This window comes from Rothia endophytica (assembly GCF_928381505.1).
In the GTDB taxonomy this organism is placed as follows: Bacteria; Actinomycetota; Actinomycetes; order Actinomycetales; family Micrococcaceae; genus Rothia; species Rothia endophytica_A.
Genome location: NZ_CAKMSJ010000002.1, coordinates 57672 through 115342, shown reverse-complemented (window position 1 = coordinate 115342; position 57671 = coordinate 57672). Strand labels below are relative to the sequence as shown.

Annotated in this window: 48 protein-coding genes and 1 riboswitch (2 of these 49 cut by a window edge); of the genes, 14 read left to right on the top strand and 34 right to left on the bottom strand. The window is 56.2% G+C overall.

Annotated features, from left to right (window positions below; translation table 11 throughout):
• Both nrdR and hisD read right to left on the bottom strand, forming a co-directional pair.
• Positions 1–48 carry the 5' end (the start) of a transcriptional regulator NrdR gene (nrdR, locus tag L6990_RS02625; protein WP_237202522.1) on the bottom strand. 429 nt of this gene lie to the left of the window's left edge, so 48 of the gene's 477 nt are visible here — the first part of the coding sequence; it begins with the start codon at positions 46–48; its stop codon lies off the left edge, out of view.
• Positions 48–1367, bottom strand: coding sequence for a histidinol dehydrogenase (gene hisD / locus L6990_RS02620; protein WP_237202754.1), 1320 nt, complete (start codon positions 1365–1367; stop codon positions 48–50). The genes nrdR and hisD overlap by 1 nt, the downstream gene beginning before the upstream one ends.
• A 178-nt stretch (positions 1368–1545) precedes the next feature.
• Positions 1546–1642: riboswitch (TPP riboswitch) on the top strand.
• Here hisD and thiM point away from each other — a divergent pair.
• From thiM to L6990_RS02605, 3 genes are all read left to right on the top strand, one after another.
• Positions 1632–2444 (top strand): hydroxyethylthiazole kinase, encoded by an 813-nt coding sequence (thiM, locus tag L6990_RS02615; RefSeq protein WP_237202521.1) that lies wholly within the window; start codon positions 1632–1634, stop codon positions 2442–2444. Its footprint overlaps the riboswitch before it by 11 nt.
• Positions 2444–3079, top strand: a complete 636-nt coding sequence (thiE, locus tag L6990_RS02610) for a thiamine phosphate synthase (RefSeq protein WP_237202520.1) — start codon at positions 2444–2446, stop codon at positions 3077–3079. The genes thiM and thiE overlap by 1 nt, the downstream gene beginning before the upstream one ends.
• Entirely contained in the window at positions 3076–4572 is a 1497-nt protein-coding gene (locus tag L6990_RS02605; protein ID WP_237202519.1) for a bifunctional hydroxymethylpyrimidine kinase/phosphomethylpyrimidine kinase, read from the top strand. Before thiE ends, L6990_RS02605 begins: the two co-directional genes overlap by 4 nt.
• Before the next feature lie 225 nt (positions 4573–4797).
• Here L6990_RS02605 and L6990_RS02600 read toward each other — a convergent pair whose 3' ends face one another.
• A complete protein-coding gene (locus L6990_RS02600; RefSeq protein ID WP_237202518.1) occupies positions 4798–5808 on the bottom strand; it encodes an acyl-CoA thioesterase in 1011 nt (336 codons plus the stop codon).
• Positions 5809–5845: 37 nt separating this feature from the next.
• Positions 5846–6127 (bottom strand): hypothetical protein, encoded by a 282-nt coding sequence (locus tag L6990_RS02595; RefSeq protein WP_237202517.1) that lies wholly within the window; start codon positions 6125–6127, stop codon positions 5846–5848.
• An 83-nt stretch (positions 6128–6210) separates the two neighbouring features.
• On the opposite strand from L6990_RS02595, the gene L6990_RS02590 reads away from it, so the two are divergent.
• The 8 genes from L6990_RS02590 to L6990_RS02555 all read left to right on the top strand — a co-directional run bounded on the left by L6990_RS02590 (position 6211) and on the right by L6990_RS02555 (position 16246).
• Entirely contained in the window at positions 6211–7434 is a 1224-nt protein-coding gene (locus tag L6990_RS02590) for a glycosyltransferase family protein (RefSeq protein WP_237202516.1), read from the top strand.
• Positions 7422–8627 (top strand): glycosyltransferase, encoded by a 1206-nt coding sequence (locus L6990_RS02585; RefSeq protein ID WP_237202515.1) that lies wholly within the window; start codon positions 7422–7424, stop codon positions 8625–8627. Before L6990_RS02590 ends, L6990_RS02585 begins: the two co-directional genes overlap by 13 nt.
• The gene (locus tag L6990_RS02580; RefSeq protein WP_237202514.1) at positions 8627–9742 is read left to right on the top strand and encodes a glycosyltransferase family 4 protein; all 1116 of its coding nucleotides are present in this window, start codon (positions 8627–8629) and stop codon (positions 9740–9742) included. The genes L6990_RS02585 and L6990_RS02580 overlap by 1 nt, the downstream gene beginning before the upstream one ends.
• Complete coding sequence (locus L6990_RS02575; protein ID WP_237202513.1) at positions 9735–11546, top strand: ABC transporter ATP-binding protein; 1812 nt, start codon at positions 9735–9737, stop codon at positions 11544–11546. The genes L6990_RS02580 and L6990_RS02575 overlap by 8 nt, the downstream gene beginning before the upstream one ends.
• Entirely contained in the window at positions 11543–12646 is a 1104-nt protein-coding gene (locus L6990_RS02570) for an aminoglycoside phosphotransferase family protein (protein ID WP_237202512.1), read from the top strand. Before L6990_RS02575 ends, L6990_RS02570 begins: the two co-directional genes overlap by 4 nt.
• Positions 12643–13683 (top strand): phosphotransferase, encoded by a 1041-nt coding sequence (locus L6990_RS02565; RefSeq protein ID WP_237202511.1) that lies wholly within the window; start codon positions 12643–12645, stop codon positions 13681–13683. The genes L6990_RS02570 and L6990_RS02565 overlap by 4 nt, the downstream gene beginning before the upstream one ends.
• Before the next feature lie 26 nt (positions 13684–13709).
• Positions 13710–15047, top strand: coding sequence for a UDP-glucose dehydrogenase family protein (locus L6990_RS02560; RefSeq protein WP_237202510.1), 1338 nt, complete (start codon positions 13710–13712; stop codon positions 15045–15047).
• 392 nt (positions 15048–15439) lie between these two features.
• On the top strand, positions 15440–16246 hold the full coding sequence (locus L6990_RS02555; RefSeq protein ID WP_237202509.1) for a DUF4839 domain-containing protein: 807 nt from the start codon (positions 15440–15442) through the stop codon (positions 16244–16246).
• A 97-nt stretch (positions 16247–16343) separates the two neighbouring features.
• Here L6990_RS02555 and dnaE read toward each other — a convergent pair whose 3' ends face one another.
• From dnaE to dinB, 23 genes are all read right to left on the bottom strand, one after another.
• Positions 16344–19880, bottom strand: coding sequence for a DNA polymerase III subunit alpha (dnaE, locus tag L6990_RS02550; RefSeq protein ID WP_272879257.1), 3537 nt, complete (start codon positions 19878–19880; stop codon positions 16344–16346).
• A 46-nt stretch (positions 19881–19926) separates the two neighbouring features.
• Positions 19927–20829 carry an RluA family pseudouridine synthase gene (locus L6990_RS02545; RefSeq protein ID WP_237202752.1) on the bottom strand — a complete coding sequence of 301 codons (903 nt, stop codon included), beginning with the start codon at positions 20827–20829 and terminating at the stop codon, positions 19927–19929.
• A gap of 54 nt (positions 20830–20883) precedes the next feature.
• Entirely contained in the window at positions 20884–21453 is a 570-nt protein-coding gene (lspA, locus tag L6990_RS02540) for a signal peptidase II (protein WP_237202508.1), read from the bottom strand.
• A 176-nt stretch (positions 21454–21629) separates the two neighbouring features.
• A complete protein-coding gene (locus L6990_RS02535; protein ID WP_237202507.1) occupies positions 21630–22262 on the bottom strand; it encodes a DivIVA domain-containing protein in 633 nt (210 codons plus the stop codon).
• Positions 22263–22586: 324 nt separating this feature from the next.
• The gene (locus L6990_RS02530; RefSeq protein WP_237202506.1) at positions 22587–22886 is read right to left on the bottom strand and encodes a YggT family protein; all 300 of its coding nucleotides are present in this window, start codon (positions 22884–22886) and stop codon (positions 22587–22589) included.
• A gap of 15 nt (positions 22887–22901) precedes the next feature.
• Entirely contained in the window at positions 22902–23594 is a 693-nt protein-coding gene (locus L6990_RS02525; RefSeq protein WP_336604463.1) for a cell division protein SepF, read from the bottom strand.
• A 137-nt stretch (positions 23595–23731) separates the two neighbouring features.
• Positions 23732–24541, bottom strand: coding sequence for a YggS family pyridoxal phosphate-dependent enzyme (locus L6990_RS02520; protein WP_237202505.1), 810 nt, complete (start codon positions 24539–24541; stop codon positions 23732–23734).
• Between the two features lie 12 nt (positions 24542–24553).
• Positions 24554–25354 (bottom strand): polyphenol oxidase family protein, encoded by an 801-nt coding sequence (locus L6990_RS02515; protein WP_237202504.1) that lies wholly within the window; start codon positions 25352–25354, stop codon positions 24554–24556.
• A 113-nt stretch (positions 25355–25467) separates the two neighbouring features.
• Positions 25468–26670: a cell division protein FtsZ gene (gene ftsZ, locus L6990_RS02510; RefSeq protein WP_237202503.1), complete on the bottom strand. Its 1203-nt coding sequence runs from the start codon at positions 26668–26670 to the stop codon at positions 25468–25470.
• A gap of 191 nt (positions 26671–26861) precedes the next feature.
• A complete protein-coding gene (locus tag L6990_RS02505) occupies positions 26862–27815 on the bottom strand; it encodes a cell division protein FtsQ/DivIB (RefSeq protein WP_237202502.1) in 954 nt (317 codons plus the stop codon).
• Positions 27812–29305, bottom strand: a complete 1494-nt coding sequence (gene murC / locus L6990_RS02500; protein ID WP_237202501.1) for a UDP-N-acetylmuramate--L-alanine ligase — start codon at positions 29303–29305, stop codon at positions 27812–27814. The genes L6990_RS02505 and murC overlap by 4 nt, the downstream gene beginning before the upstream one ends.
• Entirely contained in the window at positions 29305–30399 is a 1095-nt protein-coding gene (murG, locus tag L6990_RS02495; RefSeq protein WP_237202500.1) for an undecaprenyldiphospho-muramoylpentapeptide beta-N-acetylglucosaminyltransferase, read from the bottom strand. Before murG ends, murC begins: the two co-directional genes overlap by 1 nt.
• Before the next feature lie 62 nt (positions 30400–30461).
• Positions 30462–32288: an FtsW/RodA/SpoVE family cell cycle protein gene (locus tag L6990_RS02490; RefSeq protein WP_237202499.1), complete on the bottom strand. Its 1827-nt coding sequence runs from the start codon at positions 32286–32288 to the stop codon at positions 30462–30464.
• Positions 32289–32383: 95 nt separating this feature from the next.
• A complete protein-coding gene (murD, locus tag L6990_RS02485; RefSeq protein ID WP_237202498.1) occupies positions 32384–33919 on the bottom strand; it encodes a UDP-N-acetylmuramoyl-L-alanine--D-glutamate ligase in 1536 nt (511 codons plus the stop codon).
• A complete protein-coding gene (mraY, locus tag L6990_RS02480) occupies positions 33919–35037 on the bottom strand; it encodes a phospho-N-acetylmuramoyl-pentapeptide-transferase (RefSeq protein WP_237202497.1) in 1119 nt (372 codons plus the stop codon). The genes murD and mraY overlap by 1 nt, the downstream gene beginning before the upstream one ends.
• A gap of 21 nt (positions 35038–35058) precedes the next feature.
• Positions 35059–36648, bottom strand: coding sequence for a UDP-N-acetylmuramoyl-tripeptide--D-alanyl-D-alanine ligase (locus L6990_RS02475; RefSeq protein ID WP_237202496.1), 1590 nt, complete (start codon positions 36646–36648; stop codon positions 35059–35061).
• Between the two features lie 16 nt (positions 36649–36664).
• Positions 36665–38350, bottom strand: a complete 1686-nt coding sequence (locus L6990_RS02470; protein WP_237202495.1) for a Mur ligase family protein — start codon at positions 38348–38350, stop codon at positions 36665–36667.
• A gap of 75 nt (positions 38351–38425) precedes the next feature.
• The gene (locus tag L6990_RS02465; RefSeq protein ID WP_237202494.1) at positions 38426–40276 is read right to left on the bottom strand and encodes a peptidoglycan D,D-transpeptidase FtsI family protein; all 1851 of its coding nucleotides are present in this window, start codon (positions 40274–40276) and stop codon (positions 38426–38428) included.
• 81 nt (positions 40277–40357) lie between these two features.
• Complete coding sequence (locus L6990_RS02460) at positions 40358–41050, bottom strand: hypothetical protein (protein ID WP_237202493.1); 693 nt, start codon at positions 41048–41050, stop codon at positions 40358–40360.
• Positions 41047–42042: a 16S rRNA (cytosine(1402)-N(4))-methyltransferase RsmH gene (gene rsmH / locus L6990_RS02455; protein WP_237202492.1), complete on the bottom strand. Its 996-nt coding sequence runs from the start codon at positions 42040–42042 to the stop codon at positions 41047–41049. Before rsmH ends, L6990_RS02460 begins: the two co-directional genes overlap by 4 nt.
• A 41-nt stretch (positions 42043–42083) precedes the next feature.
• Complete coding sequence (gene mraZ, locus L6990_RS02450; RefSeq protein ID WP_237202491.1) at positions 42084–42518, bottom strand: division/cell wall cluster transcriptional repressor MraZ; 435 nt, start codon at positions 42516–42518, stop codon at positions 42084–42086.
• A gap of 249 nt (positions 42519–42767) precedes the next feature.
• Complete coding sequence (locus L6990_RS02445) at positions 42768–43163, bottom strand: DUF3040 domain-containing protein (protein ID WP_237202490.1); 396 nt, start codon at positions 43161–43163, stop codon at positions 42768–42770.
• Between the two features lie 148 nt (positions 43164–43311).
• On the bottom strand, positions 43312–44565 hold the full coding sequence (dinB, locus tag L6990_RS02440) for a DNA polymerase IV (protein ID WP_237202489.1): 1254 nt from the start codon (positions 44563–44565) through the stop codon (positions 43312–43314).
• A gap of 171 nt (positions 44566–44736) precedes the next feature.
• On the opposite strand from dinB, the gene L6990_RS02435 reads away from it, so the two are divergent.
• The gene (locus tag L6990_RS02435; RefSeq protein WP_237202488.1) at positions 44737–45849 is read left to right on the top strand and encodes a polyprenyl synthetase family protein; all 1113 of its coding nucleotides are present in this window, start codon (positions 44737–44739) and stop codon (positions 45847–45849) included.
• A 59-nt stretch (positions 45850–45908) separates the two neighbouring features.
• On the opposite strand, the gene L6990_RS02430 is transcribed toward L6990_RS02435, so the two are convergent.
• Positions 45909–46280 (bottom strand): Rv2175c family DNA-binding protein, encoded by a 372-nt coding sequence (locus L6990_RS02430; RefSeq protein ID WP_336604462.1) that lies wholly within the window; start codon positions 46278–46280, stop codon positions 45909–45911.
• Between the two features lie 96 nt (positions 46281–46376).
• On the opposite strand from L6990_RS02430, the gene L6990_RS02425 reads away from it, so the two are divergent.
• Positions 46377–47918, top strand: coding sequence for a serine/threonine protein kinase (locus L6990_RS02425; protein WP_237202487.1), 1542 nt, complete (start codon positions 46377–46379; stop codon positions 47916–47918).
• Between the two features lie 9 nt (positions 47919–47927).
• Here the strand turns inward: L6990_RS02425 and L6990_RS02420 are convergent, their stop codons facing one another.
• Both L6990_RS02420 and L6990_RS02415 read right to left on the bottom strand, forming a co-directional pair.
• Positions 47928–49289 carry a class II 3-deoxy-7-phosphoheptulonate synthase gene (locus tag L6990_RS02420; RefSeq protein ID WP_237202486.1) on the bottom strand — a complete coding sequence of 454 codons (1362 nt, stop codon included), beginning with the start codon at positions 49287–49289 and terminating at the stop codon, positions 47928–47930.
• A 126-nt stretch (positions 49290–49415) separates the two neighbouring features.
• A complete protein-coding gene (locus L6990_RS02415; protein WP_237202485.1) occupies positions 49416–50171 on the bottom strand; it encodes a lysophospholipid acyltransferase family protein in 756 nt (251 codons plus the stop codon).
• Between the two features lie 228 nt (positions 50172–50399).
• On the opposite strand from L6990_RS02415, the gene L6990_RS02410 reads away from it, so the two are divergent.
• On the top strand, positions 50400–52496 hold the full coding sequence (locus L6990_RS02410; RefSeq protein ID WP_336604461.1) for an AMP-dependent synthetase/ligase: 2097 nt from the start codon (positions 50400–50402) through the stop codon (positions 52494–52496).
• A 120-nt stretch (positions 52497–52616) separates the two neighbouring features.
• Here the strand turns inward: L6990_RS02410 and L6990_RS02405 are convergent, their stop codons facing one another.
• The 4 genes from L6990_RS02405 to L6990_RS02390 form a co-directional block, all read right to left on the bottom strand.
• Positions 52617–54674 (bottom strand): PhoX family protein, encoded by a 2058-nt coding sequence (locus tag L6990_RS02405; RefSeq protein WP_440480480.1) that lies wholly within the window; start codon positions 54672–54674, stop codon positions 52617–52619.
• Positions 54675–54903: 229 nt separating this feature from the next.
• Positions 54904–56310, bottom strand: coding sequence for a mycothione reductase (locus L6990_RS02400; protein WP_237202483.1), 1407 nt, complete (start codon positions 56308–56310; stop codon positions 54904–54906).
• Positions 56311–56426: 116 nt separating this feature from the next.
• On the bottom strand, positions 56427–56639 hold the full coding sequence (locus tag L6990_RS02395) for a hypothetical protein (protein WP_237202482.1): 213 nt from the start codon (positions 56637–56639) through the stop codon (positions 56427–56429).
• Positions 56640–56790: 151 nt separating this feature from the next.
• Positions 56791–57671: the final stretch of a pyruvate carboxylase gene (locus L6990_RS02390; protein WP_237202481.1), read on the bottom strand. 2569 nt of this gene lie beyond the right edge of the window; the window shows 881 of its 3450 coding nt (coding positions 2570–3450); its start codon lies beyond the right edge, outside the window; it ends in the stop codon at positions 56791–56793.

Below are 57671 nucleotides of genomic sequence, written 5' to 3'. Positions count from 1 at the left end.
GGAGTCTACAACGCGGGAGTCGGTGTGACGGCAGAAGGGGCAGTACATTAGTTGCCTTTCGAGCGGGCGGTAATGGCCTCACCGTGGGCGGGCAAATCTTCATCTTCAGCGACAGCTACGATAGCGTCACCGATTTCTGCTAGAGCCTCTTCGGAGTACTCGATGAGCTGCACCGCTTTCATGAAGACGGTGGTGTTCAGCCCCGAAGCAAAGGCAGCAGAACCGCCGGTGGGCAGCACGTGGTTAGAACCAGCGGCGTAATCCCCCAGGGGCACCGGTGAAAAACCGCCAATGAAGATAGCGCCAGCGTTACGGACGCGGCCAGCGACATCCGCGGCGTCCTCAGTGTGAATCTCAAGGTGCTCAGCTGCGTAGGCATCTGCCACGGCAATGGACTGGTCCAGCGAGTCGGTGAGAATAATGCCGGATTGGGGGCCAGACAGGGCGGTAGCGACGCGCTCGGCGTGCTTGGTGGCAGCCGCACGACGGGTGATGGCTTCGGTCACCGCCTCGGCGAGAGCCGAGCTGTGGGTAATCAAAATTGACCCGGCGTTGGGGTCGTGCTCAGCCTGGGAAATGAGGTCAGCCGCTACATAATCTGCGTTGGCGGTGTCATCCGCAATAACTGCGATTTCGGTGGTGCCAGCCTCCCCGTCCACGCCCACCACGCCCTGTAAAGCTCGTTTTGCCATGGCAACAAAGATGTTACCGGGGCCGGTGATGGTGTCTACCGGTTCTAGGGTTTCGCCGTCGTCATCAATTCCGTAGGCCATAGCGGCGAGCGCCTGAGCGCCGCCGATAGCCCAGACCTCGGTGACTCCCAGCAGACCGGCCGCGGCCAGGATGGTGGGGTGAGGCAGGCCTCCGAATTCTTTCTGGGGAGGGGTGCAGAGCACCAGGGAGCCAACACCGGCTGCCTGGGCAGGCACGGTATTCATGATGACGGATGAGGGGTAGACGGCTAGGCCGCCGGGCACGTAGACTCCGGCACGGCGTACGGGCGTCCAGCGGTTAGTGAGCTTGGCTCCGGGAGCCACTTCGATCGTTTTATCGTCAGGACGTTGGGCGGCGGCGAAGGCCCGAGTGCGGGTAATGGCGATTTCAAGGCCCTCACGCACAGCCGGGTCTAGAGCGGCAACCGCACCGTCAATGGAGGACTGGGGCACGCGCAAGGCGCCCTGGGTTACGCCGTCAAAACGCTGTGAGAGCTCGCGCAGGTAGGGGGCGCCGTCGGCTCGCACTCTGGTAATAATGTCTTCGACGGTAGCTAGAGCGTTGCCCACATAGTCACTGGTTTGGCGAGGAACAATCTGGCGCAACTCCTTATAGGAATGGCTGGTGCCGCGCAGGTCGATGGTGCGCAGCATTGGGGCTGCCGGGCTCTGGGTGCTATCGATAGTGCTCACAACACCATTTTATAGTGGGCGTCAAATACCAGCATCTATGACAGGCATAACTCAGCGGGTTCGGTTGATTAACACTTTAATCCGCTGAGCAATGTAACTAGCAATGTAACTACGGGCACATTTCACCTGCTACCATGGTGAGTACCACTCGGGGTGCGCCGTCTCTGGCGCTGAGATCAAACCCGTTGAACCTGCTCTAGTTAGTATTAGCGAAGGGAATGTGTGATGACTCCAACCAGCATGCCAATTGAGATCATTAATCGTACTGTCCGGGCTCGCAACCCTCTGGTGCACTGTCTGACCAACTCGGTAGTTCAGGAAATTTCAGCCAATGTTCTTCTGGCAGTGGGCGCCTCCCCCGCGATGGTGAGCCACCCCGAGGAATCAGGCCAATTCGCAGCAGTGGCAGATGCCCTTCTCATTAACGTGGGCAATCCAGACCCCTACTATGTGGAGTCCATGCGTAGCGCCGTCAAAGTAGCGACTGAACACGGTACACCCTGGGTGCTTGACCCGGTAGCTGTTGGCGGATTGACGGTTCGTACTGAACTAAGTGTCGAGTTACTTACCTCCAAACCCACCGTTATTCGCGGCAACCCCTCAGAAATTCTCAACCTTCACGCTGCTTTCACCCAGCAAGAGCGCTCCGGAGGCCGAGGAGTTGACTCCACCGATTCTGGTGAAGCGGCCCTGGATGCGGCGATAGCCCTAGCTCGCGAAACCGGCGGGGTGGTTGCCCTCTCAGGGGCCACCGATATCATTGTCTCCACCCATCGAGTCACCCGTGTTAGCGGCGGCAGTGCCTTCATGCCTTTGGTGATCGGCACAGGCTGTTCCCTGGGTGCCGTCGTCGCTGCGTACTTGGCAGCCTGGGATGACGCCCACGAAGCCGCGGCCGCCGCTCACGCCACCTTCGCTACGGCCGCCGAATACGCTCACCCCCTTGCAAAAGGCCCGGGAACGTTTCGTGAGGCATGGCTCGATGGGCTTCACCTTGCTGAAGGGTGCACCGCCAGCTGTGAAACCGAGGTGCTCTAATGATAGGTAACTACGGCCTATACCTGGTCACGGATTCTGGCATGGCTGGCGGATGGCAGAAGGTAGCCGGAGTGGTTGCCGAAGCTATTGACGGTGGCGTGAATACCGTCCAGGTACGCGACAAAGAGCTCGACGATACAACCTTCTCTGCCCTCGTCGAGTCAGTTCTTTCCGTCACCGAACCCGCAAAAGTTCCCCTCATCGTCAATGATCGGGTGGAGGTAGCTGCCCGCTTTAGCCTTGATGTGCACATCGGTCAGGGCGACATGCCCCTGGAGACCGCCCGTGAATTACTCGGTGCTGGGCCCCGAATCGGGCTGTCGGTGGGAACCCACGCCGAGCTCCGGGCAGCACTGAGTGGTAGCATTCGCCCCGACCTTATCGGGATGGGGCCGGTCTACGCTACCAACACCAAGAAGGATGCGGGGGCAGCGCTTGGCGTGAATACTTTGCAGGCGCTAGCAACCGATGCCGCTGCATCAGGTATTTGTTCGGTCGCCATTGGCGGGCTCAATACCAGCAACATCGCTGAGGTCAGCAGGACGGGTGTTGCAGGTTGCTGCGTGGTGTCTGCGATTATGGCGGCTACTGATCCAGCCGAGGCTGCCCGTTCTTTGAAGGAGTTGATGGCATGATAGCTCGTGTCATTTCTATTGCCGGTACCGATCCCACGGGGGGCGCAGGTTTACAGGCTGATGTGAAGTCCATTGCTGCAGCCGGTGGCTACGGGATGGGGGTAGTAACCTCTCTGGTGGTGCAGAACACCCGTGGAGTCCAGCAGGTACATACCCCTGACCCGGATTTTTTGGAAGCCCAGCTAAGGGCTGTCAGTGATGATGTAATTATTGATGCGGTCAAGGTCGGGATGATCGCCGACCAGGCCTCTGCTGCGGTGGTGGTGAACTGGCTACGCAACCTGCCCGCCAATATCTCTGTGGTTGTTGACCCGGTGATGGTAGCAAGTTCGGGTCAGGCACTAGCTGACTCGGTATCCGCTGACCTGCTTACCTGCGCCACCGTGCTGACACCAAACATGGACGAACTAGCGGCCCTCGTGGGTAAACCGGCGGCGAGCAGCCGAGCTGAGCTGATTGCCCAGGCACAGGTTTTGGCAGAAAAGACCGGTGCCCTGGTGGTTGCCAAGGGCGGGCACCTGGCAGATGATGACCGGGGCAACACCCTGGTGAACGCCACCGGCGAACTTGCCCACGCTGCGTCCTGGTTTGTGGATACCACTGCCTCGCACGGCACCGGTTGTTCTCTGTCTTCTGCCTTGGCAACCCGGCTGGGTCTGGGTGAGAGCCCGCAGGTAGCTCTTGAATGGGCGACCTCCTGGGCACATGAAGCTCTGCAATATGGTGAAGCTCAGGCGGTGGGAACAGGTAACGGACCCATCGACCACTTCCATCGGTTGCGCCGACAAGCTAAATCGGGTCTGCAGAACCCGGCTGTTCCTGACAAACGTAACCGGCACCAGCCCGTTGTGAAGGCCTCCGGTGAGCACACCCGGGAGCTCTGGGAGTATGCTGGCGAATCTCTCGACCGTTTTGGGTCAGACGGCTTTATTTCCGCACTGATGCAGGGTACTTTGAGCGGGTCACAGTTCACGTTCTACATTGAACAAGATGACTACTACCTCAACATCTATGCTGCGGTTTTGGCGCGTCTTGCTGCTGCTGCTCAGTCGGCTGATGAGCGCAGTTTCTGGGCGGAGTCAGTGACCGGTTGCATCGCGGTTGAACAGGGAATGCACGCCCAGTGGAATCTGGACCCCTCAACGGTACATCCCTCCCCTGCGACTCTGGCTTATACAGACTTTTTGCGGGCTGAGGCTGGAAGCGACTACGTGGTTGCGGTCGCCGCGGTATTGCCCTGCTTCTGGCTGTATGCGCAGTTGGCGGCTTTTGTGCCTGATGCTATTTCAGCGGACCACCCTTATAAGGATTGGGTGGAGGCCTACAGGGATGAGGCTTTCCAGGCATCGACCGCTCGGGCGGTGCAGATTGCCGAGGAATTGCTGGCGGCAGCCTCTGATCATCAGCGGGCGGCAGCGCAGCAGGCTTTCTGGCGAGCTTGCCAGCTGGAGGCAGACTTCTTTGCCCAGGCTCTGTTGCTAGATACGCTCTAGGCCGTCCTCTCAGTGGGCTCGGAGCATGGCGCCGTGTGAGCTCCTCAACAGGCCCACACTGCACTCCGAGAACACACCAGGGTCTACACCATAAAAAACCGCGGTAATAAGAACAATAGTTGCCATTGCAATGATTCAATCATCGCAACCACGCCAGGCACAGCCTCAACCATAAATTTGATTGAGGCGTACACTCCCGCCAAGATCCGGTCACCCCCTAGTCAGTTAGTCAGTAAACCTTACCTTGTGCTGGGTGGGGGGAACCAGAGGCATGGGCTCGTATTCAGCACGTAGCTCGCGCAGGCGCATGGCGTGCTGGCGCAGGGCACGGTCCTCATCGGTCTGCGGGGTGAAGGGGCGGGCAGGCAGCGCGTTGCCGTCATAATCTACCGCAACGTAGGTCATGGAGGCGTGGATAGCTAGGGGCAGTTCCTCGTTGCGTTCGCGCGGGTCACCGGCTCTCAGGTGAACCATGACGCCCATGGTTCGGGCGTCTGTCCGTACCAGACGGGCGGTTACCTCCACCAGATCTCCAATGTGCACCGGCCGGTAGAAGCGCACCCCGCCGGCATAAACAGCTACAGTTCGCTCCCCGCTCCATGCCATGGTCACGCTGGTGGCTGCCTCGTCAATCCACTCCATGGCGGTGCCGCCATGAACGTTGCCGCCCCAGTTAATGTCGGTGGGCTTGGCGAGAAAACGATGGGTAATTTCTGGCGCCGTGGAGTTTGAAGAATAGGTCTGCGCTATCATCTCGTCTTCAATAGCGTTGCGCAAATCAATGCGCGAAATAGCTGCCTGTTGCACCCGCTTCTCTTCATCGGTGACCGGAACATAGGGGGTTACCGGCTGGGACTTACGGTTCTCGTCCATAGCTACGAAGATCACCAGACAATCGCAAGCACGTGTGAAGAGACCGTCACGGGGGTCAGCCGACAGCACTTCATTGACGATGTGCATGGTGGACCGGCCGGTGTAGACGATGCGCGAGCGCACCTCCACCATGTGCCCGGACGGGATGGGTCGGGTGAAGTGGATATGGCCAACGTAGGCGGTGACGCAGTAGGTGCCGGACCAGCCCACGGCACAGGCGTAGGCCGCCTTATCGATCCACTCCAGTACGCGGCCTCCGTGCACCCCCTGGGAACCTGCTGACAGTACATCGGTGGGCGCCGCTAAAAAGCGCAGGGTGATGGAGGGCGAGGGGGTGGTAAGGCTGCTCTGGGTGCTGTTCATGATTGGTTCTACTTCTTTGTAGGTGGGTGTTGATTGTTCATTCTAAGGCTGTTCTACCTGTTTCTTCGTGTATTGGGGAGGGGAGTGGGAAAAACACCTGCTGGTTTGAGGCGATAAAGGGGACGCGGGTTGCTGGAATCCATGAGAAAACCTGCGTTGGCCCCTGAATCAAGAGCAGAATCTCATGGTTCCCTACAAGTGCTGAATCCGTCCCCAAAACAGCAAGAAAAACCGATTTGACTAGTTTTTTTACCGCAGCAACTCCACCTTTGAAGGCATTCATGAAAACAATCTCATTCCACTTTAATTTTCCTTTCATAATGCACTCATAGAGTTTTCTTAGAACAACAAAAGGTGGGTACCATCCCACAGCCCAGCCATTAGGGCGTGAACCGAGGAATCATGCAACATATGCTCCCACAAGTAGCTAGCGCTCAGCCTGTGCGCGTGGTGCTCTACAGCCACGATTCCCAGGGATTGGGTCACGTCCGCCGCAACCTATCCATCGCCCACCATATAGCCCGCCACTTCCCCAAGTTAACCGGCCGACCGGTGGCGGGATTACTCGTCTCCGGTCTGCCCTATGCAAGCACCTTCCCACTGCCTGAAGGCTTTGACTGGGTCTTCATCCCCAGCATCCACAAGGCAGAGGGAGCTTATGCATCACGCTCACTGAATGCCAGCACCAAGCACCTGATTGGCCTTCGGTCGCAGCTCTTACACGCCTGCCTGCTAGGCTTCAACCCTGATTTGGTCATCATCGACCGCCATATCTTTGGTGTCATGCGAGAACTCCAGACCCCACTCATCACCCTGCGCCAACGCAACCCAGAGGTCCGTGTGGTACTGGGTCTACGTGAAGTTCTGGACGCCCCCGAGGTAGCACATGCCGAATGGTTCAAACACGGTGACCCCCAGAACCTCCGTCATCTCATTGACGCGATTTGGGTCTACGGAGACCGGAAGGTTCACAACCCCGTAGTAGCTGGCGAAGTCCCCGAATGTTTGGCTGATCTGGTGCGTTTTACCGGCTACCTTGCACAGGGCAGGGAGCTGACCGAAGTGCCGACCGACCCCGGGCTCACTACCCCTTTCATTCTCAGCACAGCCGGCGGCGGTTCTGACGGCTACCAGCTACTGCAGACGTTGGTTCGCACCAAGGTGCCAGATGGCTACCAACATCTGGTGGTTGCCGGGCCACAAATGAATAACCGCAAACTACTCAAGCTACAGGCCAAGGCTGCTGCTGGAACCCGCGTGGTTGGCTCCCTTCCTGGGCTCAGTGGGCTCATGGAACAAGCTGCCGCTGTGATTTCAATGGGTGGCTACAACTCGGTCAACGAAATTCTTGCCACCGATACCCCAGCTCTGATTGTCCCTCGGGAAACACCGCGCACCGAACAGCTCATCCGTGCCCGTGCCCTGCAGAAAGTGGGGGCCGTGGATCTGTTCCAGGTGGAAAACCTAACGTCTGCTCTGACCGGTACCTGGCTGGCACAGGCGGTCGGCAGCAGAGTTGATCGTTCAGGAATTAAACGGAATGGGCTAACCAAGACAGCCAAACTAGCAGCAGAAACTTTCACTAATACATACCCCGCTCCCCGGGAGGAAGCATGCACCGCATAGGTTACGTTCTTAAGGTTTACCCCCGCTTTTCTGAAACCTTTGTGGTGACAGAAATTCTGGCCCGAGAAGCTGCCGGAGCAGATCTTCGCATCTACGCGATGCGCCCCACCACCGATGCTCGTTTTCACCCAGAACTGGCCCGAGTCAAAGCGCCGGTCACCTGGGTGCCTCGCCCCACCAACGCCAACCGCTTCTGGCAGCAGGTCACCGCCTCTACCCAGGACCCCGAAATCCTAGCCAACTTTGCATCCATCCTCCCTGAGCTCACCGAGCTAGAGGCCAGCGATGTGGCTCAGGGCTTCGCGCTGGCGCAACGGGTCAAAGCTGACGGCATCACCCACCTGCACGCCCACTTCGCATCGCTGGCCGGGCGCATGGCCTGGGTTGCTTCCAAGCTAACTGGCATTCCCTATACCGTGACCACCCACGCTAAAGATATTTTCCACGAGTCGGTTGATCCCATTTGGCTACGCAGGATTTGTGGGGACGCCGCCCAAGTTCTAGCCATCAGTAGGTTCAACGAGGGCTATCTGCAGAAGGTTCTCACGGACACCGGCGCCAACCTAGTCTTGCTCTACAACGCACTGGAGCTTTCACGTTTTGAGTACGTCAAGCCCTCCCTACCCACAGGTACGTTGCGTATCGCGGCTGTGGGCCGTTTTGTACCCAAGAAGGGTTTTAGCGAACTCTTGGGCGCTGTCGCCATCTTGGCTGAGCGAGGCGTAGATTTCTCTCTGACCCTGGGCGGGGACGGCGAGCTTGATGAGCAGCTTCGCCAAAAAGTTGAACAGTTGGGGCTGACCCAGCAGGTCACCATGCCCGGGCCCCTCACCCAAGAAGAAGTACGCCAGCTGCTGCACAGCAGCGACGTTTTTGTAGCCCCCTGCGTGCCAGCGGGCGACGGCAACATGGACGGACTGCCCACGGTTGTTCTCGAAGCCATGGCCTGCGGCGCCCCGGTAGTTACCACGTCTGTTACCGGCCTACCCGAGGTGATCCGAAACGGTGAAACCGGTCTGCTGCTAGAACCGGGCGACGTGCCGGCTCTTGCTGATGCGCTGGCAAGCATCGCATACGGGGATGTTGACACCCCGGCACTGGCTGAGGCCGCCCGTCAACTCATTGAACAGAACTTCGATAGCAACTTTCAGGCACAGCGCCTGAACACCCTAGAAACCACGGAGGCACCCTAATGCGTATCGCCTACCTCAGCCTTGACCCCGGCATCCCCATCTTTGGTAGCAAGGGTGCCTCCGTGCACGTCCAAGAAGTGGTGCGGGAATTTCTGGCGCTGGGCCACGAGGTCAGCGTTTTCACGACCCGCAAGGGCAAAGAAGTGCCCGCTGACCTTGCCGATCTGCCGCTGCGCGAGTACAAAATCGGCACTAAAGACGCCGCCGAGCGCGAACTTGCCCAGCAGCAGATCACAGCGGCAATGGTCGCCGACATCGCTGAATGGGGTGCGGATTTTGTCTATGAGCGCTACTCCCTCTTCAGCACGGTTCTTGCAGACACCACCCTGCCCGGGATTCTTGAAGTCAACGCCCCTCTGATTGATGAACAGAAAACCCACCGCGTTCTAGTAAACGAAGACCAGGCTTTCACCGCCCTCACCCGTCAAGCTCAGGCAGCCAGTGCCGTCGTCTGCGTCTCTGACCCGGTCCGCGATTGGGTACTGACTCATGTTCCCACTGCTCAGGCGCACACCGTGCCCAACGGCGTCAGCATTAACCGTATCCAGCCCTCGCCTGAGGCAACCGGCACCCCCGTTGTCACCTTCGTGGGTACCCTAAAGCCCTGGCACGGGGTATCTGACCTCATTGAGGCAGCTGCCTGCGCCCAGCACGACTGGCTACTCCGCATCGTCGGTGATGGTCCAGAACGCGTGTCTCTAGAAACACAGGCCGCGAAGCTAGGGGTACAGGTGGACTTCCGCGGTGCCGTCGTGCCCGAAAACATGCCAGCTGAAATTGCCGGCAGCGCTCTGGGCGTCGCCCCCTACCCCGCTGCCAGCAATAGCTCAGAGCACTACTTCTCCCCGCTGAAAGTCTACGAGTACCTAGCTGCTGGGTTACCCGTGGTAGCCACCGACATCGGCCAGATTCCCGAGCTCATTGACGGAGCAGGTTTGCTGGTGCCGGGTTCAGACCCAGCGGCCCTAGCGGCAGCTATCGATCAGTTGGTAGCTGATCCCTCAATCCGTGCCCGGTTGGGCGCTACTGCCCGCACATTAGCCGTGCAAAAGCATAGCTGGGGCAGCGTCGTCGCCCGAATCTTTGACCTAGCGCAGGTGCCTGCCTGTGGCTAAGTCTAAACGCATACAAAAACGCGCGTTGCGGCGTACCTTGGAGCTCCTTGCCCCAAATATCAAGCCGCAGAGAACCCTGGCAGCCGGTGGCGTCGTCGCCCTGCTCTTTGAGGTGGCCTTCCGCGTGCTAGAGCCCTGGCCCATGAAGTTCGTGATTGACGCGGTTTCGGTTTCTCTGGGTGCAAACCAGGCAGGCCCTGCAGCTTCAGTCTCCCTGCTCATCTGGTGCGGAGTTGCCCTGATTCTTATTGTGAGCCTGCGTGCGCTCTCCAACTACATGGCAACCGTCGCCTTCGCGTTGGTTGGGTCCCGTGCGTCCACTCTGCTACGCGCCCGCGTCTTTTCCCACGTTCAGGGCCTGCACCTGGGCTTCCACGCCCGCAACCGCAGCGCCGATACCGTTCAACGCATTGTGGGCGACGTGGGCAAGCTCCAGGAGGTAGCCGTTACCGCTGGTCTGCCTCTGATGGCTAATATGCTGACCCTGGTCATCATGCTGGTGGTCATGCTCATTATTGACCCGGCGCTCTCACTCGTGGTGGTGCTCGCGTTGGTAGCCTTCCCGCTCCTATCGCGCGGCACAGCCAAGAAAATTACCACTGCCTCACGGAAGACCCGCAAGGCAGAGGGCCAGCTAGCCAATACAGCTCAAGAATCACTGTCCTCCATCCAGGTGGTACAGGCCTACGGGCTCGAAGAGCACATTGGCGCCCGTTTTACCTCGGCTAATAAAAAGTCGCTCAAGGACGGCGTGCAGGCTAGACGTCTGGCTGCCCGTTTGGAACGCGGGACCGACGTTATCGTGGGTCTAGCAACAGCCGCAGTACTCGTGGGCGGCGCTCTGCGCGTCATGCAGGGAGCGATGACGGTGGGCGACCTTGTACTCTTCACCACCTACCTGAAAACCACCATGAAACCCCTGCGTGATATGGCAAAATACACTGGACGTATAGCCCGAGCCACCGCAAGCGGCGAGCGCGTTGCCGACCTCATGGACGTCGAAAGTGAACTGGCGGTTCTCGCTACCCCCGATGACCTCGGTGCCGTCAAGGGCGAGGTGTCCTTCAACGATGTGCACACTGACTATGAGGGGCACCCGGTCTTACGAGGTCTCAGTCTCACAGCTCGCCCCGGTGAGTTGGTAGCGGTCATCGGGCCTTCAGGAGCCGGCAAATCTACGCTGGTATCTCTCTTGGTGCGAGCTCAGGACCCCAACTGGGGCACCGTGACTATCGATGGTGTCTCGGTGGCTAGCGCCGATCTTGATGAGCTTCGTTCCAGTGTTTCCCTGCTCCATCAGGAGGCGGTGCTCTTTACCGGCACGGTTCGAGAGAACATTCGCTACGGCAGGTTTGATGCCACGGATGAGGAGGTTGAGCAGGCCGCACTGGCAGCCCATGCCCACGCTTTCATCGAGACCTTGCCCCACGGTTATGACACGGTGGTGGGTGAACGCGGTGGCACGCTCTCAGGTGGTCAGCGTCAGCGAATCGCCATTGCCCGCGCGCTGCTGCGCAACACCCCCATAGTGATTCTCGATGAGGCAACAACCGGTCTTGACCCGGAATCGGCATCACTGGTGATGGATGCTATCGAGAAGCTCGTTGCGGGGCGAACCACCCTGGCGGTGACCCACGACACTGAGGTCGCTCTACGAGCTGACCGCGTGGTGTGGTTACAGGACGGTCGGGTTCTGCTCGATGACTCCCCCACCGCTTTGCTGGCTAACTCCAAGGAGTTCCGCCAGTGGGTCAATGCCGGCCAACAAAACCTTGATGATATTCGAATTGGAGATACACCATGAACGCTACGGTGATGTATACCGAGCAGATGCTGGACGCCAGCTGGCTCTCCGATGCTCTAGGGGCGCAGGTAACAGCGACTTCACTTCGTGCTAAGCCGGGAACCTCGCTGACAGCCTCCTTCGCCTCTGCCGGTGCAGAAGGTCAGGACGCCTCAGGCTGGGTGCGTCTGATGTGGCCGGCCGGAGCAGGTAAGGCAGAAAAGCATAGACGCAAAGCAGCCAAGTTGGGCTTAAGCGTGCAGCAGAGTGAGTTGCCCGATGGTTTTACTCTCCAGTGGGGTGGGGTTAAAACCGACCCTAAGCTAATGATGCATCTCGTTTCCTTTGAGGGTCTGGATGACGGTGAAATTCTGCGCTATAACCCCTTGCGCCGCCTGGTGATCCGCAACGGTTATCGAGTCTCCCGCATCGTCACCTCCGCAGACCCCCACAGCACTGACCTCTACCGTTTTGTGGGTTTACATGTGCCTGTACCTGAAGTGCTGGACGCCGATACGGGCACCGGTATGGACGTGCTGCGTTTCGTGGGCACCAGGGATCTCAGCTCGGGTCTCTCCACTACTCAAGCTACGTCTGTCGGTGCGCTCTTCGCTGGTCTGCATGCTTCGGTTTCTTCTCTACCCAACTACCTCAATCGTCATCTGGCGGCTAAGAATATTTCTCCTGCTGTCCAGTTAGAAGCGCATGCTTCCCTCTTTGATGTGCTGGCTCCAGAACTTGCTGGCCGCACCCGTGCACTGGCCACAGCGTTCAAGCCCCTATCAAGGCCGCCGGTATTGCTGCACGGGGATGCCTCACCGGACCAGGTTCTGACGGATGAGGCCACCGGGGCGCTCTGGCTTACTGACTTTGACCGGGCTTATCTGGGCCCAGCCCCCGTTGATATTGGTTCTTTTATGGCAACCTCACCCACCGAGGTCAGTGCCGCCTTCTTGGAGGGCTACAGCAGCACGGCGGGGCACAGGCTGCCGGTTCTAGATCTTCAACATGCCTTGGCTGGAGCTCTTGCCCTGCGTCTGGCCGACCCGCTCCGCAGTGCTCAACCCGGCTGGAAGGCCGAGGTTGAGGCGGCCCTGAGCAGAATTGAGCAGATGCTATGAGTGCTAATACCACGGCTTTAGAAGCCCTGCGACGCTACCACCGCACTAGCCCGGTGCGCAGAGCGTGGCCGGCCAAAGACGGTGCCCTCATTTTTGAAACATTCGACACCCAGGGGCTCCTGCGCGCGGGGAAGGTCACCGCTGAAGGGAATATTTCCCTGCTCATCTATGGGACTGATAAGAAGCTACCCTGGTTAGAAGCGGCTGTGGACGGCGGTGCGCAGCTTCTGGTGCACCGGGCCGGCAAACGCGCCGTCACCAGGGAACACCACGCAGTTACTAAGCACCTACGCCCCGGTAAGGCAGAAAAGGTAGCAGCTCTATCCAGCAGCTTGGGTGAGGTTTTTGAAGAGGCAGGTTTTAGCTCGGCCAGCGTCCTTGCGGTGCGCGAGCAATCTCTTGATTTTTCACTTCTGCCCGGCCAGACCTTGCTAGAGCTGGGCGATGACTCCCTGCCGGCATGGGAGGTCTTTGCAGACTCCTGGAAACGGTTTTTGACCCTGGGGAAAGATCTGGCTGATGTGACTCACTACCCACTCCACGGCTCAGTGGAGGAAAAAAGGGTGCTAGCCCAATGGATTAAGTCTGCTCGCAACTACGCCGCTCTCGACCGCATCAACGACCTCGAGAGGGCAGCAGAAGCCGTTGCAACCGCTCTGGCAGAAAAGCCGGATCAGCTCGTCCTGCTTCACCGTGATCTCCACGATAAGCAGCTGCTCTGGGACGGTTCGCAGCTGGGAATTCTTGACATTGATACCGCGGCAATCGGCGAAGCTGCCCTGGATGTAGGCAACCTTCTGGCTCACATCGAGCTGCGCCGAATCCAGGGGCATCTCACCGCTGAAAAAGCCGCCGAAATCACCGTGATTTTGTGGGATCTCGCCCAAGAGGCCGGAATCAGCCCTCAGAGACTCAGGGCCTACACCCAGAGTTCCCGCATTCGGATCACCTGCGTTTACGCTTTCCGCCCCCGCTCCGCCCCTTGGCTTGCTACCTGGCTTGATTGGGCACTAGCCCACACCCCCTCAGTTTTTTAAACATCACCATCTCAAAGGAACATTTCATGAAAATCTCAGTCATCGGTTGCGGCTACCTCGGTGCCGTCCACGCAGCGGCTATGGCTCAGCTTGGTCACGAGGTCATCGGTGTTGACGTCGATGCCTCCCGCATCGAGGCGCTGGCTGCGGGCCAAGCCCCCTTCTTTGAACCGGGCTTCCCCGAGATTCTGCGCACCGCCTTAGATTCGGGCAAACTCCGCTTTGCTCTGGCTCCCGCGTCAGAAGAACTCGCTGACGTTGACGTCCACTTCATCGCTGTGGGAACCCCGCAGTCTGAGGACGGCAAGGCAGCTAATCTCACCTACGTGAACTCCGCCGTGGACATGGTGCTGAAGGCTATGCCCAGCTCTGATACCGCCGCTGAAGCTGGCCGTCCCGTCATTGTGGGTAAGTCCACCGTTCCCGTGGGCACTGCCTCTGCCCTAGCCCCTCGCATCGAAGCCGCCGGCGCCACCCTGCTGTGGAACCCCGAGTTCCTGCGTGAAGGCTTTGCGGTTGCAGACACTCTGCACCCGGACCGACTGGTCTATGGTCTACCCCAGGATGCTGAACGGGCTAAGACCGGTGCTGCTGCACTGGAGAGGGTCTATGCTCCCCTGCTGGCAGAGGGTATCCCCCTCATCAAGACCAGCTACCCTACCGCCGAGCTGGTTAAAGTCGCCGCTAATTCCTTCCTCGCTACCAAGATCAGTTTTATCAACGCGATGGCTGAGCTCTGCGAGGCTACCGGTGGGGATGTCACCGAGCTTGCCACCGCTATCGGTTATGACGAACGTATTGGCAACAAGTTCTTGAAGGCCGGTATCGGTTTCGGTGGAGGTTGTCTGCCCAAGGACATCCGAGCCTTCCAGGCCCGGGCCGAGGAGCTGGGCGTTGAAAGCGCGGTTAGCTTCCTGCGCGATGTGGACGCTATTAATCAGCGCCGTCGCGACCGCGTGGTCACACAAGCAATCAAGATTTTTGACAGAGAGATTGAGAACGCAAAAATTACGGTTCTGGGTGCCGCGTTCAAGCCCAACAGCGACGACATCCGTGACTCCCCTGCTCTTGAGGTGGCGCTGCGTTTGGCGGACGCCGGCGCTCAGGTAACCATTACCGACCCCGAGGCGCTACCGAGTGTTGCTACCCGCTACCCCCAGCTCATCACCGAGGCAGATGTGTTGACCGCACTGACGGGCAGTGATCTGGTGCTTTTACTGACGGAATGGGCCGAGTTCGTCAACATTGACCCTGTGCAGGCGACCGAGCTGGTGGGCACCGCTCGTATTATTGACGGGCGTAATGCCCTTGACCCCTGCATCTGGCAGGGCGCCGGCTGGAGCTACGCCGGACTCGGCAGGTAACTTTCTCGACCCGTCTTAGGACCTGCCGCCACCTTACCTTGTGTGGGGTCTGCTTTCTACTGCGACAGAAACAAAGCTGTTGAAAGGAAACCCCGCTGTTCTTTACCGGGCGCAGTCGGTTCACTGGCTATTGGACATCAACTCAACTTCGGTTTTGTGCAGATTGCTGTGAACAGCGTGAATCTATCAGAATACAAAGAAACGCCTTGTCATCACCATTTCAGAAGTTACCTTCTAAAGGTAGTTTGATATTTTTATAAAAATTATAGTAAATGCCAACGTATTATTATGAGGAATGATGTAGTTGCAGAGTGTCAACCTGAACCGAGAAGTCGATACTAGGCAATGCCCCTAATTCGTTGAAGTCTGGTTTCCTTAATAAAGGCACAAATATGAAAAATAACGCTACAACTAAATACCGTAGTCAGAAGCTAACAACCCTAAAACTCAAAAAAGCGTCTACTATCAGAAAGATGGAGGAAGACGGTTGGGAGCTAACAGAGGTCGTTGACGGTAAACTTCAAACAACGTTGCACTTCCGTAAACCTGTAAAACCCATCAACATGAAGATTGCCATTCCAGCGGCAATAGCCACAGTAGCTTTACTCGCTACGGCCGGAATCCAATCAACACTAGAAGAAGAAACTGACCAAGAAGCGTCCGTTGCGGCATCACAGTCCCAAACCACCACACCTTCACATTCCAATACACGCGCTTCCACCGCTCCAGATTCGATGGCTCCAGCCAGTACCATTCATTCCGAGCATTCAGAAGCTAGTGCCTCCCCCACTCCATCGCCAACCCCTGTAGGAATTATTACCTCTGCAAATAATCCTGAATTTGAATTAATTATTAATGAAAATGATCCCTGTAGTGAAAGCATCAGGGACTTTGCATCAACATATGACGGGGAAACAGTTAGCTTTGATGGATCCATCGTGAACATCTTAAAACTTGAGGGATACAGGACGGTTGTGGACGTGCTTATCTCACCTGGCGACTTTAGTGAAACATCACAAAAAGGACCATATTTTAAGTTCGAAGAAGTTCAACCCGCTGTCTCTATGCATTTTCCAGCGGATGACCCTGCAGAGAGTATTTATGTGGGGCAAAATTTACATTTTGAAGCAGAAATTGAATCCTTTGATCAAAATTCCTGCCTGTTTTATCTTGACCCCATCAAGACAACATCACGCTGAATCATCGTTTGACCTATATAATCCAGCTGATTTTTAGTCTCCGGTTGTAAAGCCCTTTATGGCTTTACAACCGAAGCTTTACCCTGTTTTGATATTTCTAGCTGTCTAAACAGGCCGGGCCCAGTAGCACCTTGAGGTCGCCGAAGAGCGCGGGGTTGGGGGTGACGCGCAGGTCAGGTGCCAGGCGCAGCAGCAGTTTCTTGGTGCGGGTGGTCATGGCTATGCGCACTTCTGATTCACCGCGGTGATTCTTCAAAATGTCGCGTAGCTGGCCCAGGGTTTCCTCGGTCGCCTTGTACTCGGGAATGACAATGGTGACCGGGCCGCCGGTGCCGTCCGCCGAGATTTCGGGGATGTGCAGCTCCTGAGCGCTGAGGGTCACCGACCCATCATCGCGGCGCTGCAGACGGCCCTTGATGGTACAGATGAGATCCTCAGAGAGGACGCCGGCAATCGGCTCATAGGCACGGCCAAAGAACATGACCTCGATAGAGCCGGTGCGGTCTTCAAGTTCCAGGCGGGCATAGGGGTTACCCGATTGCTTGGCGATGCGGCGGGAGACCGAGGTGATCATGCCGGCAACGGTCACGATAGCGCCATCGGGCTTGACCGAATCCTCCGAGAGCAGCCCCTGAATCGTTGAGTCTGAGAGGGCGTCCAGCGCCTCTTCTAGCCCGCGAAGGGGGTGGTCTGAGACGTACAGGCCCAGCATTTCACGTTCGAAGTTGAGTTTGTCGCGCTTTTCCCATTCGGGGACGTCCGGGATGGCGACGGCGAAGTCCCCTACCGGGTTATCGTCTTCACCGCCCAGACCACCGAAGAGGTCAAACTGACCGGCAGCTTCCTGGCGCTTGACCGAAACGGTGGCGTCAATGGCTTCTTCATGAACCATGGACAGCGGGCGGCGTTCATGACCCAGCGAGTCGAAGGCGCCAGCCTTAATGAGGGAGTCCACGGTGCGCTTGTTACAGACCACCACGGGCACCTTGCTGAGGAAGTCGTGAAAGGACTCGTAGCGGCCCTTCTCTTCGCGGGTAGACACCATGGCCGAGACCACGTTGGCACCCACGTTGCGGATAGCGCCCATACCGAAACGGATGTCGTCCCCAACGGGGGTGAAGTTCAGGGCTGATTCGTTGACGTCCGGTGGGAGCACCGTGATTTTCATGTGACGGCACTCGTTAAGGTAGAGCGCTAGTTTGTCCTTATCATCGCCCACCGAAGTTAGCAGAGCTGCCATGTATTCCTGCGGGAAGTGGGCCTTGAGGTAGGCAGTCCAGTAAGAAACGAGACCGTAGGCTGCTGTGTGCGCCTTGTTAAAGGCGTAGTCAGAGAAGGGCAGCAGAATGTCCCAGAGAGCTTTCACAGCGCCTTCAGAGTAGCCGTTATCCAGCATGCCCTGGTGGAAGGTGGCGTACTGCTTATCCAGTTCTTCCTTTTTCTTCTTGCCCATGGCACGGCGCAAAATATCTGCTTCACCCAGCGAGTAGCCCGCTACCTTCTGGGCGATCGCCATAACCTGCTCCTGGTAGACAATCAGGCCGTAGGTGGTATCCAGAATTTCAGCCAGAGGCTCTTCGAGCTCGGGGTGGATGGGGGTAACTTCCTGCAGACCGTTCTTACGCAGGGCGTAGTTGGTGTGGGAGTTAGCGCCCATAGGGCCGGGGCGGTAGAGCGCGAGCACCGCGGAAATGTGCTCGAAGTGGTCCGGCTGCATGAGCTTGAGCAGCTGACGCATGGGCCCGCCATCCAACTGGAAGACACCCAGGGTGTCCCCTCGTGCCAGCAGTTTGTAGGACTCCACATCATCGATTTCCAGGGTTTCCAGATCAATCTCTTGATCGCGGTTCATTTTGATGTTCTCAAGGGCATCAGAAATGATGGTTAGGTTACGCAGACCCAAGAAGTCCATCTTAATCAGGCCTAGGCCCTCGCAGGTGGGGTAATCAAACTGAGTAATAACCTGCCCGTCCTGCTCACGGCGCATGATGGGGATAACGTCAATGAGGTTGTGGCTGGACATAATGACGCCCGCCGCGTGCACGCCCCACTGGCGCTTGAGGCCCTCAAGGCCCTTAGCGGTTTCAAAGACCTTGGCTGAATCGGGGTCGGTTTCGATGAGCTCACGCAGATCGCCGGCGTCCTGGTAGCGCTTATCCTCGGGGTTGTAGACGTTGGCGAGAGCGATGTTCTTTCCCATGACGTCATCCGGCATGGCCTTAGTCAGGCGCTCACCGGTAGAGAAGGGGTAGCCCAGGACGCGGGAGGAATCTTTCAGCGCCTGCTTAGCCTTGATGGTGCCGTAGGTGACAATCATTGCCACCTTGTCTTCGCCGTACTTCTCGGTCACGTAGTGAATGACCTCAGAGCGGCGGCGATCATCGAAGTCCACATCGAAGTCGGGCATGGAGACGCGGTCGGGGTTGAGGAAACGTTCGAAGATCAGGTCGTGTTCCAGTGGGTTGAGGTCGGTGATACGCATGGCGTACGCAACCATCGAACCTGCACCAGAGCCACGGCCCGGGCCCACGCGAATGCCCTGTTCCTTCGCCCAGTTGATGAAGTCGGCAACCACCAGGAAGTAGCCGGGGAAGCCCATCTGCGAGATGATACCCACTTCGTATTCAGCCTGTTTGCGGACGTCGTCGGGGATGCCTTTGGGGAAACGGTAGTGCAGGCCTCGTTCAACTTCTTTGACGAACCAGGATTCCTCGTTCTCCCCCTCGGGCACGGGGAAGTTGGGCATGTAGTTTGCCTTGGTGTTGAATTCAACGTGGCAGCGCTCAGCGATTTCCATGGTGTTATCGCATGCTTCGGGGAAGTCGCGGAAGAGCTCGCGCATCTCAGCCGGGGACTTGAGGTAGAAGTCATCGGCGTCGAATTTGAAGCGCTTGGGGTCCTGCAGGGTTGAACCGGACTGGACGCAGAGCAAGGCGGCGTGCGCCTTGGCGTCCTCTGCGTGGGTATAGTGCAGGTCGTTAGTAGCCACTAGGGGTAGGTCTAGCTCCTTGGAGAGCTTGATGAGGTCGGTCATCACCTGCTTTTCGATGGACAGCCCGTGGTCCATAATTTCGCAGTAAAAGTTCTCTTTGCCAAAGATATCGCGGAAGTCGCTGGCAGCTTGCACCGCTTCCTTGTACTGCCCCAGGCGCAGGCGGGTCTGCACTTCACCCGAGGGGCAACCGGTCGTTGCAATGATGCCTTTGCCGTAGGTCTGCAGCAGGTCGCGGTCCATACGGGGCTTGTAGAGCTGGCCCTCCAGGGAGGCCAGTGAGGACGCCCGGAACATGTTATGCATGCCCTCGGTAGTCTCTGCCCACATAGTCATGTGAGTGTAGGCACCGCCACCGGAAACGTCGTCGCGGCCGCCGTCCGCAAACTTGACACGGGTGCGGTCCTGACGCGCGGTGCCGGGTGTCAGGTAGGCTTCAACTCCAATGATGGGCTTGACACCAGCCTGGTTGGCCTTGTTCCAGAAGTCAAAGGCACCAAAAAGAAAGCCGTGGTCGGTAGTTGCCAACGCGTTCATGCCCAGCTCTTTGGAGTGGCTAAAGAGGTCTCCTAGACGGGCAGCACCATCTAGCATGGAGTACTCGGTATGAACGTGCAGGTGAGTGAAGTCGTTATTAGCCACGAGGGTTTCCTGTTCGGTGCAAGGTGCCGGTTGAGGGGGGGGTGCTTTAGAAGTTGCCGTCTGCCAGAGAGTCCAGGGCGAACTGCAGGTCAGCCGGGTAGGGGCTCTCGAATTCAACGTAGTCCCCGGTGCGGGGGTGCGCAAAGCCCAGCTTGTGAGCGTGCAACCACTGACGGGTCAACCCCAGGTTGGCTGAAATCATGGGATCGGCGCCGTAGGTTAAGTCGCCAGCGCAGGGGTGGCGCAGGGCTGAGAAGTGAACGCGGATCTGGTGGGTGCGTCCGGTTTCAAGGTGCACTTCAACCAGGGACGCCGGGCCGAAAGCTTCGATCAGTTCGTAGTGGGTAACGGCGGGCTTGCCGTCCTCGTTCACCGCGAACTTCCATTCGCTACCGGGGTGGCGGCCGATGGGGGCATCAATGGTGCCCTTGACAGGGTCAGGGAGCCCCTGAACCAAGGTGTGATAAACCTTGGTAACGGTGCGGTCTTTAAAGGCGTTCTTCATGACCGTATAGGCCTGTTCGTTCTTGGTCACCACCATAAGACCGGAGGTGCCAACGTCCAGGCGGTGGACGATGCCCTTGCGTTCGGCGGCACCGCTGGTGGCGATTTCAACCCCGGCATGTTTGAGGGCCCCAACCACAGTAGGGCCGTGCCAGCCCATAGAGGGGTGGGCTGCCACGCCGGTTGGCTTATCAACTACTACAATGTCATCATCCTCGTAAACGATGCTGAAACCATCCACCTGTTCTGCCTCAATCTGGGTCAGGTCTCGGGGCGGGGTGCCATCCACCGAAATCTTATCGCCTTCAGTTACCTTGGCTGAAGCTTTGGTTTTGAGGGGACGCCCGGTAGCAGCCACAGCGGCGACCTCACCGTTCTTAATCCAGCCACTCACCGTTGTGCGGGCATGTCCAGAGATTTCGGCCAGCAGAGCATCCAAACGCATGGCTGCCTGGGTGGCCTCGACGGTGTGTTCGATATTGATGCGTTCACTCACGACTTACTTCTCCTCTTCTACAGCAATTTTTTTGGCTCTTACTTCACGGTTGCCGTCCATTCTGATCCCCAAAAAGGTCAGGAGAACAATGACGCCCATCGAAACGCAAATGGCTGAATCAGCCAGATTAAAGATGGCAAAGTTAGGGACCGAGATGTAGTCCACCACGTGCCCGATACCAAAGCCGGGTTCGCGGAAAAGTCGGTCATGGAGGTTACCTACGATGCCGCCCATCAAAACTGCCAACCATACCGTCCATGCCAAAGATCGCGCACGCGCAATCAGTACCACGCAGACCAGAGCGCCCAGGGTAGAAATAATGGTGAAAATCCAGGTGGTGCTCTCCCCCATCGAAAAGGCTGCGCCGGGGTTGAGATAGTAGCGCCACCACAGCAAACCATCAATCACAGCGATGGACTGGCCCACATACATAGTGGTTTCAACAATATGTTTAATGATTTGATCAGCGCCATAGACCAGAAGGAAGAGAAAAGCAGCGAGCACTAACTTTTTAACCCCGCTCACTCGTCGAACCGGAGTCAAAGCGGTATCTTTTTGCTGGACCTCTGTCACGGCACCCTTTCGTCACCCTTTGATTCTTAATCAGCCTCTAGCTTATCGCTTATCTCTCCCAGGTCGCACGAGTTGCAGTATCTTAAACATCTCAGGCGGCAACCTTAGTTGGTTGCCGCCTGAGCAGGAATTGAGAACAGTACTAATTCACAACTGACTCTTGAGCCGGGAAAGCATTATTTTTCTTGGTCTGATTCCAGAGCTAGAGACTGCTGGCCTGTTACAGGAGAAGGAGTATCCAGGGGTTCAAGGTGAGGGGTTTGTTCCAAGGCCGACAGCTGCTCAGTAATATAGGTGCGCAGTGAAGAGCGGTAGGTGCTTTCAAAGCTACGCAGCTGATCGACAGACTGTTCAAGTTCAACCTTAGTCTGCTCGAGTTCACCGAGCACCTGGCTTGACTCTTCGCGAGCAGTCGCTACCAAGTTGGCAGCCTCTTCCTGGCCCTCACCGATCAAACGTTCACGCTCACGCTTACCTTCGATGACATAATCATCGTGAACCTTCTGAGCCAGGGCCAGAAGACCGGCAGCATCGGAGGGAGTAGCGTGCGATACCTCTACCTCGGGAGCAGCTTCAGGCACATCAATAAATGCCGGAGCTGTGGAGGCTGGAGATTCTGCCGCTGTGAAAGGAGCCTGAGCCTCTGCTTCTTCATGCTGACGCTTTAGGCTACTATTTTCAGCGTTCAAACGGCGTAACTCGATAACAATTTCATCGAGAAAATCGTCAACCTCTTCGGGGTTATATCCCTCTTTAAACTTGGTTGGCTGAAACCTTTTGTTGATAACTTCCTCAGGCGTAAGTGCCACGGTAGTTCACCTCTAATTCTTTGTTTTCGCACTTCTCATTCATCTCACCAGCAAACTATTGGTAGGTGGATTTCATTGAGTTCTCAAATTCTTTATAAATTTTTGAATCATGAATATAGATGAAAGTGAAGCTAGCTTTACCCCGGTACGAGTCAGTAAAGCCTGTAGTTCCCCTTACTACAACAATAAACTACATGCTGTGTGGGGAGGTTGCAAGAATAGAGGCGGGCAACCCCCATGAGCTAATCATCACGCTTAGACCCTTGACTTTGAAAGAAATTTCGTGAACTTATCACCTTTCAAAGGGCAGAAAAGCGCTGTGCCTTATGAGGCGCGAATAGTCAAAGACATGAGTACGGTTTGCACGACAAATAGACCGATGAGCACGAGCATGAAACCCAAGTCGAGTGATATACCACCCAAACGAAGAGGCTTGATATACTTCCGGGCACGGTTCATAGGAGGGTCCGTCACACCGTAGACGAAGGAAACAAGAATGAGCATAAACCCTTGAGGCCGCCAGTATCGTGCAAACATCTGAATCCAGTCAAGCACCAGGCGCGCCATAAACACAACAATCAGCAAATAAACTGCGATTGTTAGGAAAGCAAAAATATAACCCACGAAAAACTACTTCGATTAACCCTGATTGAAGAGGTTATTGTCGTCGCTGTCTAAAGCAACCGGAATCTCAGTACCTTCAGCACCGAGGACCTCTAGGTTGGCGGGAGTCAGCAAGAAGACCTTATCGGTAACCCGCTCAATTGAACCGTGCAAGGCAAAAGCCAAGCCAGCTGAGAAATCAACCAGACGCTTAGCGTCGGTATCTCCCATATCGGTCACGTTCATAATGACCGGAATGTTCTCGCGGAAGGATTCACCAATGATTTTGGCATCGTTGTAAGAACGAGGGTGAATGGTGGTGATACGGCGCAATTCTTCGTCGCTTTCGTTGGGGGTATAACGGTTGGCAGGTCGCTCGACAGGAGCGGAATCAGCAGAGGACTGCTCTTGGTCGCGGTAGTTATCCGCAGAGAGTGAGGACGTGGCAGAGCTGTGGGACGGCGCATACAGGTCATCTGACTCTGATGCTCTCACAGATCGAGAGTTACCGAGGGTGCCCAGCAGAACATCCCGGTCATCTGTTACAGAGGTTTCTGCCTGGGTCTCATCGTAGGCAACTTCGTCGTCGAAGGGCTGGTAGGTATCGTCTGCCTCGAATACAGTCTCTTCATAGACAGGTTCTAACCTTCTGGAAGCCTGTTGAGACCGTTCGGTCTCATTCTCTGCTAGCCCCAGGTAAGCCATTGCCTGATGCAAGGTACGAGCCATATTTATCTCCTTCAACAGGCAACCGCCACTGGGCTGTTACACCGTTACCTCTTCAATCCTTAGGTTTTCACGCTATCAAAACGCACCCCCATTTCAGGGGATGCCAGCAGCTTAAGTTTACCGGGTTAGCCCTCACTTCACAGCATTGGTCTTTTCCCCATGATGTGAGAACCTACTCTCACGTTGGTTGACCCCCACCGAATAGCAGCTTCAAGGTCGGTGCTCATGCCCGCTGAGATAGTCCTTGCCTCGGGGAAATCGCCCCATAGCTTTTCAGCGGTTCTATACAGACGTTCAAATGCTGCATCTGCGCTCTGATCCAGTGGTGCTACCGCCATCACTCCGCCTAAGACTAGTCCGGGTAAACGGGAAATCTGATGGGCGAGTTCCAGGGTGTCTTCGGGAGATGCTCCACCTCTGGCACCCAAAGAGGATTGGCCCGCAGTCGAAGGGGCCAGCGGGTTCAATCCTACCTGGATAAGACACTTTAGCCCACCACTTGCTAGGGACGCAGGCGCCGGCCCTTCCCCTGCCTCATAGCGCTTGAGCTGGTTAAGGTAAGCCTTGGACAAGGCCTCTGCCAAGGATAGGCGATCAACCGACTGAACCTCGTGCGCATATTTGACAACAGACTTGGCTTTATTGGTTTGTAGCTGCCCGATAAAAGACCAGCGCAGGGGGTCATCAGTATGAGCGTGGGGTAATAGCTGGGCAGCTTTACCGCTAGCTTCCTGGTCACGGTTCTCACCGGCCGACCGTACCCCCATATCGTAAAGGGCTGCAACATCTTCCGCTGGAAAAAATTTAGTGACCACAGTAAGTTCTGGCAGCGCAGAAGTTTGAGCACGCACCGCGCTCAAATCCTGGGAGGCTGCGGCGATCTGTGCCTGCACCTCCTGAAGATTATGTGCCAATTCCCTGGCACGTGCTTCTGAATACATCAACATGGTGACTCCAACCTATTGTTTCTCAACCCATACAAGTCCAGCTATTCTGCCTGCTTCCCTGCCGCCTGCTACGGCTCGGTGAGAAAACAGTTGCTCGGTTTCAAGCGTACAAGCGCCAAACTCATCTGACACTTCTGCGACAGCAGGGAGTTTTTGCAGGACGGCGTGGGCCCCTGCAGGGAGGTCAAGAGCCGGTGTTCCCCAACTGGTGGTAGAAGCAACCTCCGGTAGCAAGCGGCTTGATTCCCGGTGCATATCGGCGGGCACTTCATAACAGCGTCCGCAGATTGATGGGCCAATCCACACTCGAATATTCTCTGCGCTCCGGGCAAGGAGCTCCTGAACGGCGGCTTCAATCACGCCGTCTAATAGCCCCCGACGCCCAGCGTGAGCTACGCCCAGAATCGGTGAACCGGTTGCCCGATGCTCCCCCACAAAAACCAGAGGGATACAGTCTGCCACCATAACGGCCAGCGCACGGGAGTCACACGTGACAGCGGCATCGGCCACCGGCGCTGCAGACCTCAGCTGACGGGCTGCATCTTCATCACCGGTACTGGTGTGTCGCGCTGATGCCACCTGATCAGCGTCGCATACCTCGGTTCCATGAACCTGCTCTAGATAGATAAACCCAGCGGCAGCGTTGGTGCCCAGCAGAAATTCTTCAAGATTCGCTCTGTGTTCTACTGCCACAGCTGGGCTGGCGCCCACGTGGAGGCCTAAATTACCGGCAGCGCGGGAGGTAAACCCCAGGTGGACTGTGCTGCCATCAGGTGTGCTGACGGTGTGTCGGGAGTACAAAACATCGTGCATTGATTTGCTTTCTGAGGCCAAGGGTATGTGCTAAAAACTCTACCGTGCAAAAGTGGGGGTGAAGGCACATCTTGCCTTCACCCCCACCGCATCAAATTATGATGGTTGATGCCCTACTTAAGGAAGTCGGGAACATCCAGAGTGTCACGTCGGTTAGCCGATGCATCTTCAACCACGGGGGGAAGATCAACGTCAAAGCCAGCGTTAGTGGGAACATCATTGTTGTTTGATTCCCAGGTGTTAGTAGCCGGGGCACTGAAACCGCGTGAAGCTGAAGAGGGAGCAGATGCGCCTCCGAAGCTCTGCTGGGTGCGTGCTGCCTGGTTGGCTGCTGCGTTGGTGTTATTGGAGTTGGTTTCGGGGTCGACCGAATCAAAACCAGCGGCAATAACGGTAACGCGAGCTTCATCGCCCAGGGCATCGTCAATGACGGCACCGAAGATGATGTTGGCGTCGGGGTGAGCAACTTCCTGAACCAGGCGAGCTGCCTCGTTGATTTCGAAGAGACCCAGGTCTGAACCGCCCTGGATGGACAGCAGAACGCCGTGAGCACCATCGATGGATGCCTCGAGCAGAGGGGATGCAATCGCCAGTTCGGCTGCCTTGACGGCACGGTCTTCACCGGATGCGGAGCCAATGCCCATGAGAGCTGAACCAGCACCCTGCATGACTGACTTAACGTCTGCAAAGTCAAGGTTAATCAGACCGGGGGTGGTGATCAGGTCGGTGATGCCCTGGACACCTGAGAGCAGAACCTGGTCAGCTGACTTGAAGGCGTCGAGCATAGAAACGTTGCGGTCCGAGATGGAGAGCAGACGGTCGTTGGGGATGACGATGAGGGTATCAACTTCATCGCGCAGAGCAGCGATGCCGGTCTCTGCTTGGTTTGAACGACGGCGGCCTTCAAAGGTGAAGGGGCGGGTCACAACACCAATGGTCAGTGCGCCCAGGGAGCGGGCAATGCGTGCGACGACGGGTGCACCACCGGTACCGGTGCCACCACCTTCACCAGCGGTTACGAATACCATATCAGCGCCCTTGAGCACCTCTTCAATTTCCTGCTCGTGGTCTTCAGCAGCCTGACGTCCCACATCGGGGTTAGCACCAGCGCCAAGGCCGCGGGTCAGTTCACGGCCCACGTCGAGCTTTACATCCGCATCTGACATAAGCAGTGCCTGAGCGTCGGTATTGATGGCGATGAACTCAACACCGCGGAGACCGACCTCAATCATGCGGTTAACGGCGTTTACGCCACCGCCACCGATGCCGACTACTTTGATAACTGCCAGGTAGTTCTGGGGAGCTGATGTATCCATGGATTCCCTACTGTTTTTACTCTTAGACACAAATCTAAACCTTTACTTTAAAGGTTAGATTGGAACATTTTATTTACTCAATCAATGAAAGATTATCAATTTCACGGGCAGGTTGTCGCCCCAGTGTCGACCCAAGCATTACTTTTTCAGAAATTCTGAAGGTTGAAATCTAATCTAAGCTTTAGGTTTAACTACTTGACGGTGGGAACAAGTGGGCTGGAAACGTCATAGACGGTCACGGCGCCCTCAGCGCCCACTGATTCCATCAGGCTCATCAAAACCTTAGCCTTAAGTTCACTTTCAGCGGGTGTCCCCCAAATAACTCGGGTGCCATCAGCCATCTGCAAGTTAATGGTTGACGCCGAATCAGCAGTCGCTTCAGAAACCTGAGACAAAATAGACGTTGGTAAAGCTGCCAGAACCCCCGTCACTGTCGTAAATTCCGGCGTACCCAGAATGTCTGTTCCTCCATCCACTAATGGAACCCCAGCACTCTCTACAGTTTCGGTAGTCCGAAGCTGCTTACCTTCGTCATCAACGAGCACATAAGCATCGTCATCCTTAACCACGGCAACCGGTACGCGCTCATGAAGCTTGACCACCAGTTCATGAGGTGGTCTAGCTTCAAGGCTGACGCCTCGGAGCACCTCCTGGTTGCCCACCAGATCAGCGACTTGATCCTCAGTAACTCTGGTCATCGGTACCCCCTCTAGGGGAACCAGCTGATCCTTGACGTAAGAGGAATCAAGCAAGGACGCCCCCTCCACCGTGATGGTGCGAGTAGCGAGAAGGGGGGAGAAAAAGACCACACCCACGAACAGGGCAGCTACAACTACCACCGTTGCAAGCCCGTAGAACCAGCCTTTCAACCGGCTAACAGACCGAGGTGTTCTTTCCGGTTGAGGTTGGCTTTGCTGATCGGCTGATTGGCTCTCTGTATCTGCATCTTCTCGGTGAGGCTGTTCGGCGTGATCACGCCTCCACTGCGCAAACCGGCTATTGGTTGAGATATCAACGAGGTTGTCTGTCTCACCGCTCAGCTGCTCAACCTTTGAAGAATTGAGGCGGACCCGTGGCGTCCGCTGGCGTCCACTTTTCTTTGAGGCGGCGTGCTGATCCGGTGAGCCGTTTTTGGGGTGACTCACTGGGCTGCAGAGCTTTCACGTGCACGCAGCTGGTTGACCAGCTCTTGGCCGTAGGCGGTAATATCACCGGCTCCAACCGTCATTATGATGTCACCGGGCAGAGCTGCGGCAACAATTGACCGGACGGCCTCGTGGGCATCTGGTGCATAGTGCACCTCAGAGTAACCGGCATCAGTAATCAGGTGGCTAGTGACGTCCTCCATCGGTTGTTCACGAGCTGGATAGATATCTAGTACGTAGGACCGGTCTGCCTGTGACAGTGAACGGGCAAATTCTGCCGAGAACTCTTTGGTGCGGGAAAAGAGATGGGGCTGGAACAGCACGTAAAGGTTGTGTCCGGCTGCAACGGTCCTGCCCGTCTCCAGAGCACGCTGAACTTCAGTGGGATGGTGGGCGTAATCGTCAAAGACCTTCACACCGGCGGCCTCGCCGCGCAGGGTAAACCGGCGGTCAGTTCCGGTAAAGTTGCCGAGCGCTTGAACCGCATCCGACGGTGAGGCTCCCGCAATGAGTGCACAGATAAATCCTGCGGTCGCGTTGAGCTGGTTGTGGACGCCCGGCACCGGCAGGGTGAGGGTGATATGCCCGGCGAACTTCTGCTGCCCCACGGTGAAGTCCCAGACCAGGTTTGATGAGCATTCAGTGCCGTGCGAGGTGATGCCCGTGAGCTGCACCTGGGCTTCAGAGGTTTCGCCGTAGGTCACGACGTCCACACCTGCTGAGCGGGCACGCTCTGCTAGCTTGGAGGCACCGGCGTCATCGGCACAGGTGACCAGCACACCGCCAGGTGCCATTGAGCCAATGAACCGGTTGAAGGCTTCTGTCACCCGTTCGGCGGTGCCGTAGAAATCCAGGTGGTCTGGTTCAGCGTTAGTAACCACCGCAATTTCTGGGCGGTAACGCACGAAGGAACCGTCAGATTCATCTGCCTCAGCCACAAACCAACTCTCAGGGCCAGCAGCCCCCAGGTGGGCGTTGCTACCGAAGCCAGCGATCGTTGAGCCAACCGCAAATGAGGGTGAAAGCTCAAGACCTGACATCATCACCGAGATCATAGAACTGGTGGTGGTTTTACCGTGGGTCCCGGCAACAGCGATGACCTTCGAGTCCCGCATGGTAGCCGCTAGGGCCTCTGACCGGTGGAGCACCAGCAGACCGGAAGCACGAGCGGCAGCAAGCTCAGGGTTATCTTCGCGAATTGCTGTAGAAATCACCACCGTCTGAGCACCGCTAATATTCTCAGCTGCCTGCGGAGTGTAAACGGTAGCGCCCAGTTGTCTCAGAGAGTCCAGGGTTGCACCCTCTGCCTTATCTGAACCGCTAACCGTCATCCCAGCCTGCAGCATCAGCCGGGCAACAGCACTCATGCCGGCACCGCCGATGCCGATGAAGTGAACGTGCCCCAGCTGGTCCAAAACTGGACGCTCGGGGAAGGGAGGGGTCAGCGGAGCGGGAAGGTCGATAGAAAGATTGATGAGTGAGTCAGTCATTAGTGAGCTACCTCCAGTATTTTACGGGCCACCACAGCAGCAGCGTCACGAATACCGTGCTGGTACGAGGTGCTAGCCATGTCTTTAAGTTTCTTATGGTCGGTCAGCAAAGCCGGTACATGCTGGCGGAACCAGTCTGCTGTGAAGTCAGCGTCGGCAACGAGCAGCCCTCCCCCGGCATCGACCAGGCTCTTAGCGTTCAAAGCCTGCTCACCGTTGCCGATGGGCAGCGGCACAAAGATTGCAGGAACGCCCACCGCAGCTACTTCGCTGACGGTGGCGGCTCCTGAGCGCACAATCAACAGATCAGCAGCGGCATAGACATCTTCCATGGAAGTAATGAATTCAACCTGATGATAGGCAGGCGCTTCACGAATCTCGCCCTGCGGGGTGCGCAGTGCTTTATCTCGACCTGTGATGTGGAGAACCTGAAAGCCCCACCCGGCGATATCATCGACTATCTCTTCAATAGCCTTATTGAGGCTGAGGGCGCCGAGCGAACCACCGGTCACTACCAGGGTCGGCAGGTGAGGGTCTAGCCCCAGCCGCTCGCGAGCCGCAGTTGCTTCGGCGACCCGATCCAGCTCTGCAATGTTCTGGCGCATAGGCATGCCCACCAGCTGAGCGTTCTTGATGGGTGTATCGGGGAAGGCAGTGGCCACTACAGCAGCTTTTTTGGCGCCGACTTTATTAGCTAAACCGGGCTTAGCATTAGCTTCATGAATCACTACCGGCAGGCCAAGCTTTTGTGCGGCCAAGTACATAGGAGTACACACGTAACCGCCGACTCCGACCACAACGGATGCTGAATTGTCGGTCAGTATCTTCTCCGCCACATTCAGTGATTGCTTAAATTTGAGGGGAAATTTGAGCGCATCCAGGGTAGGACGTCGGGGAAAGGGAACCTTGGGGATGAAGCTTATCTCAAAGCCAGCGGCCGGTACCATGGTTGCTTCCATGCTACCTTCAGTACCTACTGTCATGATGTTGACGCTGGGTTCTTGGTCCTTGAGCGCACGTGCTATAGCAAGCATCGGGTTAATGTGCCCGGCGGTGCCGCCCCCTGCAAGCACTACGGTTGGTGCCTTGGTCATTCATTCGCTCCATGAAAAAGGTTGTTTACGCCTTACAGTTTACGCATTCAGCGCCCGGGGCACTATTCGCGGGGTGTCTTGCCGCCAGATAGACCGCCCTCAGAATCTCGTGCTGGAACCTCACGAGCTTTTTTGATAGTGCGCAAACCAGCGGGAATTTTGGGTTCTGGTTCTGGCTGCGCCTTAGGTAGCTTAGGCGTTGAGGGGGTTGCATTCGAGGCCCGAGTGTTCTGCTCCCCTTGAGTACCCTGCTTAGCTTGCTGGGTGCGAGCGGAGGGGTGGACTGGTGCAGTCCCGGCTGACCGCGGAGCGGGTGAGCTTTTCATGCCTTCGGGTTGTAGACGTTCACCAGAGCGGTGCGCAGTCTGCGGTGACACGCGCCCACCGGCGTCGACTGAACCGCCGCCTTGCTGACGTGGGCCGGCCTGCCGCGATTGGTGCTCATTTGCCCCAGCTGGCGCGGTGCTACCGGCAACGGCAGAGGCTAACCTATCAAGTTTGAACCGCTGGATGAACTTTTCAAGAGTCCAGCCCGAGTTGTAGGGGTCAGCTGAGATTTTCTCTTGTTCAGCAGCCACCAAGCGCCCAAGTTTTACCCGGCGAGCGGCGTCCTTTTGCACAGAGCCTCCGTTACCAACCCTAGATTCTTCGCCCATGATGGGTTGAAGCGGGGTTTGGCGCGCGAATGCAATCAAAATACCTGCAGCAATTAGGGATGAAATCAGTGAGGACCCACCATAGGAAACGTAGGGAAGGGGCACACCGATCACCGGCATCATACCGACGACCATAGCGATGTTCATCATGGCCTGCCCCACCAACCAGGTAATCAGCCCAATGGTGGCAAAGCGAATGAACAGGTCTGAGGATCGAAGAATGATGCGCATGGCGCAGTAGATCAGTGCTCCATAGAGCACCAGGACCGACAGACTACCCAGCAGCCCTAACTCTTCGCCAATAACGGCGAAAATGTAGTCGTTATGGGCCTCTGGCAGGTAGTTGTATTTCTGACGCGACTGCCCCAATCCGACTCCCCAGAAGCCACCGGTGGCTAGAGCGGCTAAGCCAGAATTAGCCTGGTCACAGGATGCCTCCACACACTCTTTCCAGAAAGCGAAGGTATTAAAAATTCGTTCGATACGGTTAGGGCTTATCGCTACCAGAGCCAGAGCTGCGAACCCTAGAAGGCTAAAGACCGAAACGACCGTAATACGCGAAGGTTTAGCCGCCAGCAGCATGGTGGAAAAGAAGAGACCGTAAACCAGCACTGTACCCAAATCATGGCCTGCCAGAATCAGACCCACGATCGTGATGAGCCCCAAGGCGGCAGGGAAGAGCGCCTTGAAGATGGTTTGGGCAGGGCGCCCGCGGTCAATCTGCCCCTGCCGTGAAAAGACCAGTGCCAGCCACAGGATCATCACCGGCTTGGCAATCTCTGAAGGCTGAATTCTGATACCGCCCAGGGAAATCCAGTTCTTATTACCGCCAACCTCAACACCCACGAAGATAACCGCTAGCAGCAGCAAAGCGCATGCCCCGAGGGCTAAGTTCAGCGCCAAACGGTTACGGTAAAGCCGCACAGGAATGAAGAAACCTATCACCACCATGGCCAGCAGACCCAGCACAGCATAGAAGCCCTGAGAGCGCGCCTGGGCGTAGGGCTGCAAACCTGCTGAAATCTGCTCCACGCTCGATGCTGAGAGCACCATGATGATGCCGAACGAGGTAAGCACAACCACCGTGCCGATAAGGACCAGGGGCACATCGCTCAGGACCATTGAGCTCAGGCGCAGCTGAACCCGCTCCCACTGCTCTTTGAGCCAGTGTGCGGTGTGGCGTACCCGCCCACCGTTTGATGGGCTCGGTGTAGGTGTAGCAGTGAGGCTCACGGTGTCATCACTTCTTTCGGGAAGAGGCTCTCTGGTTGCGGTCTTAAAATGCAGGGGGCGGGCCCCAAGATGTGAAGCCCTCCCCGTGAGCACAGCTAGGAGTTGATCTGATTGACCAGGTCTGTCACTGCATCGATGAAAGCGTTACCGCGATCAGCGTAGGATGCAAACTGATCCATAGAAGCCGCAGCAGGTGCCATCAGCACGGTGTCATTCTGTTCAGAAATCTCGTGGGCTTTGGCGACCGCCAACTGCATGACGGCAGCACCGTCTGTCTGGTTGGATAGCAGGACGCTCTGCGTCATGTTGTGTACGGGCACCTCGGGTGCGTGGCGGTCTAGTGCGGATTGCAGGGCACCGGTATCGGTGCCAATCATCACTACAGCTTTGAGGCGGTCCTTATGGTTTTGAACCAGCTCATCATAGGTCACGCCTTTAGATAGGCCACCGGCAACCCAGATCACCGGGTTGAAGGACTCCAGTGAGGCGTTGGCAGCGTGGGGGTTGGTCGCTTTGGAGTCATTGACCCACAGCACCCCGTGAGTGTTGGCAACCAGCTGAATGCGGTGAGCTCCCGGCTCATAGTTTTGTAAGCCAGCCTTTACCTGTTCCGGGCTGATACCGGCGGCTCGAGTGAGCGCAGCAGCGGCCAGAGCATTCTCAACAGTGTGCTTGGTGGGTAGTTGACCAGTATCAGAAACAGCGGCAACTTCAAGGGCCTGATGACGGCGGTCATCCAAAAAAGCCCGGTCGACTAGCAGGCCATCAACCACACCGAACATTGACAGCGCGGGGGTGTCGGCCCAAAAACCGATAGCTCGGCAGCCCTCAACCACATCAGCTTCTTCAACCATGCGCACAATTTCGTCCTGGTTGGCGTTGAAGATGCAGGCAACCTGCGTGTTCTCGTACACGCGGGCTTTATCAGCCAGGTAGTTTGCGTAGCCCTCGTGCCAGTCCACATGGTCCTCGGCTACATTGAGCACCACCGAGGCGAGGGGTGAGAGAGAGTAGGTCCAGTGCAGTTGGAAGCTGGAGAGTTCAACGGCAAAGAAGTCATATTCCACCGGGTCACGCAGGGCATCAAGAATAGGGGTGCCCACGTTACCCACGGCGATGGCCTTGTGGCCAGCGGTCTGGAGGATGGATTCGGTCATGCCCACGGTGGTGGTTTTACCGTTGGTTCCGGTGATGCAGAGCCACTGGGCAGTCTTGCGTCCTTCGCGTTCGCGCACGCGCCAGGCAAGCTCAACATCGCCCCAAATTTGAATCTTTTGATCCCGGGCGTCGGCCAGGATGCCCAGCGCCGGTGGTAGGCCCGGGGAGGTAACCACTAGCTCGGCGGGCTGACCTTCAACCAGGGGCAGAGAGTCCATGGAACCTGCGCCTAGCAGGGTCTCTGCGGCACCCACAATGCTCAGGGTGGTGGCTTTGGTCTGGTTGGCTTCGGTGTCGTTACCGTCGACCACCACAACGCGAGCGCCCAGCTCGATGAGGGTATCAGCAGTAGCGAAACCCGATACGCCGAGACCCGCTACGACGACGCGTAGCCCAGCCCAGTCTGAATCCCAGGTGGTCAGCTGCTCAAGGCGTTCATAGCCGTAGACGGGGTTTTCATTATTAGCCTTCATTAGAAGGAGCCTCCATTACTCATGAGCCAGTCACCGTAGAAGATGCCTAGAGCTACGGCAACAAAAAGACCGGCAAGAATCCAGAAGCGAACGACCACGTTAACTTCTGCCCAGCCCTTTAGTTCGAAGTGGTGTTGCAGGGGCGCCATGCGGAAGATTCGCTTGCCGCCGCTCATTTTGAAGTAGCCCACCTGCAGGATGACCGAGATAGCAATGATGACAAAGAGGCCGGCAATAATGGGCAGAAGCAGCTGGGTGCGGGTAATGATGGCAAAGGCAGCCAGGGCACCACCGAGGCCCAGCGAACCGGTGTCCCCCATGAAGATGGTTGCCGGTGAGGTGTTCCACCAGAGGAAGCCGATGAGAGCACCAATAAGGGATGCCGCGAGCATTGCCATCTGGCCGGAGGCAGGAACCTCATAGCAGACGGTGTCCATGGGGGCAGGGGTGCAGAGGTGCTGCTGCTGCCACATAGAAATCAGCAGGTAGCCGCTAAAGACCAGAATCGCAGCTCCCGTAGCCAAGCCATCAAGGCCATCGGTGAGGTTTACAGCGTTGGTAGTTGCGGTGGCAATGAGGTTAGCCCAAATGATGAAGAGAAGCAGAAGAACAATGGGGCCGGCAAAACCTAGATCCAACCAGGAGATATCCCGGGTGAATGAAATCTTGCTCGAGGCAGGAGCCCACCCGCGGTCGTCCTTCAAGAAGAGGGCACCGGCCGCGAAGAGAGTGCCAATCAGCCCCTGCAAGACAATCTTGCCCTTGGGGGTCAGCCCCTCGCTCTGCTTCTTCCAGATTTTCTTGAAATCATCGATAAAGCCAACACCGGCCATGCCCAGCATGAGGAACATAGCAAGCAAAACCGAGGCGGACGCTGCCCAGGAAGTACCAAAAATAGCTGCTGATAACCAGAGGGAGAAGAAGAAACCCAGCACCGTTGCCAGCATCATCATGACACCGCCCATAGTGGGGGTGCCTCGCTTAGTCTGATGGGAGGTAGGGCCATCTTCGCGGATGAACTGGCCAAACTGCTGTTTCACCAGCCATTTGGTGTAAATCGGTGTTCCGACGATCGAGATGATCAAGCCGAAAGCTGCAGCCAACAGAATGGAAATCATACGGAGTCTGTTTCTTCCCGGTTATGAGTGTGTAGAAGTTGAAGGTGAGGAGTCTGTTTCTTCACCATTGAATGAGTCTAGCGTGCCCACAAAGTCACCTGCGCTCAACCAAGATGCGGCGGTTGTCTCATCGGTGAGGGTAAGGTTGCCTTCGAAGTCAGCGACACGCTGACCTAGCGCCCCTAAGCCAGCACCGTTGGATGACTTGAAGAGGACGATATCTCCGGGCTGGACCTCACCCTGGAGCAGTGCGAAAGCCTCTTCGGGTGTAGCTACCCAGGTTGCCTCATTACCCCATGAGCCTTCAAGGTGGGCTGTGTTGTAGATGGGCTTAGCGACATCACCCACGGCGATGAGCTTTGAGATATTCATACGAACCGCGAGCTGACCAATACGATCATGCTCGAAGAGGGAACGCTCCCCCAGCTCTAGCATGGCGCCCAAAACAGCCCAGGTACGATTGGTCGAGGGCAGGCGGCCTAGCTGGGCTAGGGTCTGCAGAGCAGCGGTCATGGACTCAGGGTTAGCGTTGTAGGCATCGTTGATGATGGTAACGCCGTCTGCACGGTCAGTACGCTGCATGCGCCATTTGGAGGTAGCTTGCGCACTGTTCATTGCCGCAGCGATCTCCTCGGGTAAAACACCGCAGTTATAGGCCACTGTTGCTGCAGCAAGGAGGTTGTAGACATGGTGCTCACCGATAAGCTTTGACCGGATCTCGGCACCTTCACCGTTGGGAAAGACCAGGGTAAAGAGAGGGCAGCCGGCGTCATCGGTGGTGAGATTTTCAGCCACCATGCGTTCTTCTGAGACACCTGGATTGACACTGGTGGTCACCTCGGCTTCTTGCCCCTCTACCCCGAAGTAGGTTACGGGCACGGACGCGCGGTTGATCATGCGGCGCACGCGGTAGTCGTCGATGTTGAGGCCTAGGCCCGAAAGTACGCCTTCAGCCATTTCGCCCTTGGTTGCTTCGATATTATCGACGCCGCCAAACTCTCCGGCGTGGGCAGTACCCACTTTGAGCACTACGCCGTAGTCAGGTTGAATCATATCGGTGAGGTATTTGATGTTCCCCACGCGGTCGGCGCCCATCTCAATAACCAGATAACGGGTATCTTCCTCAGCCCTGAAGACGGTCAGGGGCACGCCCACTTCTCCGTTGAAGGACCCAACGGGAGCAACGGTCTTACCTTTGGCACCAAAGATGCTGGCGAGTAGGTCCTTGGTCGTGGTTTTGCCGGCTGAACCGGTAATACCCACCACGGTGATTTCTCCGCGAGCGCGTAGCCGCTTCACGATGTAAGCAGCTAGGCGTCCCATGGCTAAGACGACATCGTCCACCAGAACGGAGGGGTAAAGCTCTCCGCTATCAGCGGTCACTTCACGTTCGACTAGAGCCAGCGTAGCTCCAGCGGTGAAGGCCTGCTGCAGATACTGGTGCCCATCGGTCACTTCACCGGGCTTGGCCAAGAAGAGAGTCTTGGCGCTCACCTCTCGTGAGTCGGTCGTGGCCGAGGTGCAGGTAATTGTGTCCGCAGCTACAGCGGCAGCACCGAGTAAGGTGCCGGCAACTGCCTCAGAAATCTCTTGGGCTGAAAGTTCAATCATAGGTTCACCTTTAAGTTTACTTTCGCTCGGTTGAGTAGGCTTCAAGCACGGTAAAACCGGTTTCTTCTAGTGCTTTTGCAGTCTCAACCCTGTCATCAAGTTCAATATCGGTGCCTGCTACATCCTGGGCAACTTCGTGCCCTCGCCCAGCAATCAAAATGGAATCGGCAGGGCCTGCCAACTTGATCGCTTCGGCAATGGCATGGGAGCGCGGCTCAAGGTTAAGAACCTGGCTAGCCCGGGCTCCACCTTCAACCGCTGCTAGGGCGCCAGCAGCTACAGCTTCGCGGATGGGGGCGGCTGCCTCACCGTGCGGGTCATCATCAGTAACCACCACAATATCTGCGTAAGTAGCTGCGACCTCACCCATGATGGGGCGCTTGGTCTGGTCCCTTTCACCGGTGGCTCCAAAGACAATAATAATTTTGCCCTCAGAACTAGCAGGTTCAATGGCCTCAAGAGCTCGCTTCAGAGCGTCCGGGTTATGGGCGAAATCGACCAGAGCAGTGGGCGCCGTGGAAATCAGCTGCATACGGCCCGGGACGACGGGGGTGAGAGTGGCTGGGTCAGCCAAAACTTTTTGGATGAATTCGCGCTCTGCCACATCACGGGCGCTCTCATAGACCATGACTGCTGCCAGGGCAGCGTTAGAGACATTGAAGTCAGCAGGTAGCTGGGTTGATGTGGTGAGCTTTGTGCCATCACCGCGCTGCACCGTGAAGGTATGCCCGATACCATGACGGGCGACGTCCACCAGTGCCCAGTCCCCTGCCCCAAAATGAGCTGGCAGAGAGGTTAGGCCGGCTCCGTGAGCTGTTGCCAGGCGGACGACGTTTTCAGCCCCCATCGCGTCAACGGCACCCTGAGCCATTTTTTCGCCCCATTCATCGTCAACGGTGATGACGGCGCGGCGAGACCGCTGCGGGGTGAAGAGCTCTGACTTGGACTCAAAGTAGCTCTGCATGGTTCCGTGCAGATCAAGGTGATCCTGCGTCAGATTCGTAAAGCCTGAAATGTCATAGCGAATGCCGTCCACCCTGCGGTAATCCAGCGCATGCGAGGAAACCTCCATCGCGGCTGCCGTAATATTTTGTTCGCGCATGAGCGCAATCAGGGAGTGGACGTGGGGGGATTCAGGGGTGGTGAGTTTTGAGGGGATCGCTTGACCACCTGCGAGAATCTCGATGGTGCCAATCAGCCCGGTCGTGTGACCCAGCGCCTTCATGATGGAATTAATCATGTAGGTGGAGGTTGTTTTACCGTTAGTGCCTGTCATGGCAAAGAGCCGGGGCGCGCTGCCGTCCTCGGGTTGAGAGTTATAGATGCGCGCTGAAAGTGGGCCTACTGCCCTGCGTAGGTCTTCGCAGACAACAATGCCAAAGTCGCCAGGTATTTCAGTGCTAGCTTGTGCAATCTCTAGCCCCTCAGCATCCGTCAGCAGGGCCGAGGCGCCCAGCTTCAAGGCAGCTTCAACGAAGGAAGCTCCGTGCGCTTTCGCCCCGCCCAGGGCAACATAAAGGTCACCCTCCTGCACTTCCCGGGAATCCATGGTGAGACCGGTAATCGCCCGTGCGCCTTGGAGTTCACGGGCAGAAATATCTTGCTCAGCCAACCACTGAACCACCTGTGCGGGGGTGCAACCAGCAACCCGCGCAGGGCGCAGAGTTTGAGCATTACCTACGAGGTTTTTCTTCTCGGTCATTGGTTCACCCTCCGTTAGCGATAAGAGCGGAAGTGCCCGCCTGGCATTCAAAATTGTTCTTCAACACGGTCAACTTTAGCCGGTTTCATCATGACCCTCAGCAAACTTGGGGGTTTCGGTTGGATCGCTGGTCGATCGTGGCACGTTATAGGTGTGCAATACTTTCTCCATAATTTGGGAGAACTGTGCCGTGGTGCCCGCTAGCCCAACCGCAGAAGCAGTGGTCTTTGGGCGGTGCATAGTGACAGAGACCAAGAAGCGGGGATTTTCGGTGGGTGCAATACCCACGAAGGACGTCGTCCACCCATCGTAGACTGCAGACCCCTCCCCCACGTTTTCTGCGGTGCCGGTCTTGCCCGCCACTCTGTAACCTTCAACCTGAGCGGCTTCTGCACCGCCTTGGTAAACCATGGCTTCCATCACTTGGAGAGTCTTGCGCGCGGTCTCTTCACTCATTACACGCTGCCCCTCAGCAACAGGAAGCACCTCCTCAGTGCCATCGGTGTCGATAATGGCATCGATGATTCGAGGTTTGAGCTTAATGCCTTTATTGGCAACCGTCTGAAAAATGAGTGAGGTTTGCAGCGCGCTTTGCGCCAAGCCCTGTCCAAAAAGAACCGTGTATTGCTGGCGGATATCCCAGTCACGCCAATCCGCAACTAGCCCCTGTGATTCACCGGTCAATTCAACCCCAGTGTATTCCCCCATACCAAATTTCTTGAGCCAGTTATAGCGCTGCTCGCGGCTAAGTTTACTGCCCATCATGACTGTTCCGGTATTCATGGAGTTAGCGATGATACCCGCAACGGTACGTTTTTGAGCCGGGTGGGTGAAGGCATCGGTGATGGTCTGCCCCTCAATTTCAAGCTGGGCAGGCACATCAAAGACCGTTTCAGGCTCAGCCAGTCCTTCTTCAAAGACAGCAGCAGTGGTCAAGATTTTCTCGGTTGAACCGGGCTCAAAGACCTGGCTCAAAGCCCTGGGGTTCATGTCAGCCAGCTCGAAACGTTCAGCGCCTGGGTCCATGGTCGAGGAGTCTGCCAAAGCAAGCAAGGAGCCATCACGGACGTCCATGACAATAGCGGTTCCCCACTCAGCCTTCAGCTCTTCGGCACGGGCCTTAACAACCTGCTGGGCAAAATACTGAACGTCCTGATTAATCGTCAGTCGAACGTTCTTACCATCAACCGCCGGGGTCAGCTGCTCATCGCCAATCGGGATGCGCACGCCATCGGCTGAAATCTCATAGATGCGTTTGCCGTCGCTACCCGCCAAATGGTCGTGCATCGTGCGTTCGATGCCCACAGAGTTGTTACGGGTGCGGGTCTCGGTACTATCTGGAGCGACGGCCTCCTCAACCATGCTGAACCGACCTACCACCGACCCAGCCACCTCACCATTGGGGTACTTTCTGTCAGAGAGAATCTCACCGTAGATAAAGGGGGCACCCAAAGCCTGCACCTTATTGTAGATAGCAGGTGTCACGTTTTGCTTAACAATCCGGTACTTAAGATCGCCATCCAGAGCGTTCTTGACGTCGGTGTCGCTCATCTCAAGAATGTCAGCAAGCTCGTATACCAGTTCAGTGGGGCTAACTTCCACCGCTTCGTCGCTGCCTTCTTGGTAGCGGCCAAAAGGGCCAACGGCGCTTTGGTCAACCGTAATGTTATACCGCTGTACGCTACGAGCCATAACGTGCCCATTGATATCGAGAATCTCACCGCGTAGTGCGGGCACTTTGAGCTCTCGTGTACGGTTCTTGCGAGCTTCATCAGCCAAACCATTCGGGTCAAGCCCCTGTAGGTAAGCCAACCTCACGCCCAAAAAGGCCAGCCCGCCGGTTGCAGCGGTTCCGGCTAAGAAACCACGTCTACCCACGGTACGCTTGATAGACCCGACGGGGTCTTGGCTGTTTTTACCGCTCATAGGTTCCCCTTCATGCTCGTGCGGTGGTTGAAGCGCTGAAACGCTCCGGGCAGACGTATGGCAAAAAAATGCCTTGCCTTCTTAGCGGTTGGCGGTGGGTGACTGAGCTGGCTGAGCCGAAGCCTCAGGGGCGGCAGATGAACTGGGCTGTGCAGAGGCACCGGGGTTAGCAGAGGCGCTAGCGCTGGCTGAAGCCTTAGCTTCTGCTTTCTTAGCTTCTGCCTCTTTCGCCTCTTTCTTCTTACGTTCCTCCTCAGCGCGAATACTGGCCTCTTCATAGGCCTGGGTATCAGCGAGCGCTGGTGGAGCAATGAGATTATCGGTTGCCTCTGAAGGTTCTAGGGCAGCCATAGGCACACCGGAAATCTCACCGGTGGAAAGATTGATGGTTGCCCTGCTAGGTGAAGCAACCATACCCAGCTGACTAGCACGGATAGCTAAATCTTGTGGTGCCTGGTGAAATTCGATTTCCTGAGCTAGGGCTTCATTCTGCTGCGAAAGGGCCTGTTCAGTGGCACGTAATTCTACGAGGTCATACTGACGGGAAGCCATCATGATGCTTAAGCCCAATACGATTAGCAGAGCTAAGAGCATAGCCCCTAAGCCCAGAAAAACCCTCCACCTGTTGGACTGGCTACGCGTAGCCAGGGCGCGCGAGAGCGGCCTGCGCTGCTGTTTCGCTGGTTCAGGTCGCTGGTCGGGGACGACGGATAGGCGAGGTCTGCTAGCCATTGCGGCGTCTGCTGCGGTGGGGAATCTGGGTTCGGCGCTCATCGGGGTGCCTTTGTCACTTTAATTTTCTCAACCGCACGAAGCTTGGCAGAAGCTGCGCGCGAGTTTTCTTCAATTTCGGTCTCTGTAGGTGGTTCAGCACCACGAGTAATAATTTTAAGCTCCGGCTTGTGCTCTTCAAGTTCCACAGGGAAACCCTTAGGGGCACTTGAAGTGGCTCTTGCGGTAAAAGCTCGCTTCACAATTTTGTCTTCGAGGCTGTGGTAGCTCATAGCTACGCACCGTCCACCCAGGTTAAGAGCCGAGATAGCCTCGGGAATAGCACGTTCCAGGGCATCCAGCTCGTGGTTTACCTCGATACGCATGGCCTGAAAAGTACGTTTCGCCGGATGCCCGCCCTTACGCTGGGCAGCCACAGGAACAGCTTGCTGAATTACTTTGACCAGCTCACCGGTCGTCTCAAAAGGTTTGACGGCTCTCGCAGCTACGATTTTCTGGGCGATGCGGGAAGCAAATTTCTCCTCGCCCCACTGACGGATGATGCGTCGAAGCTCAAATTCTTCATACTCATTGACCACTACAGCCGCGGTGAGTTCCTCGGTGTTGTCCATGCGCATATCAAGGGGAGCGTCGTAGGAGTAAGCGAAGCCTCTCTCACGTTCATCCAGCTGCATGGAGGAGACACCAAGGTCGAAGAGCACTCCGTCTACCTCGGACACGCCGGCTTCTGCCATTGCCCGCGGAATCTCATCGTAGACAGCGTGCACGGGAATAAAACGGTCGCCGAAGCGTCGCAAACGCTCACCAGCTAGCTGATGAGCCATCAAGTCACGGTCAATACCAATAAGGGTCAGGTCAGGAAAACGCTCTAACATGGCCTCAGAGTGGCCGCCCATGCCAAGGGTGCCATCAATTACAACAGCCTGGGGGCGAGAAATAGCTGGCGCCAACAAATCAAGGCAACGGTCCAGCATGACCGGCACATGCCTGTATTTGGCATCTTTGCCAGCATGAGGGTTATGTACCTCGGTCATGGTCTCACTCCTTAGCTGTGTTTGGGGTTTTGGGGTATTTGCTACAGCAAAATACCGGGTAGCAGATCATCATCTGTTTCTGAGAAGGACTGTTCTTGAGCTTCTAAATATTCTGCCCAGGCAACTGAATCCCATATTTCAGCTCGCGATCCCGCACCAATAACGGTCAGCTCGCGATCCAGCCCCGCGTATTCTCGAAGATTCTGAGGAATAGTAACGCGACCTTGCTTATCAGGCACTTCATCAGAAGCCCCCGACAGAAAGACACGAATATAGTCCCTAGCTTGCTTTGAAGACAGTGGGGCACTGCGCAGTTGTTCGTGAATACGCTCAAATTCAGCAACAGTGAAAACATAGATGCAACGTTCTTGACCACGGGTCAAAATGACCCCCGACTCAAGTTGTTCACGGAATTTAGCCGGCAAAATGAGTCTGCCCTTAACGTCCAAGCGTGGCGTATGCGTTCCAAGAAACACGTACACCACCACCTTTACTTGCCAAGTTCAGTTACCACAGCCCACACGAAACTACACTCATGTTGTTCTATTCCCTCCACTTTACTCCACTCCACTCCACACATATACCTAAAAGAGCAATTTTGTGAGCTTTTTGAGAGTTTTCACAAGGAAAACAGAAATGAGCGGTGGCTATCTAACCTCGGTTAGATAGCCACCGCTCAGAAAAATACTCAGGAATAAGCGCTAGAGCATATTCACTACCCCGTTTTACAGGCGAGGGCCTCCCTGTCGCTCATCCCATTTGTTTTCAAGATTTTGCATGAAACCACTTTTGGGAGATTTTTGTGCAGATGCTGATTCCTGCGCAGGTGTGGCAGACGATTTGGGTTTGAGCGTCGCGAAATACACGCCACCCGCAGTAATCAGAAAACCCAGCACCCCAACAACAATTAGTTTGGTAGCTACACCTGCAATTATGATTCCCAGCCCGACCACTGCGATAAGAGCTCCTAGAGCTAGGTTTCGGGGTGAGGAAACCTGCGTACCGGAACCAAGGTTTTGAGGCTCAGTGGCGACAGGAATTGATGAGGTAAAAGCGGGGTCATCGCTGAGCTGCTTCTCAAGCTGAGATAGCAGTTCCTGTTCGCGTTCTGAAAGCGCCATGAGGGTCTCCTTGTAAGCGGGCAGCCAACCGGTCAATCAGTGTATGCAAGACGCATAAGGTCAACACCGGCTTTGCTAAGTGTTACTTTATTTTAGCGGGTATATCTGGGTAGACACTAGGAAGCAAACTAGGTTACGTAACCAATGGTCACTCCCCCTTGGGCGGGGTAAGCAAACGGGCAGGTAGCAATCCCTTAGAACCGAACTTGGCATGGATTCGATCCATAGTTTCTTCAGCTTCGAGCCAGTGCACGCCCGCCTCCGGCACCGATTGAGTAAGACTTGTTTCGAGAAGCGCCAACTGAACCCCCGCTGCGCTATCTTCCAATTTTTCGGCGCGTATACCAAGAAGCCTTAATGCCCTGGGGGCATCACCTGCTTGGTCAAGAAAACCAAGCTGCCGCAGTTGTTTCATCACAGCCTCGTACATTACTTTCCCTGAAGCAGTAGGAGCACCAAGCGGGCAGGCTCGTGCCAGCGTTTCAAAATCAGAGAACCGTATTTTCAAACTGAGGGTACGAGTCTGACGATTAGCTATTCTCAGTCTGCGGGCTACCTTGAGGCAAAGGTTATAGACAGCCTGAGAAATTTGCTCAGACTCAGTGACATCGACCGAGAAAGTATGCTCGGCGCCCATAGATTTTTCTTCCCGGTGGGTCACTACCGGGCGGGGGTCAACTCCGCGCGCCATGGCATACAGATGAGCCCCCGCCGCCTGACCAAATTTTGACTGCAACCATGAAAGTTCGTATTCAGTGAGTTGCTTGACAGTGTGGATACCCAGGCTTTCAAGCACAGCGTTACTTTTCTTACCCACGCCCCAGAGCTTGCCAACGGGAAGGGGATCCAGGAATTCTTGTACCCTGGAGGGCGGAACCACCCAAAGACCGTTAGGTTTACTGCCGGTTGATGCCATTTTTGCGATAAATTTACTGGAAGAAATACCTACCGAGCTCGGTAGATTGAGTTCATGAGCTATTCGGTCTCTAGCTTTTTGCGCGATGGCCGCCGGGCTCCCCTGAGTGCGCACGGCTCCGGTCAAATCAACGAAAGCTTCATCGACGCTTACCTGTTCCACCCGGTCTGTGATATCCCGCAGAATATCCATAACCCATACAGAGTAGTCCCGGTAGTGGGCAGAAGGTTCGACGATGGTGGCCCCTGGGCACATCTGCTTAGCTCGCACCAGGGGCATAGCAGACCCCACACCGTAGCGCCTCGCTTCATAGGACGCTGAGAGAACAACTGATCGCGGGGAATCGCGTGCCACAATAATTTTCTGCCCCCGCAACTCCGGTCTACTCAGGAGCTCAACGTTGACGAAAAAAGCATCCATATCAAGATGCATGATGATGGGGTGGCGGGAGCGCAAAACGGCATCGCCGTTACGATGTACTGCCATAATTCGCCCCTCATTTCATTAGAACATATATTCTATTCAAGCACATAGATGTACTCACTGTAAACCTCCCACGCTCCTTCCGATTAGCACCCCTCCCCCGCCTAATAGGAGGTTAGGGCACTATCTAATAAACTGGGAGTCAGACTCCGTATTCCAAGGCAAGGGATTGCAATGACCGCCCACTCCTCCCTATCCATCATTGAACAAGAACAGCGCGCCTACCTTGATGCCCTTGAAGCAGAAATGCAATTGTTCTTTGATGAGCAGGGTGCGCTGATGGCCCAGGTCTCGGAAGAGACAATGCCTATTCTCGACGCCATTAGGAAGCTATCGACCGGCGGTAAAAGGTTGCGAGCGCTGTTAGCTTACTGGGGCTTTCGTGGCGCTGGAGGGCAAGCTAATGACCCCGCGATTATCAAGGCGGGTCTGGCCATTGAGCTCTTCCAGTCGGCTGCCCTCATCCACGACGACATCATTGATGCTTCTGATACGCGCCGCGGAGCTCCCAGCGTTCACCGTCAGTTTGAGGCTATGCACCGGCAAAGGGGCTTCAAAACATCTCCCGAAGCCTATGGTGTCTCAAGCGCTATTCTTACCGGTGATATGTGCCTTTCCTGGTCTGAGATGGTCTTCTCATCAATCCCACAGGCCGGCGCTCAGTCTGAGGCTCGTCATATATTCAATCTGATGCGAACTGAAGTGATGGCTGGCCAATACCTGGATATTGTGGGTGAAGTAGTCCAGGTTGAGAGCCCGCAAGTGTCGTTGGAGCGTGCGCTCAACGTCATTCGATACAAGGCCGCTAAGTACACCTGCGAGCAGCCGCTGACCCTAGGGGGCGCTCTTGGTTTGGGTACCGTGCACGGCGAGCCTTCCCCCCTGATTGAGAGTTACCGCGCCTTTGCTCTACCCCTCGGTGAGGGGTTCCAGATGCGTGATGATGAACTGGGCGTATTCGGTGAACCTGAAGTAACGGGCAAGCCAGCTGGCGATGATCTAAGGGAGGGTAAGCGCACGGTTCTTACTGCCTACACCGCCATGCTGGCCGACAACGCTGACCACGATTTCTTAGAATCCTCTTTGGGCAATCAGCAGCTGACGCTCACTGATATTGCCAAGTTGCGGGAACTTATCCGAGTATCTGGCGCTCTAGACGCCGTGGAAGAACTGATTGAAGAAAAAAGCCAGCAGTCGTTGGGTGCTTTGGCAACGTTGGAGGTCAGCGAGCATGTGCGAACAGCCCTGGAGGCTATCGCCGCTAAAGCTCTGAAACGCTTCGCCTAAGATAACCCGCACATAAAGAAATCCCGCTTGCACCGACGTACAAGCGGGATTTGGTGTATTTACCAGGCTAGAGCTGACGCGCGTCGTCTAATTTCGGTTTTACGACCGTTGATCAAAGCATCGATGGGGCGACCGGGCAACGAATCGTCCTCGGTATAAAGCCACACGATGGCTTCTTCATCAGTGAAACCTGAATCATCAAGGACGGTCAGGGTACCTTTGAGGGACTCAAGCACGCGGTTCTCCCGCATAAATAGAGCAGGAACCTTACGCACGTTGGTTTCTGGGTCGCGCACAGCGAGAAGGCTGCGGTCAGAAATCAGGTTGTGCACTCGGGTCACTTTGAGATCGAGCATCTCGGCGATATCGGGAATGGTTAGCCAGTCCCCCACGAGAGCTATTACTTCAGGTGTTGTCTTTTCTTCACTCACCCCTCCATTTTGCACCAAAGCTGCCAACAAAGCGAGATTGACCGGTTCGAGGTTCCCCGCCAGTACCCAGAAAACACCCGTAAAATGAGGTGAGTGATGTCTGAGAACTCTAACAGTGCCCCCTGGCTGACCGGCACCGTCTTTGCCGGTCGCTACGAAGTCGGCCAGCTCATTGCCCGCGGTGGGATGGCTGAGGTTTACCATGCGGTTGATCTGTGGTCTAACAATCCGGTAGCCGTTAAGGTTCTGCTGCCGCATCTATCGTCTGACACAGCACAGCGGCAAAAGTTTTTTAGAGAGGGCAACGCCCTGGGGAAGATTCACCACGAACACGTGGTGGGTGTGGTTCAAGACGGCACCCAGCAGGTTCACGGTCAAGACATCATGTTCCTGGTCTTGGAGTATGTGCACGGCTGCACGCTCGCCCAGCTACTTACTCTGCGCCCTGTGCTGAGCGTGGGCGAGATGTTAGAGATCATGATTCCCACTGTTGAAGGGTTATCGGAGGTTCACGCGCACCGCCTGATCCATCGCGATATGAAGCCCGCCAACGTACTGCTAGAAGATAGCAACAGAGGCATCAAGTTATCGGACTTTGGGCTGACCAGACGCACCGACCAGCAGTGGACCGGTGAGCTCATGGGCACCCCGGCCTATGTCGCTCCCGAAATTATGGATCCGGTAGCTGCTGTGGGGGCTCCTGCCGATATTTTTGCGGTGGGTGTCATGATGTACCGTATGCTGACTGGCAGACTACCTTTCCCCGGTCTGGGCAACGATCAGCAGGTTCTCTACCACAACATTAATTCTGAAATTCCCTCAGTCTCGGCAATAGCACCGGGATTTAGTTCGGATATTGCAGGTGTGGTGAGCTGGTGCACCCGTCGAGCGGTTAAAGACCGCCCGCAGGACGCCGCTGAGCTCTTCCGCGCCCTGCGCGATATTTCAGCCCGGATGGGTACAGCAGAGAGAAACTACCGCCCCCAGCTCATTGAACCTCCTACCACCGAGCTATGGCAAGATGTCACCGACATTGCCGAGAAATCGGGGATGACCAAGGCCTACAGGTCAACCCCAATTACGGGTTTTGGTAGCGCTGATGACCTAATCCATCACGATGCCGAGGGGGACCTTTCTGAGCATGAACAGTGGGTGCTAGCTGCTGCTCAGGAAGAAAGCCAAGTCTATAAGCCCACTCGAATCTCTGGCGTCGGCCCACTGACCCAAAGTCAAGCTGCTATTGAGGCAACCGAGAATGAGATCACTTCTGGATCCCCTGAAGAGACGCTTTTCTGGGACGTTGCCCAGGACTCTGATGCCACGACGGCTTTTTCTGCTGCACAAGCGCGAGCGCAGAAGGATGCAGAGGAGAGGGCGCGGCAGCAGCGAGAGGGTTTTAGCCCCATCAGTGGTAGCTATAACCCGCGCAGACACCCTGTACCGCAGACTCAGCGCCAGCACTCGGATACATCCCGGGTGCAGCCGCCGATCATCAATGAAGCTGAACGGCGCCGGGCACAGACCCCATGGAGAACCCCACTCAGCCCGGTTGCGCTCATTATCATCATGGTCACCGGGCTGGTGGGGTTTACAGCGGCTGGTTTTGCCGGCTGGTGGTTAGCAGGTCTCCTTTACTAATCCCGGGGATTAGCGCTTAGACAGGTACTCCGCCACTTGGAAAGCGATCTCTAGGGACTGCTGGTGGTTCAGGCGCGGGTCACAGAGTGTTTCGTAGCGGTCAGCGAAGGACGATTCCTCAATAGGGTCTGATCCACCCAGGCATTCAGCGACATCATCGCCGGTCATTTCAACGTGAATGCCACCGGGGAAGGTACCCAGCGCCTCGTGCACCTCAAAGAAACCGCGGATTTCGTCAATAACATCATCGTAACGGCGGGTTTTGAAGCCCGAAGGAACAGAGATGGTGTTGCCATGCATGGGGTCGGTTACCCACACCACCTTGGCGCCTTCACGCTGAACACCCTCGACGATGGCGGGAAGGTTTTCGCGAATCTTGCCTGCACCCATACGAGTGATGAAGGTCAGGCGGCCAGGTTCGCGGTTGGGGTCAAGTTTATCGATCAATGCCAAGGCGTCATCAGCGGTGGTGGTGGGGCCAAGCTTCACACCAATGGGGTTGCGCACCTTGGAGAGGAAGTTGACGTGGGCATCTTCCAAACCTCGGGTACGTTCACCAATCCACAGGAAGTGGGCCGAGGTGTCGTAAGGCTGGTGGGTGCGGGAGTCAATGCGGGTCAGCGCACGCTCAAAATCGAGGAGCAAAGCTTCATGACCGGTGTAGACATCGGTGTCTTTGAAGGGTGCAAAGTCAGCACCGCATGCTTCCATGAAGTTGATGGCGCGGTCGATTTCGGCCGCCAGAGATTCGTAGCGGGCATGAGCCGGGTTAGAGGTAAAGCCCTTGTTCCAAGAGTTCACCGAACGGAGGTCAGCGAAGCCGCCCTTGGTGAAGGCTCTAATCAAGTTTAGGGTTGAGGCGCTGGTGTGGTAGCCAGTGAGCATACGGTTAGGGTCATGAACGCGCGACTTCTCATCGAAGTCAAAACCGTTGACCATTTCACCGCGGAAGGAGGGAAGAGTGACGCCCTCGCGCGTCTCATCATTAGATGAGCGCGGTTTGGAGAACTGACCAGCCATACGGCCCATCTTAACGACCGGCATAGATGCGCCGTAGGTGAGAACTACTGCCATCTGCAGCAGGGTCTTGACACGACCAGAGATCTTATCAGCAGTGGCACCAGCGAAGGTTTCAGCACAGTCACCACCCTGCAGCAAGAAAGCCTCGCCGTTGGCAACACGAGCTAGGTCAGCGCGCATCTGATCAACTTCACCAGCAAACACGAGTGGAGGCACAGCGTTAAGCTCATTCATCACGGAGGTAAAGTCTTTGTGCTCAGCCCATTGCGGGTGTTGATGAATAGTACGTGAGCGCCACTCTTCAAGCTCTGGGAAGTCGTTGGGTGTGGGTACAGCGCCGGGTAGGGTCACGGTGAGCTCCTTGTCAGATGAGAGGGCGTCTGCCCGCGGATATAAGGGTTTCTCTAGTTTAGGCGGTCTTGCCAGCGAACCAAGAATCGTCCATTATGAAGGACATATTGCGTTCATATTAAGCAACTACTGCCCGTTCTGTTGCTGACTAGCTAGCTGCTCTGACGCCTGAGTAGCTGTCAATCCCTGGCTTTCCATGAGTTTCTTAACGTCTCCGGCGTACACCGGCACAATGTCTCGCCCGGTCATTTCGCTAATACGCTGCATGACGATATCTGCCAGCTCTCTAGCAGCTGCCCAGTCGTCCTCCCTACCCAAATATTTTGAAGTATCAATAGGTTCACCCACCACGGTCTTAATGTGGATGGGCTGACCTGCAGTATTTTTTAGGCGCAACCTATTTGAGCCTGGCGCCTGGACCTCTTCGTTGCCAAACTGCGCAACTGGCACGATGGGCACGCCGGCTGCGATGGCAAGGCGGGCAACACCAACCTTGGCGCGGTAAAGCCGGGCGTCAGGGCTCCGGGTGCCTTCAGGGTAGATACCCACCAGCTTGCCCTCTTTCAGAGCATCGATGGCACGCTGCAAAGAAGCAGTAGACGCCGCTCCCCCGGCTCGATCCATAGGCAGCTGCCCCACTCCCGTAAAAAACCACTTCATGATGCGGCCTTTGAGACCGGGGGTGGTGAAATAGTCACTTTTGGCAAGGAAGAAAACCTGACGAGGTGCAGCTAGCGGAAGGAAGATGGAATCAATGAAGGAGACATGGTTGCTGGCAAGAACAGCCCCGGAGTTCGCGGGAATGTTGTGAGCCCCTACTATCTCGTGATGATAAAGCTTTGTCAGCAGTGGCTTGAGCGCGGTGCGCAGCTGGTTGTACATGCGGGCTTCCTCGAACAGATCAGATGTATTTGCTGTCTATTCTAAGACCCTTTCGCCAGGTTTTAGAGCCTGACTATTTTTAGCTGTCGGCACACCCATAGAGGTCATCAGCTACCCGCTGGTAAAGGTAAAATTTAATGCTATATCATCCAACTCACACCCCGGGCCGTGCCCGGGCTCGCTCTCAGCTCACAGCTGCGGGTGCTACTTCTAAGACAGGGCTACATCGTGAAAGAAATTCACTCACCTACAGCTGTAGTGATTGACCCCTCGGTTAACCTCACCGATATGGTGGAGCGGCGCGCCCAAGATACCCGCAACCCGGTGGTCTACCGTGTGCAAAAGTCCCCGGGCAACTGGGTTAATGTCACTGCCCAGCAGTTTAGGGCCCAGGTTATTGAGCTTGCTAAAGGTCTGGTATCTGCGGGAATCGGCGCAGGGGACGTCGTGGGTATTATGAGCCGCACCCGCTACGAGTGGACGCTCATTGACTTCGCCTGCTGGTATGCCGGCGCTGTGGTAGTGCCTGTCTATGAAACATCTTCACCGGCTCAGGCAGCATGGGCACTGTCGCACTCTAAGGCAAAAGCAATTTTTGTCGAAAGTGACAAACTTGCAGGGGTTATTGACCAGGCCAAGAACCTGACCGATGAAGAGCTTGAGCTCTCGGCACTGAGCCATATGTGGGTAATTGACCGTGAAGCCATTGCGGACCTGGTAAGTCAGGGAACCTCAGTTACCGATGATGAAATTGAGCAACGCCGTACCACCGCTAGCTGTGAAGATATCGCCACCATTGTCTACACCTCCGGCACGACGGGGCGCCCTAAAGCCTGCCCTATCACCCACGGTAACTTTGTTCGTCTGAGTGCCAATAGCAAAGCCACCATCCCTGAAATCGCTAACGAAACCAATTCGACCCTCCTCTTCCTGCCGCTAGCGCACGTGTTGGGCCGCCTTATCCAGGTGCTCGCTTTTGACGCGGGCATGGTAGTAGGTCACGCGCCCGACATTAAGAACCTTTCCACTGATTTGGCGTCCTTCCAGCCCACCATGTTGCTGGTGGTCCCGCGTGTTTTTGAGAAGGTCTATGAGGGCGCGGTCAAGAAGACTGAGAAGGGCGGAACGGTCAACGCTAAGCTCTTCCACCGTTCAGTTGATGTAGCCGTTAAGTGGTCCCAGGCAAAAATTGCCGGTGAAATGACTAAAAAGCTGGCGCTGCAACACCGCTTCTACGACAAGCTGGTTTACTCCAAACTGCGCGCTGCCATGGGAGGAAAAGTTAGGTTTGCCGTATCAGGCGGCAGCCGGCTAGCACCTCACTACGGTCATTTTTACCATGCCGTTGGTATTGAGGTAGTAGAAGGCTACGGCCTAACCGAAACCACCGCGCCCCTGGCAGTAGGCCGTATCCGAGACTTTGAGATTGGCAACGTGGGTACCCTGATCCCCGGCGGCTCTGCACGCCTGGCAGAGGACGGCGAACTAGAGTTCAAGGGCGTCGGTCTGATTTCTGGCTACCTCGACAATCCAGAGGAAAACGCCCTTGCCTTTACTGATGATGGATGGTTCCGCACCGGTGACCTCGCACGAATTTCAGATAATGGCAAGATCACCATCACCGGTCGCAAGAAGGAAATGATTGTGACTGCTGGCGGCAAGAACGTTATGCCGGTCCCCGCTGAGGACAGACTGCGGCAGGCACCATTCGTATCCCAGGCCATGCTGGTAGGCGATGAAAAACCCTTCATCGCAGCACTTATCACGCTTGATCCCGACGTCCTGCCAGATGAACTAGAACGCATTGGGCTACCGCGTACGCTGACCCCCAAAGAAGCGTCCATTCACCCCCGTGTTCGGGAATCCATACAGAAGTTCATTGACGAGGCTAACGCTTTTGTTTCTAAGGCTGAATCAATCCGCGAATTCCGCATCATCGACAAGGACTTCACCGAAGCCGATGGACATTTGACCCCCTCCATGAAGGTCCGCCGCAAGCAGGTTTTGGCTGACTTCAATACCTACGTTGAAGACATCTACAACCGGACTAAGACCACTGTCACTGAAACAGCTGCCCAGACTGCTGAACGTATGCAGGAACTACGCGCTGAGCAGAGCGTCAAGTGGGAGGAGTTCAAAGCAGACCAGGGCCATAAGCTGCAGGAATTCACCGAGGTCCAGGGGCAGAAACTGCACGAACTAGCTGACAAGTTGCAGCAGGCTCGTGGTTCGAAGACCGACGAAACCACTCATGAAACCCAAACTTCAGCTGAAGCTCCAGGTGAAACCCCACAGCTGGGTAGCGATGGAGAAGCCTCAAAGTAAAAATCTTGGGCAGTCCTAATAACTGACGCAAACTAACGATGGACCCCACTTCTGATGAGTGGAGCCCATCGCTGGCTGAAAGTGAGTTTCACAGCAGCCTAGTTGCTGCTGCGATTGGCGTTATCCGTGCTTGTAGACCTGGACGATGGACGGGCGGGGCAGAGCAACCGTTCCGTGGTTGCGAGCCACGTTGCTCTTCTTACCTTGGTTGCCGCTGGGCACGTAGTCCGGGAAGTAGGAGTGCGGCTGATCGAAGCTACCGTCCTCACCCGGGTGCTGAACCGCCACGTACACCATATTCTCCTGATCAGCGATGACGGGCCCACAGGTTTCTGCCTCTACAGGAACCGAGAGGAATTGCTCAACGTTACCGCGGTTGACCCCGTCCAGACCGACGCGGAAAAGACCATCATTCTTCTGAATTTTGTCTGGTGCGCCATCGGTTGAGATCCAGAGGTTACCCTTTGAGTCAAAGGCGACGTTATCTGGGCAGGAGATTGGGGAAACCTTAGCAGGGTCGAAACCCGAGAAATAGACCGGCTCATCGCCCTGAGGGTCACCGCAGACCAGCAGAAGATTCCAGGTGAAGCTGATGGCTTCAACAGTATTGCCGTTCTCCGTCATTTCAATGACGTGACCTGAACGGTTATTGTTGCGGGGGTTAGTTTCGTCAACTGCTGCCTGGCCCGCTGCACCACGCTGGTTGTTGTTAGTGAGAGCTGCATAGATTTTACCGGTGATCGGTGAGGGCTCGACGTCCTCGGGGCGGTCCATCTTGGTTGCCCCCATAAGGTCAGCTGCCTGGCGGGTAAAGACCAGCACCTCTTCAATGCTCATACCCGGAACCAGCGAGCGGTTACCATCGGTCAGTTGCACCCAGCGTCCAGTCCCGTCAAAGCTTCCATCAGCGGGAACGGTACCGCTACCATCGATTTCCGTCTCTGAATTACCGGTGAAAACAGCAACATACAGTGAGCCATTTTCTAGCAGGGTCATGTTGTGCGCCTTGTTGCCCTCGATGTAACGGTCGCGGGAAACGAACTTGTAGATGTACTCAAACCTGGCGTCATCCCCCATGTAAGCGGCAACCCGGCCAGTGACGGGGTCAACGTGGATGTTGGCGCCCTCGTGCTTGAAGCGCCCCAGGGCGGTGTGCTTGCGGGGAGCTGCGTTCGGATCCTGTGGGTCTAGCTCAACAATGTAACCAAAGCGGTTAGCTTCATTTTCATAACCTGGGTTGTTGGTGTTGAAGCGGGGGTCAACGTCTTCCCAGCCATGAGGTGAGGGCTGGTTTTTAATGGTGTACCGCTTGAAACGCTCGGTGCTCTGCCCAACGAAGTAGCTATCGAAGTTCTCTTCACCTGACAATACGGTGCCCCAAGGCGTGTAACCGCCAGAGCAGTTGTTGTTGGTACCGAGGACCACGGTGCCGGTCGGGTCAGCCACAGTTTTGAGCAGATCAGAACCTGCAGCGGGGCCAACCAGGGTGAAAGGAGTATCTGTAGTGACGCGGCGGTTGCGAGCGCCGTCTACCACGTAGGTCCAGGGTGAACCAACCTTCTTGCGGGTCAGCTCAACAACAGACAGCCCCTGAGCCATCATTGAAATACGGGCAATGGCGTAGGGGTCAACCGAAAACAGGTCGGCTGGGTACATGTTTTGTTCGTTGATGTACTCGTGGTTGCAGACCAGCACACCGCGTAAAGGATTGTGGGCATCAGGGATGACGGCTAGGTAGTCGTTGTTGTAGCCGAACTGGAGAGCCTGGGCTTCTTCGGTTTGGTTGTAGGGGTCAAAGGCTGGCGCGTGTGAGAAAAGGGGGTCCCCCCAGCGGATGATGGGCTCCCATTTGAAGCCGTTTGGCACGGTGAACTCGTCGACGTCTGAGGGCACGGGGGCAATGGGCTTGAAGTTGAAGTTAGACCAAGATTTGCCGCGGCCCCAGCAATTTGGGTTATGAGAAGCAGCTTCAGCAGCTTGAGGGGCGAAGCTCTCAGTGCCAATCACGACGGCTGCCCCGGCGGTTACTCCCAAAGCAGCTCTGCGCGAGATCGTGCTCTCGAGGATGTCCTTGAAGTAGCTGTTGCTTGAGCAGTTAGCATCAGGCTCCAGGCAAGCGTTGTTGCATTTAAGGGCACAGGTAACGGCGGAGCGCTTACCCTTGACGTGATTCCACATGGGCAGAAAACGGCGGGTGGGATTGGGCAACAAAGTTTTTTCTGACAAGGCGTTCTTCCTTCGAACAGTGTGTGAGGTGTAGCTGGTGGGAGCAGCCTCACTGACTATGACAAAGCAAGGTAACGTCTGGGGAGCAGCCTGGTGAACAGGAGGTTATCAGAGCATAAAACAAAGCCCCACTAGCCACAATGGGGACAGGCTAGCGGGGTCTTGACGAAATTCAGGAACTTTAGTCGAGCTCCAAACCGAGGAGGGCGTTTTCAACGACTTCAGTGAGCGCGGGGTGAATCCAGTACTGGCCGCGCGCCATGTCCTGAGCGCTCAGCCCGAAGCTCATAGCCTGGATCAGGGGCTGAATGAGGTTAGCGGAATCTTCACCGATTAGGTGAGCGCCCAGCAGTTCGCCGGTGTCCTTACGGGCAATCAGCTTGCAGAGCCCGGCGTCATCTTCCATCGCCCAGCCATAGGCGACATCCCCCATCTTCTGCACCTTGATGGTGATCTCAAAACCTTCAGACTCAGCCTGCTGACGCGCCTGGGTTTCGGTGAGACCAACTGCCGCAATTTGGGGGTGGGTGAAAACAGCAGACGGAACATAACGGTGGTCGGTGGATTCCAGGTCCTCTGGGTTCAACAGGTTGTGCTGAACCGTACGCATCTCGGCGTTCGCAACATGTTTGAGCTGGTAGGGAGACGATACATCCCCCAGAGCCCAGACGCCCTTGACAGGGCTGCCAGCCGAGAGCACCCGCTGGTGCTGGTCTACGGTCACCAAGCCCCGGTCGTCCATATCAAAGAAGGGGGCGGCGTTGACGGTATCAGAATTGGGGGTTCGACCGGTTGCCACCAAAACCAGATCGGTCTCTACTTCAACCCGCTCACCGTCTACATCGAAGACCACGGTTACGGCACCACCGTCAGCAGGTTCAATGCTGACTAGTGGGTGCCCGGTGCGCAAGTCCCAGTGTTGGGCTGCAACGTGGGCAAACTGTTCGGCAATGGTATCGTCGTGGCCACGCAAGAGTCGCTCTGAGCGCACTGCTTGGGTTACCTTAGACCCCAGACCGCTAAAGACGTGGGCGAACTCAGCAGCGATAAAACCGCCCCCAATCACTACAACGCGGTCCGGCAGCTCATCGATACGCATCACGGTATCAGAGGTATGCACCTGGGGCAGGTCTATACCGGGTACCTCAGGCAGGGTCACTCGTGAACCTGTAGCCAGCACAATTTGGGGAGCGGTCAGCTGCACTCCGCTGTCAGTGACCAGCGTGTGAGAGTCGGTGAAGCGAGCGTACTCCTCGTATACGTCAACGGAAGGCTGCCGCTTGCGCCAGTCCAAACCACCCTCGCTAATCGCGTCAATACGGGAGAAGATACGGTCGCGGATTTGCTGCCAGGCAGTGTTCTTATGCTCAACCTCGATACCGAGTTTGGTGGCGTCCTTCGCTCGGGCAATCACTGAGGCAGGGTACACATACATCTTGGTGGGGATACAACCGAAGTTGAGGCAGGTGCCGCCAAATCGCCCGCCATCAATCATGGCAACCTTCTTGCCGTCCCAGTCCTCGTTAATCAGTGAGTTGCCTGAGCCCGAACCAATAATAATGAGATCGTATTCTTTTACCGCTGTCATAGTGCCCTTTCAGTGGCTTTACCTGCGTCTGGACGTTCGTATCAGATAACGCGCAGGAGGCAGCTTTCATTCCCGGCTCCCTCTACGATGGTAGCTTCGTCAGCTGCATGCTAGATCTATTCTTTGCGTTCTGCTAGGCGGGCGTCAGCATCAGCCATGTTCTGGTCAAAGTTACGCTTCATCTGCCGGAAGACCAATATGTTGCCGACCAGTACGTGCAGTACACCCAGGCCAATGACGTAGATGTTCCAGCCGGCTTGCGGCAATACGGCTGCCACAATAATTAGCAGGGCGCCAAAACCAATAATCATCAAATGTGTAGGGTTCATAGCCACTACCCTACCTTTCCATCCCCCGCCTCACGGTAATCTCAGCTTCCTGGCGTGGGTCCTCGGAACACGGGAAACGGGAACCTAAAGCAAAAGCCCTGCTCCTACCTTCATCAGAAGGTAGGAGCAGGGCTTTGGCAAAGGGCCGGTGTTACTTGACGTTGACCACGATCAACAGGTCACCGCCAGCTACCTGGGCTACATCGTTGTAGACAATGCGCTCAACGGTGCCAGCTACCGGTGAGGTGATAGACGCTTCCATCTTCATCGCCTCAATGGTTGCGACCTGGTCGCCCACAGCAATCTCATCCCCTGGCTTAGCGGTGATGGTGACACCACCGGCGAAGGGGGCCGCGATGTGGCCGGAGTTAGACGCATCAGCCTTTTCGGCTTCCTTGACGTTGGACTCGATGGAGTTGTCACGGACCTTGACGGTGCGCTGCTGGCCGTTGAGGGTGCACATAACCTCGCGCATACCCTTTTCATCGGCCTCAGAAATTGCCTGCAAGGTGGCAATCAGTCGAACGCCCTTGCCCAGCGAAATCACGTGTTCACGCTTGAGAATCATGCCGTAGAGGAAGTCGCGGGTGTGCAGAATAGACACATCGCCGAATTCATCACGGGTCTTCTCAAACTCGCGGGTGGGGGCGGGGAAGAGCAGTCGGTTCAAGGTTGAACGGCGGGTCTCGGAATCTCCCTCAAGAGCGGCTAGGTCTTCGGCCGAGAGTTCGTTGACAGAGGGCTTGGAGAGCTTGCGACCCTCCAGGGCGCGTGTGCGGAAGGGCTCGGGCCAGCCAGCGGGCGGGGTACCCAGCTCGCCGTTGAGGAAGCCGATGACCGAGTCAGGTACATCAAACTTCTGCGGATCCTTCTCGAAGTCTTCCGGTGAGACGCCCATGCCTACCAGCTGCAGAGCAAGATCACCCACCACCTTAGAAGAGGGGGTCACCTTGACGATATGGCCCAACATGCGGTCAGCGGCAGCGTACATATCTTCGATGTCTTCGAAGCGCTCCCCCAGTCCCAGCGCAT

Bases quoted from the DNA above. Each gene is read 5' to 3' on its own strand.
- L6990_RS02445 (WP_237202490.1), bottom strand. From the start codon at position 43,163: ATGGCGCTTTCAGAACGCGAACAGGAACTGCTATCTCAGCTTGAGAAG.
- L6990_RS02605 (WP_237202519.1), top strand. From the start codon at position 3,076: ATGATAGCTCGTGTCATTTCTATTGCCGGTACCGATCCCACGGGGGGC.
- L6990_RS02590 (WP_237202516.1), top strand. From the start codon at position 6,211: ATGCAACATATGCTCCCACAAGTAGCTAGCGCTCAGCCTGTGCGCGTG.
- L6990_RS02465 (WP_237202494.1), bottom strand. From the start codon at position 40,276: ATGAGCGGTAAAAACAGCCAAGACCCCGTCGGGTCTATCAAGCGTACC.
- L6990_RS02560 (WP_237202510.1), top strand. From the start codon at position 13,710: ATGAAAATCTCAGTCATCGGTTGCGGCTACCTCGGTGCCGTCCACGCA.
- hisD (WP_237202754.1), bottom strand. From the start codon at position 1,367: ATGCTGCGCACCATCGACCTGCGCGGCACCAGCCATTCCTATAAGGAG.
- L6990_RS02545 (WP_237202752.1), bottom strand. From the start codon at position 20,829: ATGCGTTTGGATGCTCTGCTGGCCGAAATCTCTGGACATGCCCGCACA.
- L6990_RS02415 (WP_237202485.1), bottom strand. From the start codon at position 50,171: ATGTACAACCAGCTGCGCACCGCGCTCAAGCCACTGCTGACAAAGCTT.
- L6990_RS02475 (WP_237202496.1), bottom strand. From the start codon at position 36,648: ATGATTGAACTTTCAGCCCAAGAGATTTCTGAGGCAGTTGCCGGCACC.
- L6990_RS02580 (WP_237202514.1), top strand. From the start codon at position 8,627: ATGCGTATCGCCTACCTCAGCCTTGACCCCGGCATCCCCATCTTTGGT.
- L6990_RS02525 (WP_336604463.1), bottom strand. From the start codon at position 23,594: ATGGCTCGTACCTTGCATCAGGCAATGGCTTACCTGGGGCTAGCAGAG.
- ftsZ (WP_237202503.1), bottom strand. From the start codon at position 26,670: ATGGATACATCAGCTCCCCAGAACTACCTGGCAGTTATCAAAGTAGTC.
- L6990_RS02460 (WP_237202493.1), bottom strand. From the start codon at position 41,050: ATGAGCGCCGAACCCAGATTCCCCACCGCAGCAGACGCCGCAATGGCT.
- thiE (WP_237202520.1), top strand. From the start codon at position 2,444: ATGATAGGTAACTACGGCCTATACCTGGTCACGGATTCTGGCATGGCT.
- L6990_RS02435 (WP_237202488.1), top strand. From the start codon at position 44,737: ATGACCGCCCACTCCTCCCTATCCATCATTGAACAAGAACAGCGCGCC.
- L6990_RS02515 (WP_237202504.1), bottom strand. From the start codon at position 25,354: ATGCACGATGTTTTGTACTCCCGACACACCGTCAGCACACCTGATGGC.
- L6990_RS02565 (WP_237202511.1), top strand. From the start codon at position 12,643: ATGAGTGCTAATACCACGGCTTTAGAAGCCCTGCGACGCTACCACCGC.
- L6990_RS02595 (WP_237202517.1), bottom strand. From the start codon at position 6,127: ATGAAAGGAAAATTAAAGTGGAATGAGATTGTTTTCATGAATGCCTTC.
- dinB (WP_237202489.1), bottom strand. From the start codon at position 44,565: ATGGCAGTACATCGTAACGGCGATGCCGTTTTGCGCTCCCGCCACCCC.
- L6990_RS02570 (WP_237202512.1), top strand. From the start codon at position 11,543: ATGAACGCTACGGTGATGTATACCGAGCAGATGCTGGACGCCAGCTGG.
- L6990_RS02600 (WP_237202518.1), bottom strand. From the start codon at position 5,808: ATGAACAGCACCCAGAGCAGCCTTACCACCCCCTCGCCCTCCATCACC.
- murD (WP_237202498.1), bottom strand. From the start codon at position 33,919: ATGAAGGCTAATAATGAAAACCCCGTCTACGGCTATGAACGCCTTGAG.
- L6990_RS02395 (WP_237202482.1), bottom strand. From the start codon at position 56,639: ATGAACCCTACACATTTGATGATTATTGGTTTTGGCGCCCTGCTAATT.
- L6990_RS02425 (WP_237202487.1), top strand. From the start codon at position 46,377: ATGTCTGAGAACTCTAACAGTGCCCCCTGGCTGACCGGCACCGTCTTT.
- L6990_RS02405 (WP_440480480.1), bottom strand. From the start codon at position 54,674: ATGTGGAATCACGTCAAGGGTAAGCGCTCCGCCGTTACCTGTGCCCTT.
- mraY (WP_237202497.1), bottom strand. From the start codon at position 35,037: ATGATTTCCATTCTGTTGGCTGCAGCTTTCGGCTTGATCATCTCGATC.
- L6990_RS02585 (WP_237202515.1), top strand. From the start codon at position 7,422: ATGCACCGCATAGGTTACGTTCTTAAGGTTTACCCCCGCTTTTCTGAA.
- murG (WP_237202500.1), bottom strand. From the start codon at position 30,399: ATGACCAAGGCACCAACCGTAGTGCTTGCAGGGGGCGGCACCGCCGGG.
- L6990_RS02520 (WP_237202505.1), bottom strand. From the start codon at position 24,541: ATGTTGATGTATTCAGAAGCACGTGCCAGGGAATTGGCACATAATCTT.
- L6990_RS02555 (WP_237202509.1), top strand. From the start codon at position 15,440: ATGAAAAATAACGCTACAACTAAATACCGTAGTCAGAAGCTAACAACC.
- thiM (WP_237202521.1), top strand. From the start codon at position 1,632: ATGACTCCAACCAGCATGCCAATTGAGATCATTAATCGTACTGTCCGG.
- rsmH (WP_237202492.1), bottom strand. From the start codon at position 42,042: ATGACCGAGGTACATAACCCTCATGCTGGCAAAGATGCCAAATACAGG.
- L6990_RS02400 (WP_237202483.1), bottom strand. From the start codon at position 56,310: ATGACAGCGGTAAAAGAATACGATCTCATTATTATTGGTTCGGGCTCA.
- murC (WP_237202501.1), bottom strand. From the start codon at position 29,305: ATGACTGACTCACTCATCAATCTTTCTATCGACCTTCCCGCTCCGCTG.
- L6990_RS02470 (WP_237202495.1), bottom strand. From the start codon at position 38,350: ATGACCGAGAAGAAAAACCTCGTAGGTAATGCTCAAACTCTGCGCCCT.